This is a genomic window from Marinobacter sp. (assembly GCF_041595835.1).
Lineage (GTDB): Bacteria > Pseudomonadota > Gammaproteobacteria > Pseudomonadales > Oleiphilaceae > Marinobacter.
Window position 1 is genome coordinate 1 of record NZ_JBFHJO010000014.1, and the last position, 57,671, is coordinate 57,671.

General features: G+C 52.0%; 48 protein-coding genes and 2 tRNA genes (1 of these 50 running past the window's edge). 15 read left to right on the forward strand and 35 right to left on the reverse strand.

What is annotated here, in order from left to right; genetic code table 11:
* A partial coding sequence (locus ABYA77_RS06980; protein ID WP_372965237.1) for a glutamate synthase-related protein occupies window positions 1–525 on the forward strand: 525 nt, incomplete at its 5' end.
* 111 nt (window positions 526–636) lie between these two features.
* Window positions 637–713: transfer RNA gene (locus ABYA77_RS06985), tRNA-Pro, on the forward strand.
* A 55-nt stretch (window positions 714–768) separates the two neighbouring features.
* On the opposite strand, the gene ABYA77_RS06990 is transcribed toward ABYA77_RS06985, so the two are convergent.
* Window positions 769–1,455, reverse strand: a complete 687-nt coding sequence (locus ABYA77_RS06990; RefSeq protein ID WP_372965238.1) for a response regulator — start codon at window positions 1,453–1,455, stop codon at window positions 769–771.
* Window positions 1,452–3,047 (reverse strand): ATP-binding protein, encoded by a 1,596-nt coding sequence (locus tag ABYA77_RS06995; RefSeq protein ID WP_372965287.1) that lies wholly within the window; start codon window positions 3,045–3,047, stop codon window positions 1,452–1,454. Before ABYA77_RS06995 ends, ABYA77_RS06990 begins: the two co-directional genes overlap by 4 nt.
* 232 nt (window positions 3,048–3,279) lie before the next feature.
* Here ABYA77_RS06995 and ABYA77_RS07000 point away from each other — a divergent pair, with 232 nt between their 5' ends.
* The 3 genes from ABYA77_RS07000 to ABYA77_RS07010 are packed head-to-tail and all read left to right on the forward strand — an operon-like array spanning window position 3,280 to window position 6,226.
* Window positions 3,280–4,257, forward strand: a complete 978-nt coding sequence (locus tag ABYA77_RS07000; protein WP_372965239.1) for a Bug family tripartite tricarboxylate transporter substrate binding protein — start codon at window positions 3,280–3,282, stop codon at window positions 4,255–4,257.
* On the forward strand, window positions 4,254–4,700 hold the full coding sequence (locus tag ABYA77_RS07005) for a tripartite tricarboxylate transporter TctB family protein (RefSeq protein ID WP_372965240.1): 447 nt from the start codon (window positions 4,254–4,256) through the stop codon (window positions 4,698–4,700). Before ABYA77_RS07000 ends, ABYA77_RS07005 begins: the two co-directional genes overlap by 4 nt.
* A complete protein-coding gene (locus ABYA77_RS07010) occupies window positions 4,700–6,226 on the forward strand; it encodes a tripartite tricarboxylate transporter permease (protein ID WP_372965241.1) in 1,527 nt (508 codons plus the stop codon). The genes ABYA77_RS07005 and ABYA77_RS07010 overlap by 1 nt, the downstream gene beginning before the upstream one ends.
* A gap of 99 nt (window positions 6,227–6,325) precedes the next feature.
* Here ABYA77_RS07010 and putA read toward each other — a convergent pair whose 3' ends face one another.
* Window positions 6,326–9,952, reverse strand: coding sequence for a bifunctional proline dehydrogenase/L-glutamate gamma-semialdehyde dehydrogenase PutA (gene putA, locus ABYA77_RS07015; protein WP_372965242.1), 3,627 nt, complete (start codon window positions 9,950–9,952; stop codon window positions 6,326–6,328).
* A gap of 200 nt (window positions 9,953–10,152) precedes the next feature.
* On the opposite strand from putA, the gene ABYA77_RS07020 reads away from it, so the two are divergent.
* On the forward strand, window positions 10,153–10,605 hold the full coding sequence (locus ABYA77_RS07020; RefSeq protein ID WP_372965243.1) for an Lrp/AsnC ligand binding domain-containing protein: 453 nt from the start codon (window positions 10,153–10,155) through the stop codon (window positions 10,603–10,605).
* A gap of 1 nt (window position 10,606) precedes the next feature.
* Complete coding sequence (locus ABYA77_RS07025; RefSeq protein WP_372965244.1) at window positions 10,607–11,743, forward strand: glycerate kinase; 1,137 nt, start codon at window positions 10,607–10,609, stop codon at window positions 11,741–11,743.
* Here ABYA77_RS07025 and ABYA77_RS07030 read toward each other — a convergent pair.
* Window positions 11,732–12,373, reverse strand: coding sequence for a Crp/Fnr family transcriptional regulator (locus tag ABYA77_RS07030; protein ID WP_372965245.1), 642 nt, complete (start codon window positions 12,371–12,373; stop codon window positions 11,732–11,734). The two genes, ABYA77_RS07025 and ABYA77_RS07030, sit on opposite strands and share 12 nt — an antisense overlap.
* Before the next feature lie 111 nt (window positions 12,374–12,484).
* On the opposite strand from ABYA77_RS07030, the gene ABYA77_RS07035 reads away from it, so the two are divergent.
* Window positions 12,485–12,673: a DUF2892 domain-containing protein gene (locus tag ABYA77_RS07035; protein WP_372965246.1), complete on the forward strand. Its 189-nt coding sequence runs from the start codon at window positions 12,485–12,487 to the stop codon at window positions 12,671–12,673.
* A gap of 92 nt (window positions 12,674–12,765) precedes the next feature.
* Here ABYA77_RS07035 and ABYA77_RS07040 read toward each other — a convergent pair whose 3' ends face one another.
* The 21 genes from ABYA77_RS07040 to ABYA77_RS07140 all read right to left on the reverse strand — a co-directional run bounded on the left by ABYA77_RS07040 (window position 12,766) and on the right by ABYA77_RS07140 (window position 39,599).
* Window positions 12,766–13,131, reverse strand: a complete 366-nt coding sequence (locus ABYA77_RS07040) for a MerR family transcriptional regulator (RefSeq protein WP_372965247.1) — start codon at window positions 13,129–13,131, stop codon at window positions 12,766–12,768.
* Window positions 13,112–13,414, reverse strand: a complete 303-nt coding sequence (ihfA, locus tag ABYA77_RS07045; protein WP_044386556.1) for an integration host factor subunit alpha — start codon at window positions 13,412–13,414, stop codon at window positions 13,112–13,114. The genes ABYA77_RS07040 and ihfA overlap by 20 nt, the downstream gene beginning before the upstream one ends.
* 3 nt (window positions 13,415–13,417) lie before the next feature.
* On the reverse strand, window positions 13,418–15,790 hold the full coding sequence (pheT, locus tag ABYA77_RS07050) for a phenylalanine--tRNA ligase subunit beta (protein ID WP_372965248.1): 2,373 nt from the start codon (window positions 15,788–15,790) through the stop codon (window positions 13,418–13,420).
* A 72-nt stretch (window positions 15,791–15,862) separates the two neighbouring features.
* Window positions 15,863–16,861, reverse strand: a complete 999-nt coding sequence (gene pheS, locus ABYA77_RS07055; RefSeq protein ID WP_372965249.1) for a phenylalanine--tRNA ligase subunit alpha — start codon at window positions 16,859–16,861, stop codon at window positions 15,863–15,865.
* A 139-nt stretch (window positions 16,862–17,000) separates the two neighbouring features.
* Window positions 17,001–17,354: a 50S ribosomal protein L20 gene (gene rplT, locus ABYA77_RS07060; RefSeq protein ID WP_372965250.1), complete on the reverse strand. Its 354-nt coding sequence runs from the start codon at window positions 17,352–17,354 to the stop codon at window positions 17,001–17,003.
* A 49-nt stretch (window positions 17,355–17,403) separates the two neighbouring features.
* A complete protein-coding gene (gene rpmI, locus ABYA77_RS07065; RefSeq protein ID WP_007151842.1) occupies window positions 17,404–17,595 on the reverse strand; it encodes a 50S ribosomal protein L35 in 192 nt (63 codons plus the stop codon).
* A 93-nt stretch (window positions 17,596–17,688) separates the two neighbouring features.
* Window positions 17,689–18,234 carry a translation initiation factor IF-3 gene (infC, locus tag ABYA77_RS07070; RefSeq protein WP_372965288.1) on the reverse strand — a complete coding sequence of 182 codons (546 nt, stop codon included), beginning with the start codon at window positions 18,232–18,234 and terminating at the stop codon, window positions 17,689–17,691.
* Window positions 18,231–20,156: a threonine--tRNA ligase gene (gene thrS, locus ABYA77_RS07075; protein WP_372965251.1), complete on the reverse strand. Its 1,926-nt coding sequence runs from the start codon at window positions 20,154–20,156 to the stop codon at window positions 18,231–18,233. Before thrS ends, infC begins: the two co-directional genes overlap by 4 nt.
* Window positions 20,157–20,311: 155 nt before the next feature.
* Window positions 20,312–22,912, reverse strand: coding sequence for a TRAP transporter permease (locus ABYA77_RS07080; protein WP_372965252.1), 2,601 nt, complete (start codon window positions 22,910–22,912; stop codon window positions 20,312–20,314).
* Between the two features lie 84 nt (window positions 22,913–22,996).
* Window positions 22,997–23,980, reverse strand: coding sequence for a TAXI family TRAP transporter solute-binding subunit (locus ABYA77_RS07085; RefSeq protein ID WP_372965253.1), 984 nt, complete (start codon window positions 23,978–23,980; stop codon window positions 22,997–22,999).
* Between the two features lie 185 nt (window positions 23,981–24,165).
* A complete protein-coding gene (locus ABYA77_RS07090; RefSeq protein WP_372965254.1) occupies window positions 24,166–26,553 on the reverse strand; it encodes an RND family transporter in 2,388 nt (795 codons plus the stop codon).
* A gap of 45 nt (window positions 26,554–26,598) precedes the next feature.
* Entirely contained in the window at window positions 26,599–27,747 is a 1,149-nt protein-coding gene (locus ABYA77_RS07095) for a WD40/YVTN/BNR-like repeat-containing protein (RefSeq protein WP_372965255.1), read from the reverse strand.
* Window positions 27,748–27,890: 143 nt separating this feature from the next.
* Window positions 27,891–29,279, reverse strand: coding sequence for a DUF1329 domain-containing protein (locus ABYA77_RS07100; protein WP_372965256.1), 1,389 nt, complete (start codon window positions 29,277–29,279; stop codon window positions 27,891–27,893).
* Between the two features lie 222 nt (window positions 29,280–29,501).
* Entirely contained in the window at window positions 29,502–32,144 is a 2,643-nt protein-coding gene (pepN, locus tag ABYA77_RS07105) for an aminopeptidase N (protein WP_372965257.1), read from the reverse strand.
* Between the two features lie 31 nt (window positions 32,145–32,175).
* Window positions 32,176–33,012: a DUF2797 domain-containing protein gene (locus tag ABYA77_RS07110; protein WP_372965258.1), complete on the reverse strand. Its 837-nt coding sequence runs from the start codon at window positions 33,010–33,012 to the stop codon at window positions 32,176–32,178.
* On the reverse strand, window positions 33,009–33,305 hold the full coding sequence (locus ABYA77_RS07115) for a YeaC family protein (RefSeq protein ID WP_372965259.1): 297 nt from the start codon (window positions 33,303–33,305) through the stop codon (window positions 33,009–33,011). Before ABYA77_RS07115 ends, ABYA77_RS07110 begins: the two co-directional genes overlap by 4 nt.
* Window positions 33,306–33,450: 145 nt before the next feature.
* Window positions 33,451–34,134, reverse strand: coding sequence for a rhomboid family intramembrane serine protease (locus ABYA77_RS07120; RefSeq protein ID WP_372965260.1), 684 nt, complete (start codon window positions 34,132–34,134; stop codon window positions 33,451–33,453).
* Between the two features lie 17 nt (window positions 34,135–34,151).
* Window positions 34,152–35,165 (reverse strand): metallophosphoesterase, encoded by a 1,014-nt coding sequence (locus ABYA77_RS07125; protein WP_372965261.1) that lies wholly within the window; start codon window positions 35,163–35,165, stop codon window positions 34,152–34,154.
* Between the two features lie 2 nt (window positions 35,166–35,167).
* The gene (locus tag ABYA77_RS07130; RefSeq protein ID WP_372965262.1) at window positions 35,168–36,052 is read right to left on the reverse strand and encodes an NAD(+) kinase; all 885 of its coding nucleotides are present in this window, start codon (window positions 36,050–36,052) and stop codon (window positions 35,168–35,170) included.
* Between the two features lie 114 nt (window positions 36,053–36,166).
* Window positions 36,167–37,399 carry a DNA repair protein gene (locus ABYA77_RS07135; RefSeq protein ID WP_372965263.1) on the reverse strand — a complete coding sequence of 411 codons (1,233 nt, stop codon included), beginning with the start codon at window positions 37,397–37,399 and terminating at the stop codon, window positions 36,167–36,169.
* A 136-nt stretch (window positions 37,400–37,535) separates the two neighbouring features.
* Window positions 37,536–39,599 carry an FAD-dependent oxidoreductase gene (locus ABYA77_RS07140; protein ID WP_372965264.1) on the reverse strand — a complete coding sequence of 688 codons (2,064 nt, stop codon included), beginning with the start codon at window positions 39,597–39,599 and terminating at the stop codon, window positions 37,536–37,538.
* Window positions 39,600–39,740: 141 nt separating this feature from the next.
* Here ABYA77_RS07140 and ABYA77_RS07145 point away from each other — a divergent pair, with 141 nt between their 5' ends.
* Complete coding sequence (locus ABYA77_RS07145) at window positions 39,741–40,784, forward strand: AraC family transcriptional regulator (protein ID WP_372965265.1); 1,044 nt, start codon at window positions 39,741–39,743, stop codon at window positions 40,782–40,784.
* Between the two features lie 15 nt (window positions 40,785–40,799).
* Here ABYA77_RS07145 and ABYA77_RS07150 read toward each other — a convergent pair.
* Both ABYA77_RS07150 and ABYA77_RS07155 read right to left on the reverse strand, forming a co-directional pair.
* Window positions 40,800–40,876, reverse strand: a tRNA-Asp gene (locus tag ABYA77_RS07150).
* A gap of 120 nt (window positions 40,877–40,996) precedes the next feature.
* The gene (locus ABYA77_RS07155; RefSeq protein WP_372965266.1) at window positions 40,997–42,028 is read right to left on the reverse strand and encodes an AraC family transcriptional regulator; all 1,032 of its coding nucleotides are present in this window, start codon (window positions 42,026–42,028) and stop codon (window positions 40,997–40,999) included.
* Window positions 42,029–42,272: 244 nt separating this feature from the next.
* Here ABYA77_RS07155 and ABYA77_RS07160 point away from each other — a divergent pair, with 244 nt between their 5' ends.
* Window positions 42,273–43,145, forward strand: a complete 873-nt coding sequence (locus ABYA77_RS07160) for a MaoC family dehydratase (protein ID WP_372965267.1) — start codon at window positions 42,273–42,275, stop codon at window positions 43,143–43,145.
* Between the two features lie 45 nt (window positions 43,146–43,190).
* On the opposite strand, the gene ABYA77_RS07165 is transcribed toward ABYA77_RS07160, so the two are convergent.
* From ABYA77_RS07165 to ABYA77_RS07175, 3 genes are read right to left on the reverse strand one after another with little or no spacing between them, the layout of a single operon-like run.
* A complete protein-coding gene (locus tag ABYA77_RS07165; RefSeq protein ID WP_372965268.1) occupies window positions 43,191–44,756 on the reverse strand; it encodes a response regulator in 1,566 nt (521 codons plus the stop codon).
* Between the two features lie 51 nt (window positions 44,757–44,807).
* On the reverse strand, window positions 44,808–45,428 hold the full coding sequence (gene fixJ / locus ABYA77_RS07170; protein ID WP_372965269.1) for a response regulator FixJ: 621 nt from the start codon (window positions 45,426–45,428) through the stop codon (window positions 44,808–44,810).
* A gap of 38 nt (window positions 45,429–45,466) precedes the next feature.
* Complete coding sequence (locus tag ABYA77_RS07175) at window positions 45,467–47,875, reverse strand: Lon protease family protein (RefSeq protein WP_372965270.1); 2,409 nt, start codon at window positions 47,873–47,875, stop codon at window positions 45,467–45,469.
* 240 nt (window positions 47,876–48,115) lie between these two features.
* Here ABYA77_RS07175 and ABYA77_RS07180 point away from each other — a divergent pair, with 240 nt between their 5' ends.
* Entirely contained in the window at window positions 48,116–48,493 is a 378-nt protein-coding gene (locus ABYA77_RS07180) for a PilZ domain-containing protein (protein ID WP_372965271.1), read from the forward strand.
* Here the strand turns inward: ABYA77_RS07180 and ABYA77_RS07185 are convergent, their stop codons facing one another.
* The 4 genes from ABYA77_RS07185 to ABYA77_RS07200 form a co-directional block, all read right to left on the reverse strand.
* Window positions 48,494–48,955, reverse strand: coding sequence for a flavodoxin family protein (locus ABYA77_RS07185; RefSeq protein WP_372965272.1), 462 nt, complete (start codon window positions 48,953–48,955; stop codon window positions 48,494–48,496).
* Window positions 48,956–48,977: 22 nt separating this feature from the next.
* Window positions 48,978–50,015: a recombinase RecA gene (gene recA / locus ABYA77_RS07190; RefSeq protein WP_372965273.1), complete on the reverse strand. Its 1,038-nt coding sequence runs from the start codon at window positions 50,013–50,015 to the stop codon at window positions 48,978–48,980.
* Between the two features lie 163 nt (window positions 50,016–50,178).
* On the reverse strand, window positions 50,179–50,679 hold the full coding sequence (gene pncC, locus ABYA77_RS07195; protein ID WP_372965289.1) for a nicotinamide-nucleotide amidase: 501 nt from the start codon (window positions 50,677–50,679) through the stop codon (window positions 50,179–50,181).
* Window positions 50,680–50,717: 38 nt separating this feature from the next.
* On the reverse strand, window positions 50,718–51,821 hold the full coding sequence (locus ABYA77_RS07200; RefSeq protein ID WP_372965274.1) for an FAD-dependent oxidoreductase: 1,104 nt from the start codon (window positions 51,819–51,821) through the stop codon (window positions 50,718–50,720).
* Window positions 51,822–51,994: 173 nt separating this feature from the next.
* Here ABYA77_RS07200 and ABYA77_RS07205 point away from each other — a divergent pair, with 173 nt between their 5' ends.
* From ABYA77_RS07205 to fdxA, 4 genes are all read left to right on the forward strand, one after another.
* Window positions 51,995–52,693, forward strand: a complete 699-nt coding sequence (locus ABYA77_RS07205) for a TIGR04283 family arsenosugar biosynthesis glycosyltransferase (protein WP_372965275.1) — start codon at window positions 51,995–51,997, stop codon at window positions 52,691–52,693.
* Window positions 52,690–53,346 carry a TIGR04282 family arsenosugar biosynthesis glycosyltransferase gene (locus ABYA77_RS07210; RefSeq protein ID WP_372965276.1) on the forward strand — a complete coding sequence of 219 codons (657 nt, stop codon included), beginning with the start codon at window positions 52,690–52,692 and terminating at the stop codon, window positions 53,344–53,346. Before ABYA77_RS07205 ends, ABYA77_RS07210 begins: the two co-directional genes overlap by 4 nt.
* Before the next feature lie 91 nt (window positions 53,347–53,437).
* A complete protein-coding gene (mutS, locus tag ABYA77_RS07215; protein WP_372965277.1) occupies window positions 53,438–56,080 on the forward strand; it encodes a DNA mismatch repair protein MutS in 2,643 nt (880 codons plus the stop codon).
* Between the two features lie 162 nt (window positions 56,081–56,242).
* Window positions 56,243–56,566, forward strand: coding sequence for a ferredoxin FdxA (gene fdxA / locus ABYA77_RS07220; protein WP_372965278.1), 324 nt, complete (start codon window positions 56,243–56,245; stop codon window positions 56,564–56,566).
* 93 nt (window positions 56,567–56,659) lie between these two features.
* On the opposite strand, the gene ABYA77_RS07225 is transcribed toward fdxA, so the two are convergent.
* Window positions 56,660–57,671: the 3' portion of a hypothetical protein gene (locus ABYA77_RS07225; protein ID WP_372965279.1), read on the reverse strand. The gene runs 17 nt beyond the window's last position; the window shows 1,012 of its 1,029 coding nt (coding positions 18–1,029); the start codon falls outside the window, past its right edge; its stop codon occupies window positions 56,660–56,662.

Genomic DNA, 57,671 nt, shown 5'->3' on the forward strand with positions numbered 1-57,671 from the left:
CTGGTTGGCACCAACCTGCGGGACGATATCGCCATTGGCGCTGCGGGAAAGATAACCTCAGCCTTCAATATTGCACGAACTCTGGCGCTTGGGGCCGACTGGTGTAACTCTGCCCGAGGTTACATGTTCGCTCTTGGCTGCATTCAGGCTCTTAACTGCCACACCGGACGTTGCCCATCAGGAGTTGCCACCCAGGATCCTCGCCGTGGCGACAAGCTGGACGTTCCGCTGAAAAGCGAGCGGGTGTACAACTTCCACAGAAATACTCTGGACGCCTTGCAAAATCTGCTTGAAGCCTCCGGGCTGAATCATCCTTCTGAACTGGGGCCCGAACACATTGTGCGCAGGGTATCCAAAACCGAAGTACACTCTTATCTCGACCTATTCCCATTTCTGGAACCAGGCTCCTTGCTGGAAGGCAAAACCGGCCTGACGGTCTTCGACAAATATTGGGAAGGCGCGCAGCCGAACACCTTCGAGCCGCCGGAGTTCATTCTGAGACTGCGAGAAACCAAGTTGCGTTGATTCCCCGAAGAAAATCACCAGCCACCTGTTTATTTTTCTCGGGGGCTGGTGTAGACTTCGCTCCCGCTAAGCCACTGAGATAAACCTCTTTTCTTGGCGGCGAGCAGTTTACGGGGCGTAGCGCAGCTTGGTAGCGCACTTGCATGGGGTGCAAGGGGTCGTAGGTTCAAATCCTACCGTCCCGACCAGAATTCCCTACTCAAAGCCTGGATCGAAAGATCCGGGCTTTGTTGTTTCTGGCATTTACAGAGTAATCTGATAGCGGCGTTCTGGCCGGCCAACACTACCATAAGCGACTTCTGCAGTGAGCCTGCCTGCACCCACCATATATTCGAGGTAGCGCCTTGCTGTCGTACGCGAGGCACCGATGGCGTTGCCAACTTGTTCCGCACTCCAGTGTTCACCGTTACCGATTACATCCTGTATTTTTTCAAGCGTCAGCGCGTCAATACCCTTGGGAAGACGGCTGTTTGCTGTCAAGACGTCATCTTCCGAGCTTCTGGGAATTAACGCATCCACTTCATTCTGAACAAGCTGATCCAGGCCGGACAGGTGCTCAAGCCGGCTGCGAAAGCGGTTTACAGCCTCTTCCAGCCGCTCGAATACCAATGGCTTGAGAATGTAATCAAATACACCTCCTCGAAGGGCACTACGCAAGGTATCAACCTCTTTGGCCGCGGTAATCAGAATGACATCACTGCTGCTATCCCGAGCACGGAGCTCTCGCAATAAGTCCAGGCCACTGCCATCAGGGAAATACACATCCAACAGAATCAAGTCCGGCGCCATCACTTCAGCCAGATCACGGGCATCTGCAAGGGAGTGCGCGATACCGCAGAGTTCAACCTGGTCAAGTCTTTCGACAAACCTTCTCTGGATTTCCGCAATCTGGCGGTCGTCTTCAGCGATCAGCAGACGAATTGTGCTCAAGGCGTACTCCTGGCATCGGGAATCTTGGGTAAGTATAAAGTGAAACGACTACCGCTGCCGGCCAGGTTCTCCACTGTAATGGATCCGCCCCACCGATTCAGAAACTGGCGTACCAGATACAATCCATACCCGTGTTTTTTCTCTCCTGCGAGTTTACTGGTCACACCTTTCTCAAAGATCCTGTCTCGTTCGTCTTGATTGATTCCCGGCCCCTGATCATCCACCTCAAAAATCAGTTCGTGACCAAGATCTGTCATCGAGAGTGCAACATGACCACCTTCACCTGTGTGCCGGCGGGTTGCCTCAAGAGCATTATCAATCAAATTCCCCAAGACGCTGACGAGCTGGTCTCTGGGCAAATTATCAGGGATATCAGTCATCTGGCTATCCGGGTCAATATCCAGGTGCAGGCCCATTTCTTTAGCGCGATTGTATTTACCCAATAAACAGCCGGCAATCACAGGGTCTGGCACGGCAGCCAATAGTAAGTGAATAAGTGTCTGATGGTCACTCACCTCCCGGCCAATCAGGCTCAGAGCATCCGCGTGGGCGCCAATCTGAATCAGACCAGCGATGGTGTGCAGCTTATTTGAATATTCGTGGGTCTGACTTCGCAGAGTATCGGCATACTGTTGAATGCGTGTCAGTTGTTGACTGACATGATCTAACTCATCTCGCCGCCGGAAACTGGCTACAACACCAATGGTTTCATCACCTTGGCGAACTGGCAGCCGGTTAACCACCATTTGCCGGTTTCTGAGCCACACTTCACGGTCAAAATCCGGAATTCCAGACTCCAGCACCGAGAGCAAATCACTATCGGGTAAAACCTCCAGAATTGGTCGGCCGGCAACCGTGGCTCCCTCATCCAAACCTAGAGTTTCAAGAGCTGCCCGGTTAACTGTGGTGATAATTCCATCGCGGTTTATGGCAATAATGCCCTCGCGTACCGATTGAAGCGTGGCATTTCGCTCCTCGAATAATCGAGCAATTTCCTCGGGCTCCAGTCCAAAGATTTCGCGTTTAAAACGCCCCGCAATCACCACGGCCACCAGCATGCTGATCAACAGCATCAGGCCAACCACCCCGTAGAGAACAAAATTGTAGCGCTGAACGGTGGTGCTAACCTGCGACACACTATAACCCACTGAGACAATACCAATGATTTCTCCGGTTTCCGGCAACACCACAGGCGCCTTACCCCGCATGGTTTCACCCAGGTTTCCGACAGCCCTTGCCACATACCCCCGGCCACCAACCAATGCCTGGCGACCGTCATCGCCATCATCATCTGCCATCGACAACCCAACGAGCTCAGGCGATGGATGGGCAAGCCGGATAGCCTGATGATCACCGATCACAATAAAGAGAGCTTCATTGGTCGCCGCCAGCTTTTGGGCAAGTCGGTTCAACGCCACGGTATCTCGCTGCTGTATGCCTTCCACAACGGCCGGCGTCGCGGCAATCGTTTTCGACACCATTAATGCCCGCTGGCCAATCTCGTTGTATAGGGATTCGCTAAGGTAATAGCCAGCAAACCCTCCAATCAATGCAGTTTGAAAGGCACTAACAAATCCCAGCGTAAGGATCATTCGGGTTTTAAGTCTGGTTTTTCTCGCCACGGTCTATTCAGATTTTGTTGTCATTCAGGCGGTCAGATTAATGCACAAGCTGCCGTTTTACCCGTGAACTTTATGCACTAAATGGACTTTAGTTTTTTTAAAGGCAATACGCGCACAAGCTTTTTAGCAAGATAACCTCCTTTTAATCTACCTGACCGGCTCCCCCGGGGTACACACAACAACAATGGAAGGGTGACTATTCATGTTTATCAAACGAACTCTGAGTTTTGCCGCTGCAGCAGCTTTCAGCATGTCAGCCATGGCGTGGCAACCATCCGGTAAGGTTGAGTGCCTGGCTCCTGCTGACCCAGGAGGCGGCTGGGACTTTACCTGTCGCAGTGTTGGCAACGTCATGCAAACACTGAAGCTGGTTGAGGGCTCAGTCCAAACAGTCAATATGGCGGGTGCGGGTGGCGGTGTGGCGTACGCTCACACCGTCAGCAAACGGAATAAGGATGACAAACTTCTGGTGGCCGCTTCTACCGCGACCACCACTCGTTTGGCACAAAAGCAATTCCCCGGCCTTGATGCAGACATGGTGAAATGGGTCGGTGCACTGGGCGCGGATTATGGAATTATCGCCGTTGGTAAAAACTCCAAATATCAAAATCTGAATGAACTGTTTGAAGCCAGCAAACAAAACCCACGGGCGGTGAAGTTTTCCGGTGGTAGTGCGCGAGGCGGCTGGGATCACTTGAAAGTACTAATCGCGGCCAAAGCAGCTGGCGTAGATAAACTACCATCTATTCCCTACCTGTCGTACAACAACGGCGGCGAAGCCATGACCCAGGTGGTCGGTGGCCAAGTGGATGCTTTTACCGGTGATATTTCCGAAGCTACTGGTTTTATGGAATCCGGCGATTTGCGTGTGCTGGCAGTTCTTTCGGAAGAACGTCTGCCAGGCAAATACCACCATATTCCTACGGCCAGAGAACAAGGCATTGAAGCTTTGGGGCCAAACTGGCGTGGTTTCTACATGCCTAAAGGTGCCAGCGACGAAGCCAAAGAATACTGGGTTCGGGCTGTCGACACACTTTACGCCAGTGATGAATGGAAGCAGGTCATGAAGAGCAATGGCCTGATCCCATTCCATCCGGATGCCGATAAGTTTGAGAGTTTTGTTCATCAACAAGTACAGGAGATCACTGACCTGTCTCGTGAAATTGGTTTGATGAAATGAGCGGATTAAACGATCGCATTCTCGGCCTGGGCCTGTTGGTCCTGGCTGTAGCCTACGGTTGGGTCGCGCAGCAATGGCCTGAGCCATTCGGGGGTACTGAAGGCCTGGGGCCTGAGACATTCCCGACCATCTTGTCGGTGGTCTTAATTATCGGCAGCCTCTATCTGATGGTAAAGCCAGACCCCGACGCTCAGTGGCCCTGGGGAAAAACAGCCATTGAGCTTCTGGTTGCGGTCATCGTACTGGTGATCTATGCCGTCATACTGGAGCCCCTGGGCTTCGTGATTTCTACCACTTTGGTTGTGGGCACTTTGAGCTGGCGTATGGGAGCCTCACCGGGGAAAGCGTTTCTTACCGGATTGATCAGCGCTGTGGTGGTGTTCGGGTTATTTAACTATGGCCTGTCATTGAGCCTGCCGGCCGGCCTGCTGGAGATCAACTGATGGAAACACTCGGCTTTTTAATAGACGGCTTTGCCGTGGCCTTAACTCCGTACAACCTGATGTTTGCCCTTTTCGGCGCATTTATCGGCACGCTTATTGGCTGCTTGCCGGGTTTGGGGCCCGCCAATGGCGTGGCAATTCTGATTCCACTGGCGTTCAGTCTGGGTTTACCGCCAGAAACCTCAATGATCCTGCTTACCTCCGTGTACGCGGGCGCCATGTATGGTGGCCGGATTTCTTCAATCTTGCTCAACATACCTGGCGACGAACCGGCCATGATGACCTGCCTGGATGGTTACCCCATGGCACAAAAAGGCCGGGCGGCAGATGCCCTGGCAATCTCTGCAATTGCGTCATTTTCAGGAGGTTTGATCGGTACCATTGGGCTGATCATGCTGGCACCCGTATTGGCAAAGTTTGCTCTGACGTTCGGACCTGCGGAATATTTTGCTCTGTTCATTCTGGCGTTTGCCACCTTGGGTGGCATTACCGGCAAAAACCCAATGAAAACCGTGATTGCAGCATCACTTGGCATCATGATTTCAACGGTAGGCATCGATATCTCAACCGGCACACAGCGTTACACTTTTGGTGTTCTGGAGCTGTATGAAGGCATTGATTTCATTCTTGCGATAGTTGGTCTGTTTGCCATTTCTGAGCTGCTCTTTTTTGTAGAATCCCGCATCGGCAGCGGCCACAAAAAAGTAAATGTTGGTAAATTAACACTGACCTTCAAAGAGTTGATAAGCACTATTCCAACGCAACTACGCGGCGGTATTCTGGGGTTTATTGCAGGTGTTCTTCCCGGTGCTGGCGCCTCTTTGGGCAGTTTTATCAGCTACACACTGGAAAAACGGGTTATTGGTAAACGAGGTTCCTTTGGTGAAGGCGACATCCGTGGGGTCGTTGCTCCGGAAGCCGGAAACAATGGGGCTGCGTCCGGCGCATTAGTACCAATGCTGACCCTGGGCGTTCCTGGCAGCGGCACCACTGCCGTCCTGCTGGCTATGCTGATCTCGCTGAACATTACTCCAGGCCCATTGATGTTCACCCAGAATGCAGACATCGTTTGGGGTGTTATTGCCGCATTGTTGATCGGTAACGTACTGCTTCTGTTGTTGAACATTCCCATGATTGGGGTGTTTGTAAAGCTGCTGTCCATACCTCCGATGTTCCTGCTTCCGATTGTCACGATGGTTGCGTTTGTGGGTATCTATTCTATTAGCAACAGCACTTTCGACCTCTATTTCATGGTGGCATTCGGGGTAGCGGGGTATTTCCTGCGCAAACTGGAGATCCCCCTCGTTCCGATCATTCTCGGCTTACTGTTAGGGCCGGAGATGGAGAAAAATCTGGGACATGCTCTGATTCTGTCAGATGGTGACTGGAGCACTCTATGGGGCAGCCCGCTGGCTCTGGGGCTCTGGGCAGTTGCAGGATTGGGCCTGGCGTTGCCGGTTATCGTTGGCCCTCTCCTGAGACGTCGCATGAGGTCTGCACTCAAGGAAGGGCCGATTAGCGACTAACCAGCGCTTCAACTCTTTACTGATGGTCAGCCAGCAGCTTTGCCCCTCTGCGATGGCTAGCAGGGGGCAATCCCCGGGGCCTGGCCCCGGGGTTACCTCTTACTCAGCCGAGGCAATAAGGCTAGCGTTACCACCGGCAGCAGTGGTGTCAATGCACAGGTGTCGCTCAATCACATAACGCTGATCCAGCTTATGCTCATCGATGATGGGCAACAGGGCACCATCACGGACAGCCAGAGCTTGGCGGTAACGTTTCAGTAAGGACTTCTCCGCCACACTGACGACCGCGGCATAACCGTCCAGCTGGATCAAAGCCTCAGGCTCCAGTAAGCCGTCACAGGCGGCCACAGGAAGGCCAGCCCTGACGGCTTGCGCCATGGCTTTTTCCACACCCGGAGCAACAACAACAACCTTATTGCCCTGGGATAATGCCACTCCTGCCTGCTCCACTGCTGATTCAGTGTCCGGCCCCAGGCACAACACAACTCCACGAGCATGGCAGGACAAGTGATTCTGCTCCCCTGTCGGCCCGGGCATTTCCGCATACCCGGCATCCAGCGGAGCCGGAACATCACCAAAGAACGGTTTCAGAACCTGCTGCCGCCCTTCTGGTGCCGGCACATCAAGCCGGGCCAACTGATCAATGAGCTTCTGCACCTTTTGTGCGGTGACCGCTTTACCGTCGCCTGCAGGCACCTCCGTTACATTTCCCTTAAGGAAACGCCGCACATACTGCGGACCACCGGCTTTCGGGCCGGTCCCGGACAGCCCTTCACCCCCGAACGGCTGGGAGCCTACAATTGCACCAATCTGGTTACGGTTAACATATGTGTTACCAACTTTGATCCGGCTCGAAATGTGCTCAATACGACGATCTACACGACTATGGATACCAAAGGTCAGGCCATACCCCTTGGCATTAATGGCGTCCACTACCTTGTCGATATCCTTAGCTTCGAAGGTTGCTACATGCAACACCGGGCCAAAGATTTCTTCTTCCATTTCCTCAATACCGCTCACCTTCAAAACCACAGGAGAGACGAACAGACCTTTTTTCGGCACGGGCAATTTCTTGAGCAACTTACCCTGCTTTTCAAACTTAGCGCAGTGATCGTTAATCTTCTTGCGGGACTCTTCATCAATCACTGGCCCTACATCAGTAGACAAATTCCAGGGGTCACCAATGCCCAGTTCTTCCATCGCTCCAAAGAGCATTTCCAACAGGTTGTCGGCAATATCTTCCTGCACATACAGCATACGCAAAGCCGAACAACGCTGACCGGCACTCTGGAACGAGGAGGCCAGAACATCCCGCACTACCTGTTCCGGCAACGCGGTGGAATCCACAATCATGGCATTCAGTCCGCCGGTTTCTGCAACCAGAGGCGCATCCGGGGCCAGGTTTTCAGTCATTGCTTTATTAATCAGCCTGGCGGTATCAGTACCACCAGTGAAACATACGCCATCGACTCTGGAATCTGACGTTAACGCAGCTCCGACAGTACCACCGTCACCCGGTAGCAGCTGAATCACTTCTTTCGGAATACCCGCCTCATGCATTAACTCAACAGCCCGAACCGCAAGCAATGACGTCTGCTCCGCTGGTTTTGCTACGACCGCATTACCGGCAGCCAGGTTTGCCAGAACCTGGCCAGTAAAAATGGCCAGTGGGAAGTTCCAGGGCGAGATACAGCAAATCACGCCACGGGCCTGCCCTGCATCCTTGTAGCGAATGCCTTCATTGGCATAGAACATGGCAAAATCGACTGCCTCGCGCACTTCTGCTACCGCATCCAGCAGAGATTTCCCTGCTTCCCGTGTTGTCAGAGCAAACAACTCATCGACATTCGCTTCGTACAGGTCACCGACCTTACGAATTAATTCTGCACGCTGTTCAGCAGGCATGGCAGACCAATGGTTGAAACCGTTCTTTGCTGCATCCAGGGCCGCGCTCACATCCGCTTTCGAAGCGAAAGTAATCTGACCAACCAGATCGTCCGGGTCAGCCGGATTACGAACATCTATGGTTTCGCCTTCGGCGGCAGGAACTGACATAACCGGCCCTCCCTGCCACTGGTGTTTTCTATAACGGCCACGGCCTTCGTTGAGTTCTGCCACCGTTACGGGATCGGTCAGATCCCAACCTTTCGAGTTACGGCGCTGATCACCGAAAATTTTGCCAGGTGGCACAATGACTTTGCTGGACAGGTCTTGCCCCAAAGCATTGACGACTTCAATCGGATCTCTGGCGATTTCTTCTGGGGTGATACTGGTATCGACAATCTGGTTTACAAATGAGCTATTGGCACCGTTTTCCAACAAGCGACGAACCAGATAAGCCAGCAAATCTTTATGGGCACCAACGGGAGCATATATACGACAAGGCACTTTACTGTCTCGCAGAACCTGATCGTGCAAGGACTCGCCCATTCCGTGCAGACGCTGAAACTCAAACTGATCACGGCCCAGATCTTTTGCCATTTCCAACACGGCAGAAACAGAGTGCGCGTTATGGGTTGCAAACTGAGGGTAAATTCGGTCGGTCATACCCAGCAACTGGTGGGCGCAGGACAAATAGGAAACGTCACTACAGGCCTTGCGGGTAAAGACAGGGAAGCCTTCAAGCCCCATCACCTGGGCCCGTTTAATCTCAGCATCCCAGTAGGCGCCTTTTACAAGACGCACCATAATACGACGATTATGTTTTGCCGATAATGCATACAACCAGTCCAAAGCATAGGATGCTCGCTTCGCAAAGGCCTGGACCACTACACCAAAGCCATCCCAGCCATCCAGAGCCGGGTCTGAAAAGATAGCTTCAATCACATCCAGCGACAGGTCCAGCCGATCTTGTTCTTCAGCATCAATGTTAAAACCCATGTTAGCCGCGGCAGCCTTTTTCGCCAGTTCCAGTGCCCGGGGCACCAACTCGTTCATGACTCGATCTTTCTGGCCGTACTCATACCGGGCAAGCAATGCTGACAGCTTCACTGAAATACCGGGGTTGGTCCGTACATCCCCTTCACAACGTTTGCTGATGCTTTCGATAGCACTCAGATACGCCTGGAAATAACGTTCGGCATCCGCATCCGTTCGGGCAGCTTCACCCAACATGTCATAGGAATAGGTGTATCCCTGCGCTTCCTGATCCTGACCATTCTTCTGAGCTTCTTCAATATTTCGGCCCAAGACGAACTGCCGCCCCATTTCCTTCATGGCCTGGCCTGCAGCGACTCGAACAACGGGCTCACCAAGACGCTTGACCATACCTTTCAGGGTGACACCAACACTCTCGCGCTCTGAATCCTTGAGCAAATTGCTTGTCATCAGCAGGGCCAGGGTAGCCGAGTTAATCAACCCGGATTTAGCTTTGCCTACGTGGGCCCCCCAATTACCAGAGGTGATTTTGTCTTCAATCAGATCCTGAATGGTGAGGTTGTCAGGCACGCGAAGCAGCGCCTCAGCAAGACACATCAACGCCACGCCTTCTTTGGTGGTCAAACCATATTCAGCCAGGAACTTTTCCATAACGGTGGGCCTGGCATTTTCTCGGACACTGCGAACCAGCTCCGCCGCTCGCGCTGAAATCGCCTTGCGGGTATCTTCAGACAACTGAGCCTGCTCAATCAGCCGGTGAATCACTTCATACTCATCCGCCAGATAGTTAGTACGAATAGCCTGACGAATGTCGTGGAGCTCTAGTACCTCGGATTGCTGCAGACTCATGGGGATGCCTCCTGATTATTGGAATACTGACCGCATTGTAGCGAAGGCGATGAATGCTATTTTCCTATTCAAGCCTTGAATGCATCTCTGATCGCCTTTATTTTCAGCTCATAAATTACCCAGACGACTACATTTCTCGTAAACTTAGTGAAAATCTCTTTTTTCGCCCAAGCAGGCACCTTCCCTTAAGGATAGCAGTCATGTCGGACCTGGACAGAATTGACCACGCCATCATCCGTGAACTTCAGAAAAACGGGCGGATAACCGTGACTGACCTGGCTTCCAGAGTCGGTTTATCAAAAACACCGTGTCAGGTACGCATGCGCAGACTGGAGGTACAGGGCTATATCACGGGTTATTCCGCCATGGTCAACCAGACCAAGCTGGGGCACTCCCATGTGGCGTTTGCACAGGTAACATTGAACGATACCTCCAGTAAGTCACTGGCGGCGTTCAATGAAGCGGTGAAGCAAATATCAGCGATCGAGCAGTGCCACATGATGGCAGCGAATTTTGATTACCTGCTTAAAATCCGTACCCGGAATATGGCAGAGTACCGCCAAGTGCTGGGAGAGCAGATATCCAGCCTGCCCCATGTGCTGCAGACCAGCACCTTTGTAGTGATGGAAAACGTCAAAGACCGAGGGCAATAAGATGCGAATTGTAATTACGCCAGACTCCTTCAAGGAGTGCCTGTCTGCGAAAGAAGTCGCATCGGCAATCGCTCGTGGATGGCGCAAAGCTGCCCCCGGGGATGACATCATGGAAATACCCCTTGCTGATGGAGGCGAAGGCACCACGGCAACACTGACAGATGCTTTGGGCGGGCAGCTACATACCGTGTCAGTTGCTGGCCCTTTGGGCGAACTGATTGAAGCCCGTTTTGGCCTGGTCAATAACGGCGAAACCGCAATCATCGAAGTAGCAGAAGCCAGCGGCCTGCATTGTGTGCCCGCCGAAGCCCGGAATGCGCTCCAGGCATCCAGCCGGGGAACCGGAGAATTGATTCTGGCTGCTCTGGAACATCGGCCGAAAAAACTGATTATGGGGCTGGGAGGAAGTGCCACGACAGACGGCGGAGCTGGCATATTGCAAGCCCTTGGAGCCAGATTACTGGATGGTCAGGGGCATGATATCGGGCCTGGAGGTGCCGGCCTGGCACAGCTTGCTAAAGCCGACCTTGAACCTGCTATCCATCGACTTAACGGCATTGAGTTGATAGTTGCCTGTGACGTCACCAATCCATTGCTGGGCCCGGAAGGAGCAGCAGCGGTTTTTGGACCACAGAAAGGCGCCAATAGCGCAGAAGTTCGCCAACTGGACACCAACCTGGCGCATTTTGCAGAATTGGCTCAAAAGCAGGGGCTGGATATTGCCAGCTTTCCCGGCAGTGGCGCCGCCGGCGGCATTGGCGGTATGGTCAAGGGCATTCTTGGTGCCCAGCTTCAGCCCGGCATAGAACTGATCATGGAAGCGGTAAAACTGGCGCAACATATCCGCAACGCTGATCTGGTGATTACTGCTGAGGGGGCGATTGATGCCCAAAGTGCCTTTGGTAAAACCCCAGCCGGAGTTTCCCGGCTTGCACAATCCTGCGGTGTCCCGGTCATTGGGCTGTGCGGAAAATTAGGGGCTGAGCTGGCTCCGCTCCATGATGCCGGGTTAACAGCGGCTTTTTCGATCACCCCCGCCCCCATCACGCTTTCTGAAGCCTATGCCCAGGCAGACGCCAACCTGGAGCATTCCGCAGAGCAGCTAGCCCACCTGATACATAGTTTCTCACACCAGTGACACAGTATTCAGCAACCCGGTGAGCTCAACCCTGCCTCGGGCCAGGCGAACCTGGCCCCGGCGCTCAAGCTCCTTCAGCAAACGACTGACGACTTCCCGAGCCGTTCCCAATTCTACAGCCAGCTCCTGGTGGGTAATGCTCAGTACTTTCTGGCCATCGACAGCTCTGGCCTGAAGCCACTCCTCCAGCCGCGCATCCATCCGGTGAAACGCCACTTCTTCTACCAGCAGCATCAGATCATCAAGACGACGACCGTAGGATTCCATAATCCCCAGCCGGAATTCTGCAGACTGATCCATCAGCCGATCAAACAATCCGCGGGGGATAATGGCGGCTTCGGCCTCATTTTCAACAATGGCCTCTGCCCGGTATCCTCGGCCCGTCATCAAGCAACCAATGGACAGAGTACAGATATCGTCAGCCCCCATGCGGTAGAGCACGATACTATGGCCAGAGACTCCCGTCATCTGTACCTTGATGCTGCCAGCCAACACCAGAGGCAGTCCCCGGCAATGTTCACCTGCACTGAACAACACCTGCCCGGGTGGGAAACGCATAGTCTGAAGCCCCTTCAGGGCGTCTTTACGCAGAGAATCGGTAAGCGTGTCGAGAATACTGTGCCTGGCCATCCAGCAGTGCCTTGTATGGAAAGTTATTTGCCTGTGTGACTTTATCACTGAACGTGGTCAGTCGCAGGCCTATAGTCTGATCATCATCAAAGGTTTCACAGGAGAAGCAAAATGACAGTAAATATGGGTTCCGCTGATCGTATTATTCGTGCCGTCGTGGGTATTGTCCTGCTGGCCCTGGTCTTTGTTGGCCCTCAGACACCCTGGGGCTGGATTGGCATTGTGCCTCTGGCAACCGCACTGATTGGAAACTGTCCTGCCTACTCGTTGTTTGGCATCAAAACCTGCAAAACCAAGTAACCGGTAATCAGGTTTTCTGAATACAGAAAGGCCGGAGTGTTTCAACACTCCGGCCTTTCTTTGGATCTGCCTGCCTGAAATGTCGCTGTTAGTTAGCGAGCGGGCGTATTCAGTACGTCCAGAACTTCTTCCAGCTCGGTAATCATCTGCCGAATCAACTGCTTGTATTGCGATGTATCGTCTTTGGCCTCAGTACTGCTTAGCTTCTGCTTAGCGCCACCAATGGTGTAGCCCTGATCATATAACAAGCTGCGAATCTGGCGAATGGTGATAACATCCGCGCGCTGGTAATAACGACGGTTACCCCGACGTTTCACTGGCGAAAGTTGCGGAAATTCCTGCTCCCAATACCTTAAAACATGTGCCTTAACAGCACACAGCTCAGCTACCTCACCGATTGTGAAATAGCGCTTCCCGGGGATTACAGGAAGTTCGTTGTTATGACTCGGTTCCAGCATACGCTTCTACTTTCTGTTTCAATTTTTGACCCGGTCGAAACGTAACTACGCGTCGTGCACTGATAGGGATCTCTTCACCCGTTTTAGGGTTGCGCCCCGGCCGTTGTTTCTTATCCCGGAGATCGAAGTTGCCGAACCCCGACAACTTCACTTGCTCGTTATGGCTCAGAGCACCTCTGATTTCATCGAAGAAAGCTTCTACCATTTCCTTGGCTTCCCGCTTGTTCAGACCTAACTCTTCGTACAAGCGCTCTGCCATATCCGCTTTCGTCAAAGCTGCCATTCGTCAACTCCTCAGTGTTGCCCCCAGCTCTTCTTTCAGGGACTCGATAACCCCGTTAAAGAGCGAATGCACTTCGTCTTCATTCAACGTGCGTTCAGGATGCTGCCAGAACAGACTGAGCGCCAGGCTGCGATTGCCTTCACCCAGGCTTTCTCCTTCATAAACATCAAACACACGCAAGTCTGTCAGGTGCTCGCCCGCATGTTTACGAGCCACTTGCTCAACCTGAGCGAACGCCACCTCGTTTCCAATAATGATAGCCAAATCCCGTCGAACTTCCGGAAATTTTGAAACATCTTTGAAATTAGGCACATATCCGGTAACGATCGAATTCAAGAATAGCTCAAACATCAGAATCGTGCCATTAAGTTCAAGATTTTTCTGAACTTGTGGATGCAAGGTTCCCAACCAGCCCACACTTTCGCCATCCCGCAAGAGCTCTGCTGTCTGGCCTGGGTGTAAAGCCGGGTGCTGGCTCGCCCGGAACTGGATCTCAATACCCAGCAACTGGAACAGGCTCTGCAACTCTCCTTTTACATCAAAGAAATCAGCTGTTCTGCGACCGTTTACCCAGTTTTCAGCGGTCTGGTTACCTACCACCACACCCGCAAGCATCGGCTGCTGGTCGATTTCATCGCCTTGTTTCACAAAACGAAGACCAGTTTCAAACAGGCGGATACGCGATTGTTGGCGGTTCTGGTTATGAAGCACGGTTTTCAACAAGCCGCTCCACAATGTCGTACGCATAACCGACAAATCGGCAGAAATCGGATTCGCCAAGGCGATACCTTCACGCTCCGGATTAATCAGTTGCTGAACCTTAGGGTCGACAAAGCTATAGGTAATTGCTTCGTGATAACCTTGAGCCACAAAGAAATTACGAACAGCCGATAACGGTCGAACAGCTTCTTCACGAACACTCAACCCCAACGACCCCGTAGGCGCTGTCACGGGAAGATTGTTATAGCCGAATATACGCCCCACTTCTTCAATCAGGTCTTCTTCAATCGAGATATCCGGGCGGAAGCTAGGCACACTGATGCGCCAGCCGTCTTTCAAAAGCTTTTCAACGCGCAAACCAAGACGGGAAAGGATTTCTTCGACCGTCGTACGATCAATCGTCAGACCAAGCACGTCCGCCAAGCGTTTTTCACGCAGATCCACCATCCTGGCTTCAGGCAAGTCTTCCCAGCTAACAACTTCAACAATCTCGCCAGGCTCACCCCCAACGATATCCATGAGCAAGCGAGTAGCCCGCTCCATGGCGTCGCGAGCCAGCTCATAATCAACACCACGCTCAAAACGGTGCGAGGCATCGGTATGCAAACCATAGTGACGAGCCTTTCCAGCCAGAGTGATCGGATCGAAGTACGCTGACTCCAATACCAGGTCTCGCGTTTTTTCACTCACACCGGAATGCTCACCCCCCATAACACCGGCGATAGCAATCGGCTTGTCGTGATCAGCAATCACCAGGGTTTCAGCCGTCAGTTCTACTTCCTGGCCATCCAGAAGCACCAGTTTTTCACCCGCTTTCGCATTGCGAACCACAATACCGCCGGCAATTTCTTCCCGGTCAAAGGCATGCATCGGCTGGCCAAGCTCCAGCATTACGTAATTGGTTACATCAACGGCAGCGTCAATAGAACGAATACCAGAGCGGCGAAGTTTTTCCTGCATCCACAATGGTGTTTCAGCTTTCAGGTTTACATTGCGCAAGATGCGGCCAAGGTAACGGGGACAGCCTTCTGGAGCCTCAACCCGAATAGCAGGAACCTCAGAATGAACCGCCTCAACCGGTTCAATTTCCGGGGCATTCACCAGCAAACTGTTCAGCACCCCCACTTCTCGAGCTAACCCTTTAATAGAAAGACAGTCGGCGCGGTTCGGCGTGAGGTCCACATCAATCGCAATATCATTAAGCTTCAGGTAGTCCACCATGCTCTGACCAACAGGAGCATCGGCCGGCAATTCCATCAGACCATCATGATTCTCTGAGATGGCAAGCTCGGATTCAGAACAAAGCATACCTTCAGAAGGCTGGCCACGCAGCTTGGCCTTCTTGATCTTGAAGTTTCCTGGCAGCACAGCACCCAAAACAGCGAAAGGTACTTTCAGGCCCTCACGTACATTGGGGGCACCACAAACCACCTGAACGGTCTGGGAGCCATCGCTGACCTGGCAAACCCTCAGTTTGTCCGCATCCGGATGCGGCTCAACGGCGAGAACCTCACCGACAACCACACCAGTAAATTCGCCAGCCACCGGCTCAAAGCCGTCTACTTCCAGGCCGGCCATTGTGATCTGATCCATCAATGCCTGAGAATCAATGCTTGGATTAACCCACTCACGCAGCCACTGTTCACTGAATTTCATTGTTCTAGCCTTGTCCTGATGCCATTTATGCGGTTGATTCGGAGTCCTGCTTACGTCACACAGCCCGGAGGCTTAACGGAATTGGCGTAAAAAACGCAGGTCGTTTTCGAAGAACATGCGTAAATCTTTTACGCCATAGCGCAGCATGGCCAGGCGTTCAACACCCAGCCCAAACGCAAAGCCACGATATTCTTCGGCATCGATACCGCAATGCTCGAACACTTTAGGGTGCACCATTCCACACCCCATTACTTCCAACCATTTAATACTGCCATCGGGCTCACGCCCCCACTCAATATCCACCTCTGCAGACGGCTCAGTGAACGGGAAATAGGAGGGACGGAAACGTACTTTCAGGTCCCGCTCGAAGAAAACCCGGAGAAACTCTTCTACAGTGCTCTTAAGATCCGCAAAGCTGACATTCTTCTCAATCAGCAGGCCTTCAACCTGATGAAACATCGGGGTATGCGTTATATCGGAGTCACACCGGTATACCCGGCCAGGACAGATCATCCGGAAAGGCGGCTTACCCGCTTCCATTGTCCGGATCTGAACAGGTGAAGTGTGAGTGCGTAACAACGTACCCGGATTGAAATAGAAAGTATCGTGCATAGCACGCGCCGGGTGATGCCCTGGAATATTAAGGGCCTCGAAGTTATGATAGTCATCTTCGATTTCCGGCCCCTGCTCCACGCTGTAACCGGCGCGGGAAAAAATCTCTTCAATACGCTGCAGGGTACGAGTAACCGGGTGCAAACCACCCAGATCCTGGCCTCGGCCTGGCAAGGTTACATCAATAGACTCGCTGGCAAGCTTCGCCTCAATGGCGGACTTTTCCAGGTCCGCACGACGAGCATTGATCGCCTGCTCAACCTGCCCCTTGGCTTCATTGATTTTCTGGCCTGCGGCAGGTCGTTCTTCCGCTGAAAGCTTACCCAGAGTTTTTGCTTGCTGGGTAATCACCCCTTTTTTACCGAGGTATTCCACGCGAATTTGATCAAGCGCCTGAAGATTGTCCGCAAGTTCTACTGCGTGCAACCCGTCCTGAACCAATTGTTCCAGGTTTTCCATTGACCCTGCTCCAAACCAGAAATGGGGTAGGTTAAAACAAAAATAGGGGAAGAGCGTGCCCTTCCCCTATTCAGGAGGTGCCGTCATGAAATCATGAGGCACCGTGATCGATCAGTAACCGATGAAAGAGCTTAAGCGATCACAGGGATGCTTTGGCCTTCTCAACCACTGCAGCAAAAGCTTGCTGCTCGTTCATGGCCAGATCAGCCAGAACCTTACGATCGATTTCAACATTCGCTTTTTTCAGGCCAGCGATCAGACGGCTGTATGACAGACCGTTTGCACGCGCACCAGCGTTGATACGAACAATCCACAAAGCGCGGAAAGCACGTTTACGGTTGCGACGGTCACGGTAAGCGTATTGACCGGCCTTGATAACCGCTTGCTTGGCAACGCGGAATACACGACTACGAGCGCCGTAATAACCCTTGGCCTGCTTGAGAATCTTCTTGTGACGACGACGTGCTACCACGCCACGTTTTACACGAGCCATATTTTAATCCTTCTACCTTATATACCTGATCAGGAAGTTAGCGGCTGAATCAGCACGCCGTCATACGCTTGATTGAAGCCACATCGGACTTGGCAATCAGCTTGGTGCCACGCAGCTGACGCTTACGCTTCGGGCTCTTCTTGGTCAGGATATGACTGGTGAAGGACTGCTTGTGCTTGAAGCCGGTAGCGGTTTTCTTGAACCGCTTGGTAGCTCCACTCTTAGTTTTCATCTTAGGCATTTTTAAAACTCCGCATTCTATTTTTTAATAAAACAATTGTGTCCCTGAACGACAAATCCCCCGCTACTGCGGGGGACCCATCAGAGGATCAGGTCACTTCTTTTTGCGGGGAGCCACAATCATGGTCATCTGCCGGCCTTCCATTTTAGGCCGCATCTCAACCGTTGCGATCTCTTCAAGATCCGTTTCGATCCGATTCATGAGCTTCATACCAATTTCCTGGTGTGCCATCTCACGGCCACGGAAACGAATCGTAATCTTGCCTCGGTCCCCGGCTTCAAGGAAACGTATCAGGTTGCGTAGTTTTACCTGATAATCCCCTTCTTCAGTTCCTGGACGGAACTTAAGCTCTTTGACCTGCGTCTGCTTTTGCTTCTTCTTGGCAGCCGCCTTGGCTTTCTTCTCTTCGAAGATCTTCTTGCCGTAATCCATTATTTTACAGACGATCGGATCGGAATCCGTAACCTGTACCAGATCAAGGGTAGCCTCTTCCGCCATGCGAATAGCATCCTCAATTGGAACAACACCAACCTGATTGCCTTCGGCATCGATCAAGCGGACTTCAGTTGCGTCAATATTCTCATTGATAGGCGCTTTTGGAGTGCGCCCACCCCGATTCGTTCGCTGTTTAATAATCAGATCTCCGTTTTGGTTTTGCCTTTGCGTTGAATGTCATCAGCCAATAGCTGTTCAAACGCTTCAAGCGATAGAGTCCCTAAATCTTCACCTTTACGGGTGCGTACTGCAACCGCATTGTTTTCGATTTCTTTATCGCCAACGACGACAAGATAGGGAACCTTGTTAAGAGTATGCTCGCGGATTTTAAAGCCGATCTTCTCGTTTCTCAAGTCAGCATTAACCCGATATCCCAAAGAATCCCATTTTTTGGCCAATTTCTGACAGTAGTCACGCTGATTATCGGTAATATTCAGCACCGCAACCTGCGTTGGCGCCAGCCAAGCGGGAAATGCACCTTCGTATTCTTCAATCAGTATACCGATAAACCGCTCAAAAGACCCGAGAACTGCACGATGCAGCATAACTGGAGTCTTCCGTTCGGAATTATCAGCCACATACTGGGCGCCTAAGCGTCCAGGCATTGAAAAATCTACCTGAATAGTACCGCACTGCCATACTCGGCCGATACAGTCCTTCAGCGAAAATTCAATTTTCGGACCATAGAAAGCACCCTCGCCCGGCAACAACTCCCAGTCAACACCTGCGCGATTCAACGCTTCTTCAAGAGCCGCTTCAGACTTATCCCAAACTTCGTCTGAACCTACGCGCTTCTCTGGGCGGGTCGATAGTTTATAAAGAATCTCGCTGAACCCGAAGTCTGCATAAACCTCATGCAACAAATGAATGAAGGAAGACACCTCATCCTGAATTGCATCTTCCTCACAGAAAATATGAGCGTCGTCCTGTGTAAACCCACGCACGCGCATCAGGCCATGCAACGCACCAGAAGCCTCGTTACGGTGGCAGGAGCCAAACTCCGCCAGTCGTAAAGGAAGATCCTTATAACTTTTCAGGCCCTGATTGAACACTTGCACATGGCAAGGGCAGTTCATTGGCTTAATTGCGTAATCGTGCTTTTCGGACTCGGTGGTAAACATGGCATCCTGGAATTTATCCCAGTGCCCGGACTTTTCCCAAAGCGTACGGGCAACCACCTGAGGTGTTCTGATTTCTTTGTAACCATGATCGTGGAGCTTACCACGCATGTACTGTTCGATTTCCTGATACAGAGACCAGCCATCCGGATGCCAAAAAACCATGCCTGGTGACTCTTCCTGCATATGGAACAGCTTCAGTTTCTTACCAATCTTTCGGTGATCACGCTTTTCAGCCTCTTCCAGGCGATTCAGGTACGCCTTGAGGTCTTTCTTGTTGCCCCACGCGGTGCCGTAAACACGCTGTAACTGCTCATTGTTATGATCACCACGCCAGAAAGCCCCGGCTACCTTGGTCAGCTTAAACGCTTTGAGTTTGCCAGTGCTTGGTACGTGAGGGCCGCGACACAAATCAACAAAATCACCCTGACGATAGAATGATAAGTCTTCATCACCAGGAATATCCTCGATGATCTGAACTTTATATTCCTCACCCATGTCTTCGAACAGCTTGATCGCGTCAGCGCGAGACATAACAGAACGGGAAACAGGAATATCTTGCTTTGCCAGCTCTTCCATCCGCTTTTCAATACGTGCCAGATCTTCATTGGTGAAGGGGCGGTCGTACTTAAAATCGTAGTAAAAGCCGTTATCCACAACCGGCCCAATCGTTACCTGAGCTTCGGGAAATAATTCTTTCACCGCCATCGCCAAAAGGTGCGCTGTGGAGTGACGAACGACATCTACGCCGTCTTCATCACGCTCCGTCACAATGGCAAGTTCAGCATCGTTTTCAATCAGGTAACTGGTATCTACAAGCCGGCCGTCCACTTTGCCCGCCAGAGCAGCCTTTGCCAGGCCTGCACCAATATCGGCGGCTACATCGTGAACAGTAACGGGTTCTGCAAAACTGCGGTGACTGCCATCAGGCAGTGTAATGACGGGCATGGGACTCTCCTGGGGGTTCTCAGCGGTGATCTATACCAAAGATCACATGGTTGCCAGCATCCGCGACACAAACCGCGGGCTGATTCAGGGAGGGAGTTTAACAGAAAAAAGCCCGGCAACAATGCCGGGCTTTTACTAACATCCTGCTATCGCAGCTATGCAAGCTGGGGTTGCGCATCCTCCCTTGCTTTGCGTTTTAACTGGCCAAAGGCCACAAACCCCAGAAGAAGAAGCGCCGGGATGAACACCAATTCTCTGGGCGGCCGATCAAGTTGCGCCTGAACCGCTTCAATGCCCCATCCAAACTCAATACCAGCTTTCTCTGCCGCGCTACCAAAGTTGACGAAATCTACGGCCAGAGTTCCGTCAAATTCCGACACCTCAAGCCCGGCGGCAGCCAAACGCTCTGCCCCGGTATCACCTGCAGGCATTTCAAGCTGAACGTAAGTTGTTACATCGCTGCCATCAATCGACATTCCAGACACCCTGAACACGACCGACTGATCAACCGGCACCGTTTCCACATACTCCATGATTGCGGCGCCGTGGCGCTCCTCATGAGGCGGGTAAACCATGTCCCAGAAGTACCCGGGGCGGAACAGGGCAAATGTGATCAGCAACAAGGCCAGAGTTTCCCACCAGCGAGTTTTGGTAAACCAATAACCCTGTGTGGCCGCTGAGAATACCAACATAGCCGTCACCGCACTTGCCACGGTAACAAGCAGATCCAGCCACCCCGTCAGACCTATCAGCAACAACTGGGTATTGAAGATAAACATGAAAGGCAAAATGGCCGTTCGAATGTCGTAGGTGAAGCCTTGAATACCGGTTCGTATAGGATCCGCACCGGAAATGGCGGCCGCCGCATAGGCGGCCAGACCAACGGGCGGCGTATCATCCGCCAGAATCCCGAAATAGAACACGAACAAGTGAACCGCTATCAACGGAACCAACAAGCCGTTTTCAGCCCCCAGCGTCACAATAACAGGGGCCATCAACGTCGAGACAACGATGTAGTTTGCGGTGGTTGGCAACCCCATCCCCAAAACCAGACTGATGACCGCCGTAAACAGAAGCATCAGAAGCAAATTGCCGCCTGATAAAAACTCCACAAACTGAGTCATTACCAACCCGATACCTGTCAAGGTAACCGTACCGACAACAATGCCCGCTGTAGCTGTTGCCACACCGATCCCAACCATATTCCGCCCACCTGTAGCGAGCGAGTGGAACAGATCAGATACACCGCCAACAAACTCACCCGTCAGCCCCCCGTGACTGCGGAAGAACGCCTTTAAAGGCCGCTGAGTGATGACAATAAAGACCATGAACAAAGTTGCCCAGAAAGCTGACAACTGGGGAGAAAAACGCTCAACTGTGAGGCACCAAACCAACACAACAACCGGAAGCAAGTAATACAACCCCGTCTTTACGGTTGGCGCCACCTCGGGGAGCTCGCCCATCGCCTTTTCAGGGTCATCCACCTCTAATTCAGGAAACTTTGTGGCATAACCCACCAAGCCACCATAGATGATCAGCAGAGCTGCCCCCAGAATCCAGGTAGCCGCCGAACCAAAATAGCCTTTCGTCCAGCCAATGCCGTAATAAACAACAACCGTCAGGATGAACAATCCAAGGATAACCACCACCCAATTCAGCATCCGCTGAGCAAGACTTGGGCGATTCAATCGCTCAATACCCTCCATCTTCAGCTTGCAGGCTTCAAGATGAACAATATAGACCAGCGCCACATAAGAAATGAGAGCCGGCAGAATGGCATGCTTTATGACTTCCAGATATGAAATACCAACATATTCCACCATCAGGAAGGCTGCGGCCCCCATAATCGGAGGTGTCAGCTGGCCATTTGTAGACGCAGCGACTTCAACAGCACCCGCTTTGGTGGCAGGAAAACCCACCCGTTTCATCAGAGGGATAGTAAACGTACCTGTGGTTACCACGTTGGCAATAGAAGAACCAGAGATCACGCCGCTCAGTCCGCTAGACACAACCGCCGCTTTGGCTGGCCCCCCCTTCATATGCCCAAGCATGGCGTAAGCCACTTTTATAAAGTAGTTACCCGCCCCGGCACGCTCCAGCAGCGCACCAAACAGTACAAACAAAAATACAAAACTTGTGGATACTCCCAAAGCGACACCAAACACGCCCTCCGTCCCCAACCACTGATGGGAAGAAAGCTTATTCAGGCTAACGCCTTTGTGGGAGATGACATCCGGCATATAAGGGCCTGCAAGGGAATACCCGATAAACACAGCCGCCACAACGGTTAAAGGTAAACCAAGAGCCCTGCGCGTTGCCTCAAGCAACAACACCAAACCGCCTAGCGCCACCCAAAGATCCTGAGTAATCGGGGCACCGGGACGTTGAGAAAGCTGATCATAGAAGACATATAGATACGACGCCGCAGCAGCCGCAGCAGCCGCTAGAACCCAGTCGTAAACGGGCACCTTCGTGGAGTGCACGCCTTTAAACATAGGGAAGGCTGAAAAGGCCAGAAACACAGCAAACGCCAAATGGATTGAGCGTGCTTCTGTAGAGTTAAATATACCGAAATTCAGAACAAACGGCAGTGGTGATGCAATCCAGAGCTGAAACAAAGACCAGCAAACCGGAATAATAAAGAGGATTGCAGCCGCAGGCCCGACAAGCGCCCTGCCTCCGGTTTCCGTCTGCAATACCTGCTCAATCTTGGCAGCATCCACACTCGCACCGGTACCGGAGTCATTCTTTGCCATGGAATGTACCTGTGATGTGAAGATAACCTGATGGAATCAATGGGGCAGGCTTATGCCTGCCCCATTACTTGCGTGCTTTGCTGATTACTCGATCAGACCAGCTTCGCGATAGTACTTGGCTGCACCTGGGTGCAAAGGCGCACTCAGCGCATCGGAAACCATTTCTTCTTTCTTCAGGTTAGCAAAGGCAGGATGCAGGCGTTTGAAGCTATCGAAGTTTTCAAATACCGCCTTAACGACTGCATATACCACATCATCGGGTACGTCAGTTGATGAAACAAACGTTGCTGCCACACCGAATGTAGTGACATCTTCATCTGTTCCACGGTACATGCCACCAGGGATAACGGCTTTTCGGTAGTATGGGTTATCTGAAATCAGCTTTTGGCTAGCTTTGTTATCTACGTTAACGACCACACTGTCGCAGGAAGTGGTCGCTTCTTTAATCGCACCGGAAGGGTGACCAACTGTGTAGAAGAAAGCGTCGATATTACCATCACACAGAGCCTGAGATTGCTCAGCAGCTTTGATTTCCGCAGCCAGGGCGAACTTATCCAGCCCCCAGCCCATCTCCTTCATCAAAACTTCAGCGGTAGCACGTTGACCTGAACCAGGGTTACCAACTGAGACGCGCTTACCTTCAAGGTCTTCAAAGTTTTTAATACCGGAGCCTTTACTGGCGATCACGGTGAATGGTTCTGGGTGCAGGGAGAAAACAGCTCGCAGCTTCTCGTTTTTACCAGCTTCTTCGAACTGGCTAGTGCCATTGTAGGCATGATACTGCCAGTCAGATTGAGCAACGGCCAGATCAAGCTCTCCAGCCCGAATGGCGTTCAGGTTATAAACTGAACCACCCGTACTCTCAACAGAGCAACGAATACCGTGCTCTTTACGGTCCATATTAACCAGACGGCAAATAGCGCCACCAGCCGGGTAATAAACGCCGGTCACGCCACCCGTACCGATCGTGACGAAACGCTGATCTTGGGCTGAAACAGAAGTAGATGCCGCTCCCAGGCTAACAACGGCGGCTACGGCCATTGCGGACGCTTTGAGTTTCAGTGTCATGAGTGTTTCCTTTTCTTGGTCATTATGGGGAATAGCCCATGCATTTATGCATGGCAAATCTCTCACACACATCAGAACATAGAACACTTCGAGCCATAAATAAAGCAAGGGTTAGCACGCTAACCAACTGAACAGAAAACAAAAAAGCCCGCAAATGCGGGCTCTTAAAGGGTTTCAGGCTGTAATCAAGACTTGGCAGCCCTTGCTTTGGCCAACATCTTATCCGGCCTCAACAGGAATCGAGCCAAGGCTGGCAACAACCAGATTGCGCCCACCATATTCCACAGGAACATGAAGAACAGCAAGAAGCCCATATCAGCCTGGAACTTAATCGGTGAGAAAATCCAGGTCACTACACCAAGCCCAAGCGTTACACCGGTAAAGATAACAGCCTTACCAGTAGAGCGCAGAGTTTCGTAGTACGCATCCTGCAGCGTTTTGCCTTCCAACAGGAACTGCTCAAGCTTGCTATAGATATAGATGCCATAATCCACACCAATACCGACACCCAGAGCAATAACCGGCAGAGTCGCCACCTTAATGCCAATCCCAGACACCGCCATAATGGCCTCACAAAGGACAGAGGTCAGCCCCAGAGGAATGACAATACATGCTACCGCACGCAACGACCGGAAGGTCAGGAAGCAAAGTAAACTAACCACACCGTAAACCAGCAACAACATAATATCCTTGGCGCCGGAAATAACTTCGTTGGTAGCAGCCTCAATACCTGCATTACCCGCTGCCAGCAAGAAAGTGTGCTCCTCATTGCTATTGGCACCGGCAAACACCTCTACACGATCAATAACTGTCTGCAGAGTCTCCGCTTTGTGGTCTTCCAGAAACACCAATACAGGAGTCAGGTCACAACTGGTATTGATCAGGCCGGCAGGTGCATCACGAATAGAGGCATTGATAATTGTCTGGTTTCGGGAAATCTCAAACCACTTCCAGTTACCTTCGTTAAGCGCCTTGGTAACCAGTTTGGACACATCGGCAAGAGAGGCGGAACCTTGAACACCCGGCGTATTCTGAAGTTCCCACTGCAAGGTATCCATCGCCCGAAGCACGTTATACTGGGTACACTGCTCTTCAGCCGTTTTCACCATAACAACCAGAACGTCCGCACTGGTGGAGTAGTTATTGATGATGTAAGCGTTATCTTTGTTGTACCGGGAGTCCGCTCGAAGCTCAGGCGCGCCCTGATCAAGATCGCCTACTTTTAGGTCCTGCTTGTAATACATGCCCAGGCCAAGCCCTATCACCGCAATCAGCAAGGAGATAGGCGCGACACCAGGATGAGAGAAATACGACAGAACACGCCATTTCCGGTCCTGTTTCTCGCCATGATTCTGAACATGGCGCACACCGCCTTTGGAAATACCCACGTAAGACATGATGAGTACGTGCAGTACCAGATTGGTGATGATAACGAATGCGACACCCAGACCGGCGGCAACCGCAAGGTCACGGATAACGTCGATCTCGATGAACACCAGCGTAAGGAACCCCATAGCGTCAGAAATCAGCGCCAGCATGCCCGGAATATACAGCGCCCGGAACGCAAGACGTGCAGAGGTAACTGCGTCAAAACCCTTGGCAGCCTCAACAGCCATTGCGTTGACAATCTGTACACCGTGACTGATGCCAATAGCGAATACCAGAAACGGAACCAGCACGGAGTATGGGTCCAGGCCGTAACCCAGTAGTTTCAGCGTACCCAATTGCCAGAACACCGCAATAATGGAGGTAAATACCGGCACCAGGGTTCCAGCGATACAGCGGGAGTACCAGAACAACAGAAGCGTGGTCAAAAGAATGGTAATTCCCGCAAACCACGCGATAGAACCAATCCCTTCAATCAGGTCACCCACTTTTTTGGCAAAGCCAACAACGTGGATACTGATGTCCGGATTTTGCTCTTGGTATTTACTGCGGATTTTTTCTTCCAACTGACGAGAGAACTCTGCGTAATCCAGTGCCTCGCCGGTTTCAGGATTTTTCTCGTACAGCGGTGCATAAACGATAGTGGAACGGAAATTATCAGAAATCAGACGACCGACTTCATTCGAACGAAGTACGTTCTGTCGCAACTGTTCCAAACTGTCCCGCGACCCATCATAACCATCAGGAATAACGGTACCGCCTTGGAAACCTTGTTCCGTTACCTCTACCCAACGGACATTTGATGTCCAGAGAGATTTCAGGCCAGAACGATCCACACCGTTAAGATAAAACATCTCGTCGGTGATCTGTTTCAGGGTCTCCATATATTCGGGGGTAAAGATGTCACCCTCTTCAACAGCAACCGCAATACGTACAAAGTTGCCCAGATTTTCCAGATCATCCCGGTGGTCGAGCATATTAACAATGTACGGATGCTCCAGAGGTATCATCCGCTCAAAGCTGGCATCCGGCTGAATTTTTATGGCGTTATAGCCAAGAAACAGTGTCAGCACTACGAACGCGAGAAGAATCAGCGCCCGGTTATTAAAAAGCAAACGCTCAAGAAACGGCTCCGCTTTTGGCGTTGCCAGGTAATGTTCACCCCTGTCATGCATCGGGTCAGACATTAATAAGCCCTCTATCCATTAATCCGTTGATGCCACACCAGGGCGTTATTTAAGATTCCGGCCGCGAGAATCGGTGAACTTCACACCACCCTCACCCACCAGCAAAAGATTGGTTCCTGACAACGGAACCACCCCCATGACACTCTCCCGATCGTTTCGGAAGTATGCGCGAAAGCTCTCTCCACCGTTGGCGCTCATCAATACAGCACCACCGTTTCCTACCAGAATGATTCGGCCATCGTCTGCCACAACAGCATTATTCAATGTGGCATTACCTTCATTTGGAACTACTTTCCAGCTACGCCCCAGATCATTTGAGCTGATGGTTGTGCCACGCAACCCAAAGGCCAGTATCTCATTGACACGTCCGGTACCGCTCACCCCGAACAAAGAACCAGGGTACGGGCTTTCGCGCATTTCCCAGGTAGCCCCGTTGTCTACAGACACGTGAATCTGACCCGCTTCACCCACGATCACCAAAGCTCCGCCTGTTACCTGAGCAATGCTGTTGTAATGGAAGTTTTGTGGGTTCTCAATGTTAGGAGACCAGTCCTGCCAGGAATCACCACCGTCCTCGGTTCGCAGAATCATGCCGTAAGCACCCACCGCGAACCCGTGCTTATCGTTTTCAAACCATACATCAAGCAGCGGGTTTACCGGACCGATTTCAAGATCAGATTCAGCATTTTGAAGTGCAAAAAGAAGGTCATCCAGCGCCCACTCCAGATCATCTTTCTGATCCTCTGGAGCCTGATCAATCTGCTCTTCCAGCTCAGCAACTTGCTCTTCCTTACTCTCAATGCTCAGGGCTGCGGCCTTGAGACCATCAAATTGCAGCTCCCAGCTGGCCCCGGCATCTGAAGAGTGCAGAAGAACACCGCTATGCCCCACAGCCCAACCATGACTGTCGCTACCAAAATCCACCGCGTTCAGGGTAACGGACACAGGTACTTCCGCCTGGCTCCAAGTTGCGCCTTCATCATCGGAATAAATGATGTGTCCCCGCTCGCCAACCGCCACAATGCGGTCTCCTGCCCGGGTCACGTCATTTAGCAACGATTCCGTAGCCAGCTCTGTAGCTCTGGCCGGAACGTCGATGATATCTGTCAGCGCAAACGCTGCAGGTGCCGCCAATGCCATGGAGAGGCCTAAACAGGCGGAACCCAGTGTCTCGCACATGAACCTATTAGCCATTCAGATTGCCTTTACGTTGATTAAATCGTGAAGTGCCTGCCGCAGATAACCGCAGCTTTTGTAAATGAACCGGCAGCCCTCTGGCCGCCGGTCTACTCAATACCCCCCAGGGCGCCAGGTTTTTGAACCCCAGCGCGCACAGATCAGCGCACACTACGTCTGCGAAGAGAAGCTGGTGAGAAGTATCGTTTATTCGGAACTTCGTCAGTGAACACACGTGTGTTCGGTTCTTCGGTGTCCAGCCCTAATACGTGGTAACGGCGAGCCTGAAGGTCGTGATAGACATCCAGAACCGTCCAGACACCCGGCAGTTCATAATAGTTTTTGGGGAGCCCCATGGTTACACGCCACAGGTCGCCACGACCGTCGTATTGATCCAGCAGCACGGTATTCCAGCTATCAACATCCACGTAGAAACGACGCTTGCCGTAAATGTGGCGCTCACCCTTTTTGAGATTCGCTTCCACAACATGCACCCGGTGCAGCTCCCAGCGGGTCATATCCGGATTTATGTGAGACACGCCCAGAATGTCAGAGTACGGTGTGCCTTTTTCACCAATCCGATAGTTGTTGTACGGAATATAGATTTCTTTCACACCTTCATAGTTCCAGGTGTAGCGATCCATAGCACCGTTAAAGATATCGGTATCATCAGCAGTGCGCAGGTTGTCTGCAGCCGCAATCGGCGAGTCATATCCAAGGTTAGGGGCACGACGAACGCGGCGCTGGCCAGCGTTATATCCCCAGCCGTTACGTGGGTTAATGATCTGGTTCAGAGTTTCGTGAATCAGAATCGCCCCACCAGCCAGACGTGGGGGTGACTGGGTAAAAGAAAGGTAGTAAAAAATAATGTTATCCAGGTCTTTCTCACTGCCTTCCGGGTTATAGAAGTTAAAGAACACTTCCTGCTGAGATGTCACCAAACCGTAATCGCCATTGCTCTGAACCGCCACCTCACTACTACGGCGAGTAGCACTGATCCCGCGCCAACGGGTCAGGTGATTCCAGATCACTTGCCAGGCTTTCTCTTCATTAGTTCCGTGAAGAATTGGGAAGGGATAACCGCCAAAAGCGCCCTTTATACCTTCTGATTCACCGACAATTTCGGCCTTTACAGCGTTCTTTTTGGTGTTTTCAGCCACCCAGTCTGGTATCGCATGAGTACGGCGTGACTGGTAAACCGGGACACGGAAAGTCGTTGGGTAGGTTTCAAGCAGGGCTTTGACGCCATCCGTGAGATATTCACTGTATTGCTCCATGTTAGAAGCATTGATAGTGAACAGTACCTTATCGTCCGGGAACGGATTGATATGATGCTGCCCGGAGCCCTGATAACCGGCTGGCGCCTCTGTGAGTCCTCCAGTCCATGCAGGGATAGTACCTGCTTCGTTACCGGCTTTCTCTGAACCAAATGGCGTTAAATCTTTACCTAAGCGCGCAGCCTCCCAGGATGAAACCGCAGCGGAAACGGGTGACGCAGCAAATGACAAAGCCAGAAGCCCACCCAGGAATACGTTTTTTTTGTATCTCATTATGTAACCTTAAATGCGTCTGAAAGCCTCTACAGGGCTTTGTTGTTATTGTCTGATACTGCACAGACTTTCCATCAGGTTAGCCGATTGAACAATAAAGTCTATCGATCAAAAGTGCGATTTTGTATCTGTCAGTGACACTACTCCCGAGCTATGGAACTCCAACAACCGCCAATGACCCTGCGTTTCAAACACGATCGCTGGCGGTTCCTGCACTATCGATTAATCAGACAGACTCTTGAGCACAACCTCGTACACATCCGGAGAAAGTTCACTCTTGCCCCGAACACACTCAAGCGCCGCCTTCATCTGCTGACCATAATGGGGTGCAAACTTCTTCCAGCGGGTCAACGGTGATATCAGACGAGCGGCAATCTGCGGGTTGCTGTCGTCCAAGCGGCATACCTGGTCGGCCAGGAACTGATAGCCACTGCCATCCGCCTTGTGAAAGGCCGCCAGATTTTGCCCTGCAAACGCTCCAACAACTGAGCGCACTTTATTTGGGTTCTTCCAGTCGAATGCCGGATGATCCAGTAACGTCTGAATTTGTGGCAATTGGCCCGCCTGATAGCTGGACGCCTGCACCGAAAACCACAACTCCACTACTTGAGGGTCATCAGAGTACTGTTCATAGAATGCTCTTAACGCCTGTTCGCGCTCATCTGCGAAATCAGAGTTTACCAGCGCCCTCAAAGCCCCCAACCGATCAGTCATGTTGTCGGCGCTACGGTACTGTTCAAGAGCAAAGGCGAGCCCTTGCTCATCCTTAATGTGCAGTAACCAAGCCAGGGCTGTGTTGCGCAGACTGCGCAGCGCGATGGCTTGAGGCGTCAGCTGATACTCACCTTCCGCACGACTGCGCTGATAACAACCCACCAGATCATCCCGAAGGGATTCTGCGAGATGAGTGAGTACTTTCTGACGCGCTGCGTAAATGGCCGGCACATCAGCCTGCTCAGACAGTTCTACAAGATATGCTTCAGATGGCAACAGCAGCATCTTCGCCACCAGAGCCTGATCCAGAGAGACATCGCTCAGAAGGTTGCGATAGGCACCTACCAGGCGAGGCTCTACTTCGGCCCCTTCAGGTGCTCCGATCAATGACTGAATGACATCCACCGCCAACCGCTGACCAGCATCCCAGCGATTGAAGCCATCAGGATCATGACTCATCAGGAACAATAACTGGTCACGACTCCATGGATACTGCACACGAACCGGTGCTGAGAAATTCCGGAGCAGGGAGGGTACTGGCCGCTCAGACAAACCGTGGAACTCAAAACTTTGCTCAGATTCAGTCAACTCCAGCACTCGCTCTTGCGGCCCATCCTGCTCAGCAGCGCTCAAGTTAAGAGGTAACGGCTCCCCTGCACGGCTGAGCAATCCCAGCGCAAATGGAATATGCTGCGGTTTTTTGCCAGTCTGACCCGGAGTATCCGGAACACTCTGACAGATATCCAGGCGATACACGCCACGATCTTCGTCATAGTGATCAGCTACCGTAACTACAGGTGTTCCTGCCTGCTCATACCAGAGACGGAACTGGCTCAGATCACGACCAGAGGCGTCCTCCATAGCCCGCACAAAGTCATCGGTGGTCACGGCCTGACCATCGTGACGCTCAAAATACAAATCACTGCCTTTGCGGAACAGATCATCTCCCAGCAGATGGTTAATCATCCGTACCACTTCAGCACCTTTCTCATAGATGGTCAGGGTGTAAAAGTTGGAGATTTCCATGTAGGAGGCCGGCCGCACCGGATGAGCCATTGGCCCGGCGTCCTCAGCAAACTGAGCCGTACGCAGCAGCGTGACATCCTCAATGCGTTTAACTGTCGGAGAACCCATGTCCGCAGAGAACTGCGCATCGCGGAACACCGTAAAGCCTTCTTTCAGACTCAGCTGAAACCAGTCCCGACAGGTAACCCGGTTGCCGGACCAGTTGTGAAAGTATTCATGCGCAACAATGGCTTCGATGCGCTGAAACGAAGCATCGGTCGCAGTGTTCTGACTCGCCAGAACGCAGGACGAATTAAAAATATTCAGCCCCTTATTTTCCATGGCCCCCATATTGAAGTCGTCCACAGCCACAATCATGAATATATCCAGATCGTATTCCCGGCCGTATACCTCTTCATCCCAACGCATGGCGCGTTTGAGCGAATCCATCGCAAAATCACACTTCTCGGCGTTGCGGGGCTCTACGTACATGCGCAGATCAATGGCGCGCCCCGAGCAAGTGGTGAAGGTATCCTTTTTTTCCACCAGATCACCTGCAACCAAAGCAAACAGATAAGCAGGTTTGGGGAACGGGTCTTCCCAGGTAACAAAGTGACGATCACCCGCGAGCTCACCCTGCTCAACCGGGTTACCGTTAGAGAGAAGGATGGGGTAGGCAGCTTTATCAGCCTCAATTCGAGTACGGAACATTGCCATCACATCCGGGCGATCCGGATAATAGGTGATACTGCGAAAGCCCTCTGCCTCGCATTGAGTACAGAACATCCCGGAGGACTTGTACAAACCTTCCAGACGCGTATTGTTCTGAGGCTCTATCCAGGTAACAACATTCAATTCAAACTGCGCAGGCACATTGGGAACAACCAATTTGTCGCCCTGATCATCGTAGGCCTCAGCGTCCAGAGGCAAGCCGTCCAGAGAGACCGATTCAAGCTTTAAGCTGTCGCCATCAAGCTCTAACGGAGCCTTACTCTGCACGCACTCAGGATTTCGACGCACGGTCATAGTGCTATGCACCCGGGCTCCGTTTTCAAACAATTCGAAGCGTAAATCCACGTGATCAACCAGATATGCGGGAACCTTGTATTCGTTCAGGTATATGGTTTGTGGCTGGCTGGTTCGCATTCATACTCTCCAAACAAATGACATGGCGGGCTCAGTCAAGAACCCGGAACCGGATCTCGTAGCCGGTATACTTTCGGATATTGATAACACCGGTATCGAGCATCAAGTACTGGCCCTTAATACCTTCGAGCAGCCCTTCCACTTCCGGAACTTTATCCAGATTATGAGTTTTCACTTTTGACGGCCAGACCTGCACCGGATAACCCAACTCAAGTGAGGGCTCAACGACAATGCGCAGACTGTCTTCACCGTGCTGCCGCTTCAACTCGGAGAGATCCGCCTCGATCAGCGCCAGTATCCGCTCACGTTCTTCGACCAGATTCAACTCTGGCACATCGCCTTTGAGCATAGCCCGCCAATTAGTGCGGTCTGCTACATGACTCTTGCAAACGACCTCCGCCAGTCCCGCCAAATAGCGGGTAGACACGCGAAGCATAGGAATGGCGTCCACCGCCCCCTGATCAATCCAGCGAGTGGGCACCTGGGTGCCCCGCGTAATACCGACTTTCAAACCACTGGAGTTTGCCAGATAAACAACATGCTCCACCATGCAATTGGCTTCGCCCCACTCTGGCTCCCGACATGTGCCCAGATGAAAGTGGCACTTCTCCGGACTCATTATGCAGCCATCGCAAGCGGCCAGTTTACGGAAGCACGGATAACAAAAGCCCTGATTGAAGCTCTTTTTAGTAGTGCGGTCACAATTAATGCAGCGGATCACACCATCAAAATCCAGACGGATCTTTTTGCCGACCAAGTCATTCAATGGAATTCGGGCGTCACCAACCGCCAGGGCGTATATGACCGGGTCACCAGCTTCTGCCGGCATTTTACGCAGGCGCCCGGTTACATCGATCAACTCACTCAAACCTTGACCTCAACAAACTGGTCGGGATCTGCCTCTTTATTCTCGCGGTCTTTCCGGAATTGCACCGACGGATCACAGGCCGTCCCGGCCTTTTCGCCACGATCCAAATACCCAACCCGTTCCTGTTCCGGGATATTGTGCTTGTTTTCGTAAAAAATAACGGCTTCCAGGCAGATTGCCCGCTGCTCTTGGGAAATGGCCCGACCGTCTGGCCACTTACCCAATTCAATGGCTTGCCTGAGATTGCGGTAAACAGCCGGATCCAGCCGCTCAATCAGCTCGTCATAGGTCATAACCCACCTCATGAAAATATGTTCATTGGAAATTCGGCAAATCCGTTTGACAAATGCAAATGATAACGATTACTATTCTATCACCAAGTGACACCGGTCGTATCATTTGGTCTCTCTCATCAGGAGCTATACGCTCTTTTCAGCCTCACCTTTCGGTGGGGCTTTTTTTATTAGGCGGCATCACCAACGCTACAACCAGCCCTGCAAGGAAACCTCCAAGGTGCGCCTCGTTCGCAATGCTCCCCAGCCCTATCCACTCAGGAATAGGTGTAAAGCCCACGACCATCCACACCAATGCAAAGGTAACCAAAGCCGGCGGAAACTGAAATCTCGGGCGCCGCTGCTGACTCAACCAGCAGTATCCCAAAATACCGTAAACAACACCCGACAAACCGCCAAACAAGGGCCCTGACACAAGGTACTGAAGCACATTTGAAACCAGACTGCTGGCGACAAATAGGGCGATCAAACGGGCGCGCCCGTCCATCCATTCAACCTGACTTCCGAGAAACCAGAGCATCACGGAATTAAAAATGATATGAGTCCAACTAAAGTGCAGGAAGTCTGGTGTAATCATGCGCCAGACTTGCCCGGCGGCCAAGGTTGAGGCCAGCGCTTCCACTCGCCCCTGAAGGGTCTCGAAGGCTTCCCAGGGGAATAGCCTGGGATCTACAGCCATCATCTGCACGGTCAGGGCATTTTTCCCCATTCCCGTCAGCCAAACCATGATTAACGCCAAAGCAATGACAGCTATTACGAAAGGCGCGTGCCGGGGCCCGGGTTGCCAACGGCCATCCGGGGTAATTGGAGAAGATATCGGGTTATCCAAACTCACCTCACTGTGGGTTATCGCGCCACGCTGTCTTCACTGACAGGGTAGTCCGAAAGATCCGGTCGACTGACATCTACCCAGACAAATTTATCTTTGGACAGCACTTTTTCGTCATCCATTCGATACGCCACCATCCTGCCGTACTTCACCGCACTGTAATCAATGCAGGCTACATTCTGTTTCAAGGGCGCAGGTTCACTATCCATCCAGTAGTGCCCGACGAATACCGGAGGTGCATCCAATGGGTAAGTAATCAGCTGAGCTCGTTCGTCCTCAGTTAACGTCATCCTCGCCACCTCTGGCGGCAGCGGATCCGGCTGAAAGACTACATCTGCATAGGTCTGAGGATTGTCAGCCCAAAATTTGGTGCGAAAGAACTCTCGGGTATAGCCATCACGCCCGGTAATCTTGACGCCTTCAGGCAAACGCAGGTCTGTCCCCCTGAGTAATGTATCCATAACCTGCCCCGCAAACGATTCAATCGCCGCAGACGCATGAAGAAAATCTTCGTCAATGCACGCTCCGCCCTGGCTCTCTCGGAACTGGTCAATCAAGCCCTGATCCCAGCATGCATGCACCGCCCGAAAGTTCTCTTCTTCAATAAACAGTGGAATGGAGTAAAACCACTCAAGAAATTCGTTCCACTCGTAAGGGTAGGCCTCAAACTGCTCCAGGGTTTCCTTGATCAGCCGGTCATGACGCGGGTTATGTTCCCTCAGGAATTGCTTGCCACTGCCAGGGCGGGCTCGGGTACAGTATCCAAGCGCATTGTATTCATGGTTACCCATAACAATCCGGGCAGCGCCACGCTCAACCATATCCCTGACCAGGTGCAGCGATTCACGGATTCTGGGGCCACGGTCAATAATGTCACCAATAAAAATAGCTTGGCGGCGCGGATGCTGATAAACCCCGTTCCGTTTGCGGTACCCCATTTGCTCCAGCAATTGCTCAAGGGTGTTCGCGCAACCGTGTATATCGCCAATAATATCGTAACCTCGGCTTGCAACTGCTTGGGCTCTCACCATATTCAACTCGCTGCTATCTTGCTTGCCCATCCCAGCTTGTCACGGCAGGTGGCATAAAAGTTGTGATCCGTCGGATGAATAAGCCGGATCTTGAATGGCTTTTTGGTGATTCGAATAATGTCGCCTGGTGCACAGGCAATATTCATCTGGCCATCAAAACTGACCTGCGGATAGGTTTCATTCGTTTCGGCCACAACCAGCTTGATCTCACTCTTGCCATCAACAACTATCGGGCGACTACTAAGAGTGTGTGGGAACATGGGGACCAAAACAACCGCGTCAAGTTTGGGATGCATGATCGGACCACCCGCAGACAATGAGTAGGCAGTCGAGCCTGTTGGCGTTGCGACGATCAGCCCATCGGAGCGCTGGCTGTATACAAAATGGCCATCAATATACAGGTCGAATCCGATCATTCGCGTGGATTTACCCGGATGCAGTACAACGTCGTTCAGTGCAGAGCCATACCCTAAAGGCTGGCCATTACGCTCGACATAACCGTCTAGCAGGAACCGTGACTCCTCGATATATTTACCGTCCAGGACCTCGGCCAGGCGTTCTTCAAGATCCACCGGAGAAATGTCCGTCAGAAAGCCTAACCGCCCACGGTTAACACCTAAAATAGGGACTTTTGATTTCGCCAGCTCCCGGGCCGCTCCCAACAAGCTACCATCACCCCCTACCACAATGACGAGATCACAGATCTCACCAAGCAATTTCTTGCTGGCCACCTGAAGACCATGTCCCGGTATCATGGTGGCAGTTTCTTCTTCGATGATCACCTGATAGTTGTTGGCAACCAGATATTGCTTGAGCTGCCGAAGTGACTCAACCACCTTAACGCTGCCCATGCGCCCGATGATTCCGATATTCCTGAATTGGTCCATGAAGTATCCCGTGGTGTCTTGATGAGGCAGGGGCAGCCAGAGGCAACCCTGATCCTTGGCGAACAGACTGACAGTTTAACGAAACTCGAGCAGATACTGAAAAAAGTTAAATATTCATGCCTTGTGATCTCCACAACGGTCATCTACTCCAGCCTGAAACTCAGCAGGCTGAGTGATCCGCATAATCGGTTCACCGCACACTTCGCCCGTTTCGTCCTTGTAATTGCAAACAGGATTTTCGTAATGCTCAAGCCACTCTTTATATGCTGGCTCATTCATACTACAACGCTCCGCAGCATAACCCAGCGGATTCCTGAAATAGTCTTCGATGTCCTCAAACGGCAACGTTATATGCCCCACTCCGTGATGATAAGCCACCAGAAACACCGCCTGATCACGCAGATGCTGAAGCAAAGATCCCTCGGGCGGCTCCCGGTGCTTGAGTTCATGATTTTCCTGCTCAAGAGCCACGATTTTCTCATCCCGAAGCTCCAGCTCTCGCTGCTTTCGCTCCATCTGCTCTCTGAGCAACACCAGCTCGGCAACCGACTTGGTGTCTGAGCCAAGCCTTGCTTCGCCATCCCTCATGCTCTCTTGCATTGCAAGATACTGCTCATTGCGTTCGGAAAGCCTGCGTTTCAGCTGCTCATTAGTAAGGCGCATACGCTCGTATTTCTGCTCCAGATCTGCCATTTCAGAACGCAGAGTCTGCATTTCGAGACGATGTTCACGCCGAAGATCTGCCAGCGAATCTTGCTGAACACTCTGGAGAGTTTTAATTCTAAGGCGGTGCTCCCGAATCATCTGAGCCATACGAACCCGCTCTTTATTACCTTCACTTGCGGTTTCAGAAGGTGAGGCAGAGGTTAAAACCGGGATATTTTCATCTTCCGGCTCAACTTTCCGGAATCGCAGAGCATTGGCAGCAACGGCCTTTCGGACAGACTGGAAGTGATTACTGCCTGGAGTCATATCCGGATCCCAAAGAAACTCCGTCAGAGAGGAGTCAGGGGTCTGGCTTCGACACACTAACCGAATAGGCCCACCACCCAAATTGGGGCCTTTGGCACCTTGCTTTGCCAAGGCTTCGATGGGGACATTCCAATGACTATCCGCCCGCCCCTCTTCATCAAACCAGATAATGAAAAAGACGAGGGCGGCCACTGTGAGATCAGGGTTCAGGTTAACCAGCACAGCACGAACATCGGTTTCGGCAAGATCAGACAGACCTACATAACCATCAAGAAACGCACCGAACTCCGACAAACGCATCTGGCGGGCAACCTGTGCGCCGTCCATAAAAAATACCGCCGACTGCTCACCGGCGGTTGGGCTGGCATTATCCATTAACCTTCTCCGTGCTTCTGGAACCCTTCTCAAAAGACACTTAATGTCATCGAAGGTTCCAAATCAAACTGTTTCAAACAGTCTAGCCAGACAAATCCTGAAACACAGAGAAATACTGCAACGTTTTGTGATCAGATCAGATTTCTGCAGCCAACCGGCTTCCCTGATCAATAGCACGCTTAGCATCCAGCTCAGCAGCCACATCAGCACCACCGATCAGATGTACTGGCAGACCCGCGGCTTCGAGGCCAGCCTGAAGTTCACGCAGCGGATCCTGACCGGCACACACAATAATGGTATCAACCGGTAGCAGCTTATCTTCACCTTGCTCCGCACCTTTCGGAGTAACCGTAATGTGCAGACCTTCGTCATCAATTTTTCGGTAGGTCACACCTGGCACCATCTGTACATTCCGGTTTTTCAGAGATGTGCGATGAATCCAGCCAGTGGTTTTGCCCAGATTTTTACCAACCTTGGACGTCTTGCGCTGCAGTAAATAAACCTCACGGGCTGGTGCCGGCACGTCTGCCTGTACGCCCTTGATACCTCCACGATGCTCAACCGTCAGATCTACCCCCCACTCTTTCATGAAGTGCTCAGTGTTCAGGGATGGAGACTCACCTTCGTGAACCATAAATTCAGACACATCGAAGCCAATACCGCCCGCTCCGATTACGGCCACCTTCTGGCCAACCGGCTTACGTTTCAAGATAGCATCCAGATAACCAATAACCTTCGGATGATCAATGCCCTCGATATCCGGCGTACGCGGTTTAACACCAGTCGCCAAGACTACTTCATCAAAGCCACCCGCTTTCAGGTCTTCTTCCGTCACACGGGTATTAAGGCGCACATCTACGCCATGTTTATCGAGCATGACGCGGAAATAACGCAGAGTTTCATAGAACTCTTCCTTACCCGGAATACGCTTTGCCACGTTGAACTGGCCACCCACTTCGCTGGCATCATCAAAGACCGTTACTTTGTGACCCCGCTCTGCAGCTACCGTTGCAAACGCCAGCCCTGCGGGCCCGGCTCCAACCACCGCAATAGACTTGGGTGTTGCCGTCTTGACGTAAGCCAGCTCTGTTTCGTTACAGGCGCGCGGGTTAACCAGGCAAGTTGTCAGCTTGCCACTAAAAGTGTGGTCCAGACACGCCTGGTTACAACCAATACAGGTATTAATTTCATCGGCCCGGTCTTCTGAGGCCTTAAGTACCAGATCCGCATCCGCCAGGAACGGACGCGCCATGGAAACCATGTCGGCATCACCTTCCGCCAGAACTTTTTCTGCAACATCCGGCATGTTGATACGGTTCGTAGTAACCAGAGGAATGCTCACTTCACCCTTCAGACGAGCAGTGACCTTAGTGAAAGCACCACGGGGTACAGAAGTCGCAATAGTGGGTACGCGGGCTTCGTGCCAGCCGATACCGGTGTTGATAATAGTGGCGCCAGCCTTTTCGATTTCTTTAGCCAGATGAACCACTTCTTCCCAGGTGCTGCCGTCTTCGATCAGATCAAGCATCGACAAGCGGTAAATAATAATAAAGTTCTCCCCCACCCGCTCACGTACTCTGCGTACGATTTCAATAGGCAGACGAATGCGGTTTTCATAGCTTCCACCCCACTGGTCGGTGCGGTGGTTGGTATGAGAAACAATGAACTGGTTAATGAAGTAACCTTCAGACCCCATAATTTCAACACCGTCATAACCGGCGCGCTGAGCCAGAACCGAGGCGGTCACATAGTCATCAATCTGCTTTTGGATACCCGCTTCATCGAGTTCTTTCGGCCTGAACGGATTAATCGGTGCCTGAATAGCGGAAGGAGCCACCAGTTCCGGAGAATATGCGTAACGGCCAGCATGCAGAATCTGCATACAGATTTTACCATCTGCCTCATGTACCGCCTGAGTAATCACCTTGTGTTTGTCAGACTCTTCTTCGGTAGTCATTTTGGCAGCGTGCTGGAATACCGAGCCTTCGCTGTTAGGGCCAATACCACCAGTAACAATAAGGCCAACTCCACCACGGGCGCGCTCAGCGTAAAACGCAGCCAGACGCTCAAAACCCTGCTTAACTTCTTCCAGGCCGGTGTGCATCGAGCCCATCAAAGTGCGGTTACGCAGCGTCGTAAACCCCAGGTCCAGGGGTTCTAACAGGTGCGGATACTTACTGGTACCAGGTGTTGCAGTCATCGGAGATCTCCTCATCGTTTTATCAATCCGGGTAAACCTTCACTCCCGTTGTTATAGCGCCTACATTACCCAGCCGGCCTCAGGCCAACAATATCTAAAAATGACATTTCATTATCTTTGTACAACACCCATAATATATGCATGACAAAAACGACCGCTCACTCCCATAATGCCCTCGGCGATATCAGCCTGCTTTATGTCTCTGTGCTTATGCGCGCAATTGAGGCTGAAGGCGGCGACACTCTCCAATTGAAGACCCAGTTCCGGATAAGCGATTCAGCACTCGCGTCACCGGAAGCCAGAATCAGCATTCCCCGGTTCATGCGCCTAGGTCATGCAGCCATCACCGCAACAGGCAACCGGGCTCTTGGCTTGCGCATGGGCGCTCTTACCCGACCTATTGACGCAGGCCTTGCCGGCCTTGCCGCAGAAACAGCCAACTCTGCAGGCAAGGCCTTAGCCACGCTCATTCGCTACTCACCTCTGACCAGCAAGAACTCCAGAGGAGAACCCACCCTCAACACAAAACGGCGTATTGCTAGCTTTTACTCGATTCAGCCCTACAACCAGTACAACTATTTTGTGGTGGATTCTGTACTGGCCGCCTGGACACAGCTCATCAGACACATCACTGGCCGTTACGATGTACTGGAACGGGTGCGTATCGAATACCCATCTATCGGGCTGGATGAGGTGTTTGAAAGCTGGTTCCGGTGCCCTGTCGAGTTCAGTGCTTCAGAGAATTCCATCCAGCTTAAAGAAAACACGTGGCAACATCGTCCGGAACAGGCGCAAGAAGCTATGCACGACAAACTAACGGGCGTGTGTGAGGAGGAGCTGAGGCAAATACGCAAAGGCTGGAGTATGGCAGATCGGGTTCGATACCTGATGACACCACTACTAAGGGGTGAGACACCGTCTCTTGAAACGCTGGCAACAAAACTCGGAACAACACCTTGGACGTTGCAACGCCAACTTAGCGCAGAAGGAACGGGGTTTCGGCAACTATTAGATGACACAAGAAAACAGCTGGCAATGGATTATCTGCGAGAAACAGATGCATCCTTGTCGGAAATTGCCTGGCTATTGGGATTCGCCAATCCGCCGGCTTTTCACAAGGCGTATCAACGCTGGTACGGAATGAGTCCGGGCGAGAGCCGGAAAAATATAAAGAGGGAAAAATAAACAAGGAAGATAAAATGGCGGAGCGGACGGGACTCGAACCCGCGACCCCCGGCGTGACAGGCCGGTATTCTAACCAACTGAACTACCGCTCCGCGCGGGCTGCCTGAACAATCAGCTGATTGCTCGGTGACAACGAGGGCGAATTATAAAGACCCCCACACTTATGTCAACGACTTTCCAAAACTTTTTCATATTTATCAGTGTGCCACCCGTTAAACATCAACAGCGACAGTCTCTTTGCCTTGAGCCGTTTTGCGATACTCAATAGGCGTCATATTCGACCAGCGTTTGAAAGCCCGATAGAACGTACTTGGCTCCGAAAAGCCCGTCAGATAGACAATTTCGTCAATAGACTCGTCCGTTGTGGCCAATAACTGCCTTGCCAACCTATACCGGAAATCTGCCAGCACCTGATTGAAGCTGGTTTCCGCTTCGGTCAGCCGGGTTCTGAGCGTTCGAGGCTTGATGCCCAGACGACTGGCTACCGAATCCAGAGTCACATCGCCGCTATCAAGCAACTCAGCAACAATTCGCTCAACCAGCCCGACGATGTCTTTCTTCTCTAACTTAGCGACTTGCTCACTGGCAAAGCGCTCATGCAGAGCCAATAGCTCAGGTTCCGCATGTGGAGATGCATGGGACAGCATCTCCACAGGGAAATAGAGGCGATTCTCTTCGGCACCAAAGACAACATCACAGCCTAGAATATCCTGAACGTGCTCGGTGCCCTCCTCCCGGACATGCTCAAATTCGATGCGAGAGGGCGAAAAGCTATCATTGGTAATAGATTTAAAAAAGGTAATGAGCCCTTGAACAAAACACTCATTGAAATGTTTAAGGCGGCGCACTTCATCTGACGCGGCGTCAAGAACCATGCAGGCTTCATCACCCTCGATAAGAAAATCGGTCTTGGCAGCATCACTCAACAGGCGTTGATAGTTTTGTGCACGGCGAAGCCCCTCGCCAAAGGTAGGGCTACTCAGGAAAAGGTACTCCAGCACCTGGCCTTTATAGGCAGGCAACAACATACCAAGATGCAAGCCAATGTCCGGATCACCAGAAACATCTTCTACCACCTGCCAGAAAAAAAGCTGTGCGTTATGGGGTGTCCGCAACTGATCTGAATAGACATAGCTTTCGTCAACACCAAGGCGATTAAAAATAGCGTCTGTATCGACACCTTTTTTCTTCATGGCCTCGTAAATCAGACGCAACATCACACCAGCATCACGTAATTCCTGCATAGTATCCCGCTTTCTTATTAATTGTTTGCTACCTTGACCTGTCGGACAGAGGACGGAGTTAGGCTGGTCAATGCCCGAATAGAACGGGTTTGACAAACTTCCTGCCGATAACAACTGCCGCCATGAATTAGAGCATATCAGGCCGCAGGCGCACAGTTGTACCAGAATCTGAAAAAAGCCGTCACGGTGCATCAGATTCAACATCAACTTTCCGGCCGCCAGGCCCACAACGGAGACTGCTTTCATGCCAGAGCCCATTATTTACCATAGCACGCCCCCTGGCTTGCTCCCGCTCTTCGCCAGGGCTCTGCTCCCCAAACAACACAAACCCGGCGACAATACGCGCATACCAGAGCTCCAGGTGGAACTTGTCGGCATGGCGACCAACACACCAGCCCTGCCCCGCTACCTGAAGGTCTGCGGATTTCAACAGAGCTCCAGACTGCCCGCCACCTGGCCGCATGTGTTGGCCTTCCCGCTCCACCTGAAATTGTTAACTGACGAAAGCTTCCCTTTACCCCTGCTGGGCCTTGTTCACCTGCGCAACACCATCACGCAACACCGCCCAGTCAGCACCGGCGAAAACCTGGATATCCGAGTTGTTCTAGGCCATCAGCAACGCACGGACAGAGGCATAGAATTTGACCTGATCACTGAGGCACGCTCAGCTGGCACACTGATCTGGGAGGAAGTAAGCACCAACTTGTTCCGCTCCAACACGCAGCAGTCTACTGAACCCAAATCTGCACCACCCAAACTAAAAAAATGGCCATTGACTGAGTTAATCACCGCACCGGAAAACATTGGCAGGCAGTACGCTAAGGTTGCGGGTGATCGCAACCCAATTCACATGCATGCGCTTAGCGCCAGAGCCTTTGGTTTCCCAAGGGCAATAGCCCATGGTATGTGGAGTAAGGCCCGTGTACTAGCCTTGCTGGAAAAGAGGGATGCCTGGAAAGACGGAGCCTTCACGATAAGCTGCCAGTTCAAGAAGCCTTTGCTCCTACCTGGAACAGCGCAACTCAACTGGCAAGAAAATGACAAGGGGTGGGATTATCAACTGCTGAATGAGAAAGGGACTGCACCACATTTGGGCGGGCGTATCGACTGGCTGTAACAAAGATTCAGGATCACCTGGCAAACAGACCGCCAGGTGATACACCTACTCAGCAGAGCAAGGCTCGCCGTCTGCAGTAGCCAGCGGTAGGGTAAAGAAGAAACAAGCACCACCATCCTCAGGGCGCTCATAGCCGATCTCACCACCCTGTGACTGAATCAAAGAACGACAGGTGGCTAAACCAATCCCCATACCATCTTCTTTGGTGGTATAGAATGGGTGGAACAGTTTTTCTTCTGCCTCCTCCGGCACGCCAACACCGTGATCCCGAACCTGTACCCGGACGCAATGCTCACCGCAGCGGCGTGCACTGACTTCGACGGGCAAGGATGAGTTCGCAGCGCGGGTAGCCTCTAGTGCATTACGAATAAAATTCAAGGTAACCTGCTGAACCTGGATTGGGTCAGCAAGCACGTCTGGCAAGTGATCCTCTACTTCGACCACAATACCTCCATCATTATTCCGCATATCAACTTCTGCAAACTTTCGGGTATCTTCCAGCAAAGTGGGCACTGACAGCACTTCCTTACCCGTTGCTGGTTTTCTCATAAACCGGCGAATACGACGGATAATTTCACTGGCCCGGTGAGACTGTGCTTCAATCTTATCCATGGTTTCCCGTAACAAGGGAAAATCCGGATCGTCTTTGGCCATGATCCGGCCGGAAACCCGAGCATAATTCGTAATCGCGGTCAGAGGCTGATTGACCTCATGAGCAAACCCCGCTGCCATCTCACCCATCGTAGTAAGCCTTGAGGTGTGAGCAAGTTGATCACGGTGCTCCTGAACCAATGCCTTTGCTTCGTCTAAAGCCTGTTCATTATTAAGCTCTGCAGTGATGTCACGGAATACGACAACCGCACCATGTAGTTCACCGTTATCAAGCTTGGGAGTTGCGCGATATTCCGCAGGGAAAACGGCTCCATTCACGCGATGCATTTGAATGTTGCGCTGATGCTCTGCGACCCCTTGCTGACAGGTGGCCATTACAGGAAGGCTGTCCCGGCATTCTGATGCTGTGGAAAAGTGCAGGTCAAAGAAACTTTTCCCAATCAGTTCATCCACCGGACACGCCATAATGAGGGCGGCTGCCTTGTTAGCAAATTCGATGACACCATTCTCGTCTAAACCGTAGATGCCTTCGCTGATCGAGTTGAGTATCCGGGCCTGATCACCTTTAAGTTCGCGGTTACGTGCCTGAAGTTCACGTTCCAGCCTGATGACCTTAGCGTGGGTATTCACCCGAACGATCACTTCCTGCGACTGAAAAGGCTTGGAGATGTAGTCAGCCCCCCCCAGGGAGAAGCCTTTCACCTTGGCTGACAGGTCATCCAAAGCAGAAAGAAACACAACAGCACAATCGGAGGTAGCCGGATCGGCTTTCAAGTGCTCGCACACTTCGTAGCCATCCATCTCCGGCATCATGATATCCAGCAAGATAACTTCCGGGCGGTGACGGCGCGCCAGATCCAGGGCTTTTGCTCCGTCATTGGCTATAAGAAGCCGGTATCCTTTGTCTTTCAGGGTCTCATAAAGAACCTTCAGGTTCTGTGGATTATCATCCACCAACAGAACCGTAACCTCGGAGTTCTCACTGACAGCTTCAGTCATAGCAGCACAACCGGTTATAAACATTCTGGCATGATGACAATACCAGGTGGTTCAGTCGATAAGGTCCTTTACGGACAGAACCATCCTTACAAGGTGCGCAAGGGAATGAGTGCCCATCTTGTGCATGACGCGGGAGCGATGAATTTCAACAGTGCGCTGGCTGATCTCAAGCTCGATTGCAATCACTTTATTGGCCTGACCTGCAATCATCCGCCCCATAATTTCACTCTCACGGGGAGTCAGACTTTTGATCCTACGGACAATCTCCATCCTCTCGCCCAGGGTTTTCCGCTGCTCCTTATCTTGCTCAAGCGCCGCTTCAATTTTTTCCAGCAGCGCTTCTTCACGATAAGGTTTCTGAATGAAATCTACGGCCCCTTCTTTCATGGCATCTACAGCCATGGGGACATCGCCATGCCCTGTTACAAAAATAATGGGCAAGATGGAATGTTTTTCATTGAGCTTCTTCTGAAGCTCCATGCCATCCATTCCAGGCATCCGGATATCCAGCACAATGCAGCCGGCCATATTGTCCGAATAGTCTTTCAGGAAAGCCCCTGCATTTTCGTAGGTTTTCACCAGTTTGCCATCAGATTTAAGCAACAGCTCCAGTGAATCGCGGACAGCTTCATCGTCCTCTACTACATATACAGTCTGCTGGATATCAGTCATGAAAACTCACTCTCTTGTCCATTTTGTTGTAGGGCCGGTCAATGAATTGACGGATCTTTCTGGTCATCCCGAGCATGCTCCTGACGCTCATGCTCTCGCATTTTTTCCAGCCGTTGCTGGATAATGCCAAAAACACTCTGCTCAGGGTACCTGCCTTTGCTGTCAGCCTTACCCGCAGGTTTACCCAACAACAGTGTAATCGCCTCTTCCACACGAGCAACCGGGTAAACAGAAAACTTTCCGGCCCGGGCGGCTTGCACCACTTCACTATCGAGCATCAGGTTCTGGACATTCGTGTGAGGGATGATGACGCCCTGAGTGCCAGTCAGGCCACTCTTAAGTTCGCAGGTAGTGAAGAAACCCTCAATTTTTTCATTCACTCCGCCTATAGGCTGCACCTCTCCGAACTGATTTACCGAACCCGTAATGGCCAGATCCTGTCGAACAGCAACTCCGGACAACGATGAAATCAGAGCCACCAACTCAGCCAGAGAGGCGCTATCACCATCCACCTCACCGTAATTCTGTTCAAAGGTGAGACTGGCAGACAGATGCATCGGATCATTCACCGCAAAGTGGGATGACAACCAAGAACTAAGGATCATCACACCTTTCGAGTGAATATTGCCACCGAGCTTCACATCCCGTTCAATATCAACTACCTCACCATCACCATAGTAGCAGGTAGCGGTTACGCGATTGGACAAACCAAATTCAAATCCCCCCGTAGAAAGCACAGAAAGCGCATTCACCTGACCAACACAGGTTCCCGTTGTGGTCACCAGGGTTGTCCCGTCCCGGATGGAATCGTAGAAATGATCACGAATCCGGCTGTCGCGATAACGAGCACTCTCCAGCGCACGCCCAACGTGAACGTCGGTAATCAACCGGGCTCCGGCTTGCCGGGCCCAGAAATCCGATTCCCTGAGCAGGTTGGAGATATCTGCCGCGTGTAGCGACAACCTGTCCTGGTGCTCAGCCATCCGAGCACTGTGTTCGATAATTCGGGCCACAGCTTTTGCATTGCAATGCAGCAACTTCTTCTCAACCACCAGACTGGCAATAAACTTTGCGTATTGAATCTGGCTATCAACGCTGCGATACATTTCATTTTCAAAATCGGCCGTTACCCTGAACAACTCGGCAAACTCGGGATCATATTCCTGAAGCAGCATCCAGGTTTCCCGGTCACCAAACAGCACTATTTTGACATCAAGCGGCACAGCCTCAGGCTCAACAGAAATGGTACCTGAAAGCGTCAACTCACGTTCCAGAGAATTGATTTCAATAACGTGAGACCGGAGCGCCCGCTTCAGGGCATCCCAGACAAACGGTTGTTCAAGAACCTTATTCGCATCCATCAAAAGATAGCCACCGTTAGCCTTGTGCAGGCTGCCAGGGCGAATAAGGGAGAAATCCGTGAAGACAGTCCCCTTAAAGGTTACGTTTTCCACATAACCAAACAGACTGTGATAAGTTGGGTTATCTTCCACGACCACAGGCACTTCATTATTTTTCTGGTGCACTAACACGTTAACCAGATAACGGCGGGGTGCTTTCCTGTCGAGCGATGCGTAAGCAATGGCAGCCTGTTCTTCACTATCTTCCAGGAAAATATCCAGATTCTCCGCCAGATCTTTACGGACGGCGTTGAGATAGGCGACTACATCGGCCTGCATTTCATACTTGGCGACCAACTCATCAATCTGATGTCCGGAAATACCTTCCAGGGTTTCCTGGTTGAGGGCCTGTTGCTTCTCAGCATACTCCATCTCCCAGTCAGCCAGTTTCCGAAGTACCTGCCGAAGCTTTTTCTCCAGCTTATTAATGACATCTTCAAACTTGTCGCGCTGCGCTTGAGTCAACGCCTGGAAGCTTTGCGGCGTATGCGGCTGATCGCCATTCATGGCAACTAGCCTGTATCCGCCGGGAGTGGTGACAGTCAGACTGACCTTTTTCCGCCTAGCCTGAGCCGCCACTTTTTCCAACGCATCTTCCTGCATTTTGACGTATTCATTTTTAAGGCTCTCTGCGCGCTCAAGAAAACCATCACCCTCAAACGTCTGTGGAATCATTTTCACCAGACGAGACATCAACTTTTCCATGTCCTGCTTCAACTGGGTGCCCATGCCCGCAGGCAATTTCAGCAGCGTTGGATTCCTGGGTTCTTCAAAGTTGGCGACATAACACCAGTCGTGGCTTTGCTGCTCAGTGTCTACATGATGTTCAAGATAGCGAAGCATCATGGTGCGCTTGCCCAGCCCGTTACGGCCAACGGCATAGACATTGTAACCACTCTGAGGCATAGCCAACGCAAAACGCACCGCTTCCTGAGCGCGATTCTGGCCAACGATTTCGGCCAAAGGCTCCAGTTGCCGGGTGGTTTTGAATGGCAAATCTTTCAGAACACAGGCTTTATATAGCTGATGCAACGGCAGTGGCTTCAAGTTCGGTACCCGTCGAGGTCGATTTCAAGTAGTAAAAGAACCTGCCATTGTAGTATTTACGTTTGAGACTGTCGCCTACCACTTCCGGTTTTATCCAATCGGGCCCCAGCGCCCCACCATTGAGAACCTGTTCACAAAAAACACCTGACGATTTTTAAGAACAGCCGCTGATTACTACACTTTGAGGTTCCGGACAGTTTCCGCACCAAAACAAGCACAATAATCGCGATGAATAATGACATGACCAAAGGTTCCAAAGACCGCAGAATCAAGGATCGTTTTCCCGCATCCTGCCTGACAGTTCAACTACGGGAGAGGGGTTTCTTCGGGCGAGGCAAACAGCCTGTAGCCGTTACCTGCCTGGACCTTAACCGCTACGGCATGGCCGTACTGAGCCCAAGACCGATCGATCTTGGCGTACGCCTGTTTCTTGAAATCCAGGGAAAATACATCAACGAGTCTAACGTCAGTGCACGAGTGATCGCTTGCACGCCTTTCCAGACGGGGTTTCGGGTAAGCATGCAGTTCAGTTATTGCCTCGACAAAAACAATTATTCCCGATCTGTGGACAATGCACTTTCCCGCATCGAAGGCTTCTATAACCGATTGGTCAGTTAATCAGATCAATCCGGCATCGAGACTGGCAGCCACGTACATTCCAAGTTCACGGCACTGCAATTCAAACTCATCCTTATAGTCACCCCGGCAGATAAGCGGGTTGTTCACCCGTCTCCAACGCAGGCCGGTCGTAATGCTCTCAATGGCACGACGAGTGCCTGTGCCATCGTGGCCGGCACGAATATAGAAGGCGAAAGGGAGACCTTGAGTTTTTTCCAGGCAGGGATAATAGCTTCTATCGAAGAAATCTTTGAGGGCACCGGACATGTAACCGAGGTTTTCGGTGGTGCCGAGGATAATGGCATCACAGTCCAGAATATCCTCAGGACCAGCATCCAGAGGTGCTTTAACAATCACCTCAACCGTCTCAATATCCGAGTGGCGGGCACCGCTTGCAACGGCCTCCCGCAACCTCAGAGTATTCGGAGACGGCGCATGAGCTACGATAAGCAATCGTTTCACAACCCCCCCCGCTTATTAAGGCTTAGAGCAATTCTCCGTTAACTTCAGCTTCAACCGCTTCTTTCGGAACCGGCTTGGGCATCAACTTTTCACGGATCTTTGCTTCAATTTCATTGGCGATTTCCATGTTTTCTTCCAGATACTTACAGGCATTAGCCTTACCTTGGCCGATTTTGTCGCCATTATAGGCATACCAGGCTCCAGCTTTATCAACAAAGCCTTCTTTCACCCCCATGTCCAGCACTTCGGCCATGTGGTAAATACCCTTGCCGTACAGAATCTGGAATTCAGCCTGCCTGAACGGCGGAGACACCTTATTCTTGACCACTTTTACTCGGGTTTCGTTACCGGTCACTTCATCACCATCTTTGACCGCGCCAATACGACGGATATCCAGACGTACAGAAGAATAGAATTTCAGAGCATTACCACCAGTGGTGGTTTCCGGGGAGCCAAACATAACCCCTATTTTCATTCGGATCTGGTTGATAAACACCATCAGACAATTGGCATGCTTGACGTTACCGGTCAGTTTGCGCAGAGCCTGGGACATCAGCCGGGCCTGAAGACCTACATGACTGTCGCCCATCTCACCTTCAATTTCAGCTTTGGGGGTCAACGCGGCCACGGAGTCAACAATAATCACGTCAACAGCATTGGAACGTACCAACATATCGGCAATTTCCAGAGCCTGCTCGCCAGTATCCGGCTGAGAAACCAACAGATCATCTACATTGACACCCAGCTTTTCAGCATAAATAGGATCAAGCGCGTGTTCAGCATCGATAAAAGCACAGGTTTTACCCTGTTTCTGAGCTTCCGCGATCACCTGAAGAGTCAAAGTAGTTTTACCGGAGCTTTCAGGACCGTAAATTTCAACAATCCGGCCATATGGCAGACCACCTATACCCAGCGCGACATCCAGCCCCAAAGAGCCGGTAGATACCGCAGGAATGGCTTCACGGGGCTGATCCCCCATTTTCATCACGGCACCTTTGCCGAATTGGCGCTCAATCTGGCCAAGTGCTGCGCTGAGTGCTTTCTTGCGGTTGTCTTCCATTATAGCCCTACCTTGTTTACCGGAACGGCTGAACCCCATTCAGGGGAGTCAGCAGCAAAGTTCGAAACAGGTGTGCCGGAGGCCATCCGGCGTTTTCCTGTATATTTGAACAGTATTAAAACATAAGCGTTCGCAGAGACCAACCCCCCTCAGGTGAAAAAGGTCACAGCTTCTTCAAAAACTCCGTAACCCCTTGCAACACATACAAAACTGATTGTCGGCGCACCTGATCCCGGTCACCTTCGAAGCATTTTACACGGGTTTCAGTCGCTTCCGGGCCGGTACCCCAGGCAAACCACACCGTGCCTACCGGCTTTTCAGCGCTACCCCCTCCGGGGCCAGCAATACCGCTAATTGCCACAGCCACATCTACGCCAGCAACTTTAACGGCTCCAGACACCATCTGCCGAACCACCGGCTCACTGACAGCACCCTGCTCGGCAAGCACTTGCTCTTCCACACCTAAAATAGCTTGCTTGGCTTCATTGCTATAAGTCACCAGCCCGGCCATCAGGTAAGCGGAAGAGCCGGCCCTGTCAGTCAATACCTTCGCGACCCAGCCGCCAGTGCAGCTTTCCGCTGTCGCAATGGTCCGGCCCTGGCGTTCCAAAAGTACTGCAAGGTGCTCTCCGGCCTGGCTGATTGCCTGATCCGATGCGTCCATCATTAAACCTCCCGAAACTGGATTGCCTGTATTTTGCCTTACCGGCCTGTAAATCCGCGGACAAAACCTCTATCAATTTTGTCTTTCAGGCGCCACACCCATTTACCCGAGAAAGTGAAAGGGCCATAGCTGCCTGCCGCTGTTTTTTCTCCGCAGGCAATAAGGTACAACGTATTGGCTCGGGGCTGAAAGGCAGTGAATTCTCCACCTTCTATGGCCGCCCGGAGGTTTGCGGCCAGTGCCGGGGCGGCCCGCACTGCATGCACTCCAGAACGACTCAGCAGCTGATCCTGCCGGCTGCAGACATCACCCGCAGCAAAGACGTCTGGGTGGGAAAGGCTTTGATGGTATTTGTTTACCAGTACGAACCCCCGGTTATCGGTTACCAGCCCGCTTGCACTGAGAAAGGAAAATGGCTCGGCCCCAGTCACTGCTATCACCAAGTCAGCACGCATCAATGAGCCGTCAGTTAAACTCAGCGAATCACCTGTCCCGATTGCCCGTTGTTCAAGTACGTTCACGCCCAACGCTTCCAGCTTTCGCTGGGTCAGCTTACGTAGCCGCGCCCCGAAATCCGGCAAGAGCCCATGAGTACCCGTAATCAGGCTAATGCTATAGCCAGCATCCGCCTGGAAGGGCCCGGCATAAGCCATCGCCATCGCCAGCTCAGCACCAGCCGCACCACCGCCAATAATCGCAAGATGTTGTTTGCCCGAATGGCTGGCGGCTTTCACTTTCAGCCACTGTTGATGGAAATGACCCAGCGGTTTGATACTGATTACAGGCCCGGTATAGCCACTCAAACTGGTGAGATTTGTTTTTGCTCCGATATCAATCGAGAGAAAATCGTAATCAAGCAACGCCCCACCAGCGAGCCGAACTTGTTTCTGATCCGATAGCACATCTACAACATTATCCAGAATCAAACTTGCGCCAACAGCCTTCACCATCGGCTCAACATCTATCCGACATTGATCAATGGCGTAATGCCCCGCAATCCACCCCGGAATCATGCCTGAGTAATATTGCCACCTCGATGGCGTAACAACGATGACTTCAACATCTCGCAGTGGTGACTTCAGATACTGTTTCAAAACAAGCATGTGCGAGTGGCCGGCCCCCATCAGAATTAATCGTTTCATTGAGCCCCCAAAGACAATCGACTGAATTGCACAAGCAAAGGTATTCTCAAGCGCTACTCCATCTGGTTAGATAACAAAGCTATAGCCTCTGACCACCTGAACCCCTAAAAGTTACGGAGCATTCACACAAGTGCCACGCAAACTGATTATTTTACTGCTCCCAGGCACTTATCATGGTTGACCAGCCTTCTGCCGGAGCCAGACTGGCCATCATTGTACCGGTACTGAACGAAGTGTCGGCATTGCCAAACCTATTGGAACACCTTCGCCACTGGCAGCAACGTGGTGCAGAGGTGGTGTTGGTGGATGGTGGCAGCACAGATCAAACCGCAGACACAGCACGCAGCGCCGGATTCAGAGTGATTACAGCAACAGCAGGGCGGGCCAGCCAAATGAACGCCGGTGCCCGGGCCAGCCACTCAGCCAACCTGCTCTTTCTTCATGCTGATACGCGACTACCTGACAATGCAGATCAATACCTGCTCTCAACACTTAACTCCGCACCTCTGGTCTGGGGGCGCTTTGATGTGATTATTGAAGGGCACTCACGGATGCTGCCCGTTGTCGCCTGGCTGATGAACTGGCGGTCTCGGCTGAGCAGTATAGCAACGGGAGATCAGGCTATGTTCATGACTCGAGAGCTCTTTAATAAAGTTAATGGTTTTCCCGAACAACCACTGATGGAAGACATCGAAATCAGCAAACGCCTGAAACATATATGCCCCCCCGTGTGTCTACCACACAAAGTGATAACATCGGGCCGGCGGTGGGATACATACGGCAGCTGGCGCACCATACTATTAATGTGGCAACTCCGCTGGGCATACTGGCGAGGGGTACCGGCAAAACAACTTGCGGAGCGTTATCGATGAAACCCGTCAGAATCCTGATCATGGCCAAAGAACCACAACCAGGCCGAGCCAAAACGCGCTTGATACCGGCTCTGGGCGAGCATGGAGCTGCCACGCTGGCTGACAGACTTCTTCATCTTGCGTTACATCACGCACTCACCGCCAACCTTGGCCCGGTCGAACTCTGCGTAACACCCGACCCAGCCGCCCGCTATTGGCAAGCACTCCCCCGTGCCGGACAGTGTAAGATTTCCGCACAGGTAGAGGGCGACCTGGGTGCTCGCATGGCCGCAGCCGCTCAAAACGGACTGAACTGCAGCGGCCCGGTTCTGATAATTGGCACTGATTGCCCAGACCTGACAGCGAGACAATTAAGCGTGATGGCACGATCACTGCAAACACATGATTGCTGCCTGTGCCCAGTAACCGACGGTGGTTATGCTCTGATTGGCTTACGGCAGTTTTCTGAAGATCTGTTCAATGATATTCCCTGGAGTACAGGACAGGTGGCACCTGTCACACGGGCGCGAATCAAAACCTTGGGCTGGTCCTGCTACGAAAGCGAACTGTTGAGCGATGTAGACGAACCGGGAGATCTGGCGCAACTAGCCAGCAACCACCCCGAACTTGCGGCTATTGTTCAGCAAACCGCCAGCGGCATTGGCCGCATTTGAGGATTACAGGCAAGGGCCTTCGAGCCCACCACCGCTCGTGGTAACATCCGTCCCTCCCTTTTATACGATTGCCCCCAGAACCCGAGGACCTATGACCGCATCAGTGAAACACCCGGCCAAACAGGATTTATCCAAGCACACACCGATGATGCAACAGTACCTCCGAATCAAAGGTGAACACCCCAACGAAATGGTGTTCTACCGCATGGGGGACTTCTACGAGCTATTTTACGACGACGCCAAGAAGGCCGCTGAGTTGTTGGATATCACTCTGACAGCCCGAGGCCAGTCTAACGGCAATCCAATCCCGATGGCAGGCGTGCCCTTTCACGCTGCAGAAGGCTATATTGCCCGCATGGTCAGAGCCGGACAATCCATTGCCATCTGCGAACAGGTTGGCGACCCAGCAACCAGCAAAGGGCCAGTTGAGCGTCAGGTAGTGCGCATTGTTACGCCCGGCACCCTAAGCGATGAAGCGTTTCTGGAAGACCGACGAGACAATCTGTTGGCGGCCATTTTCAGCCACAAAGACCAGTTTGGTTTTGCTTCGCTCGATATTTCCAGTGGCCGCTTTGCCGTATCAGAACTTGAAAGCCTGGAAGCCCTGCAAGGCGAGCTTCAGCGTTTGCGCCCGGCAGAAATTCTGATCAGCGAAGACTTTCCTTACGGAGAAATTCTGGAAGGTTTTACCGGTGTGCGCCGCCAAGGTCCCTGGCTGTTTGAAATGGATACTGCCAGGCGGATTATTACCCAGCAACTGCAGGTAAAAGACCTGACCGGCTTTGGCTGTGAAGACCTGCATATGGCTATCTGCGCTGCTGGCTGCCTGCTGCAATACGCTCGGGAGACCCAGCGCACAGCCTTACCCCACATTCGCAAGCTGACCCGTGAACGGCGGGAAGATGCTGTAATACTGGACGCTGCCAGCCGCCGGAATCTGGAAATTGATACCAACCTGATGGGCGGCCATCAGTACACTTTAGCTTGGGTAATGGACCGCACGGCTACCCCGATGGGTGCCCGGGAGTTGCGCCGCTGGCTAAACCGGCCCCTGCGAGATATCAACGTTGTACGCCAACGCCAACAAGCAGTAACGGCGCTACTCGATGGTTTCCATTACGAACCTGCACACGACCAGCTCAAACGTGTAGGTGATATTGAACGTATTCTGGCCCGGGTAGCCCTGCGTTCAGCCCGCCCTCGGGACTTAGCCCGCCTGCGTGACGCCTTCCAGACTCTGCCAGAGCTGCAAAAGACCCTGAAGCAGGTCAAATCAGACCATATCGCCCAGCTAGCCGAAACCGTTAGTGAATACCCGGAACTGGCAGATCTGCTGGAGCGAGCGATCATCGAAAACCCTCCGGTAGTTGTTCGCGATGGAGGTGTTATTCGTGAAGGCTTTGATGCCGAACTGGATGAGCTGAGAAATATCAGCGAGAACGCCGGCCAGTACCTGCTCGACGTGGAAACCCGGGAGCGGGAACGCACCGGCATCAGCACACTGAAAGTAGGCTACAACCGAGTGCATGGCTATTACATTGAAATCAGTCGGGCCCAGTCCGATAAGGCACCTGTCGATTACATTCGCCGCCAGACCCTGAAAAATGCCGAACGCTTCATCACGCCCGAGCTGAAAGAATTTGAAGACAAAGCACTGAGTGCCAAAAGCCGTGCTCTGGCCCGGGAAAAAGGCCTGTACGACGACGTTCTGGAAACCGTAGCCGGGCAATTGGCACCGCTGCAGGATGCGGCCCAGGCTCTGTCCGAACTGGATGTACTCAGCAACTTTGCCGAACGGGCTACCAGCCTGCGTTTCACGGCCCCGGAATTTACCGATGCGCCCGGCTTTGAAGTGGAGGAAGGCCGCCACCCGGTGGTAGAACAACTGCTGGATGAGCCTTTCGTACCAAACAACCTTCTGATCGACAACAAACGCCGTATGCTGGTGATTACGGGCCCGAACATGGGCGGTAAGTCTACCTACATGCGCCAGGCGGCCTTGATTGCTCTGCTCGCGTACACCGGCAGCTTCGTGCCAGCAAGCCGTGCGGTGCTGGGGCCCGTGGATCGCATATTCACCCGCATGGGTTCCTCCGATGACATTGCTGGCGGCCGTTCTACCTTCATGGTAGAAATGACCGAAACTGCCAATATTCTGCACAATGCGACGGAACATAGCCTCGTATTGATGGATGAAGTAGGCCGGGGTACCAGCACCTTCGATGGCCTGTCGCTGGCCTGGGCCACTGCTGAGCACCTGGCTAAGGAAATTCACTGCTACACGCTGTTTGCCACTCACTACTTCGAGCTGACTCAGTTGGCTGACGAGCTGGAACACGCCGTCAACGTGCACCTGACTGCCACCGAACACGATGACAGTATCGTTTTTCTGCACAATGTTCACGATGGGCCCGCAAGCCAGAGTTATGGTTTGCAGGTCGCCAAACTGGCCGGTGTACCACAAGATGTTATTCGTCAGGCAAAAATACAGCTGGCCTATCTGGAAGGAAATGATCGTTCGGTAACCGAGATCCAGAAAACGGATTGCATCCCGGCTAACACGCCGGCCGTTAAAACCAGCAAGGCTACCCCGGATGTGTTCCAGAGCGATATGTTTGCCAGCATGGAACCAAGTGAAGTGGAAGGTGCTTTACGTAAACTGGATGTCGATAGTTTAAGCCCCAGAGAAGCCTTAAATCAGCTCTATGAGCTCAAGGCCCTGCTCGGGAATTAACCATTAATTGGCTTAAACTTGACTTGAGTAATAAGTATATAGCCCCCTAAGGCTTGCGGCTGCGAGGGTCGCTCCCTACAATATTGCGCACAAATTATGAATGGGGCCGTTTTTTCAGAGCTCCTGATGAGATTGTTTGTTCTACGAACCAGGGATCCGACTATGGCGTTTATCGTTACTGATAACTGCATCAAGTGCAAATACACCGACTGCGTAGAAGTCTGTCCGGTAGACTGCTTCTACGAAGGCCCCAACTTTCTGGTTATCGACCCGGACGAGTGCATAGACTGCGCCCTGTGCGAGCCCGAGTGCCCGGCTGAAGCTATCTTCTCAGAAGACGAGCTGCCCGCAGGCCAGGAAGCATTTATTGAGATCAATGCGGATCTGGCTGGCAAGTGGCCGAACATCACTGAAAAGAAAGACCCTCTGCCAGACGCGGCCGAATGGGACGGCAAAACCGACAAGCTTCAGTATCTGGAGCGCTGAGTTCAGGTTTAACCGACCGATTACAAAAAAAAACCGGAAGACAAAACGTCCTCCGGTTTTTTTGTTTTGCAAACGTCAGATCAGATCGAGTACTTACTCAGATAACAGTTTTTTAGCCGCTGCAGAGTGGTAAAAAGCTCCCAGCCTTCGGCGTAATACCGCCTCAATATACCCTTCTTTTCTCAGCACATCGACCATTGGCAAGGCCAGCTCTTTAACTTCAGTCACAATCACCTCACGGGTTACACCCAGATCTTGCAGTAAATCCATAATGGGTTTGCTGCCATATTTTTCATACAGGTGCTCAACCACTGCCTGAGCACAACTTTCGAAATAAGGTGTTTTCCGGAAATTCAGCCAGAAGTCATAGCCGAGCACCACAAATTCCTGAAGTTCCACATCCCCCAGCCCTACTTTAAGCTCTGCGATGGTCGAACCTTCCAAAGAAACCCAGGCCGCCATCACGCTGTCTCGAAGCTCATCATCCGTCAGAGCTTTATGCAGGAATTGTTCACTGCGGGCAATCAACCCGGGCAAGCTATCAGACAGCCAGATTTTTATGCGCCGTTCAAAGGTCTCGTCCAGCCCTGGAACGGCCTTATTGGCCATCTTCTTGCCAAACTTCATCATGGAACCCACTCCAGGTACCGAGCGAGTCAGTAAATTATCTTCATACAAGTAATTGACCAAACCATGGTAAACCACATTGGAGACTAACTCCTGATACACAGGGTGCACCATAATTTCAGCAATGATGCGCTCTCGCTGCTGGCGAAGTTCCAGAGCTTCCTCTACAAAGGCACTCGCCTGGTCGCGGGAGAGTATTTCACCAAGAGTTGTCTCGGATTGCACCGGTGCATTCAGCACTTCAGCCGCCATTTCTCCCGCCAGCTCAGGTATACCTGCATCCAGCTCCATATTGATAACAATACGCCGGATCACACCCATGACCTGATCTGAGCTGACCAGCTTCTCCAGAGTGACGCGGCCAGCATGATCCAGAAGCTCGTCTACTTCGGTTTCCAGAAACTTTTTCAGTTTTGCCCCTTTCAGGACGCTCATCTCGTGCTTAACGTGTGCCTCAAACAGAGTTTCAGCTAAGTTG

Bases quoted from the DNA above. Each gene is read 5' to 3' on its own strand.
- ABYA77_RS07035 (WP_372965246.1), top strand. From the start codon at position 12,485: ATGACAGTAAATATGGGTTCCGCTGATCGTATTATTCGTGCCGTCGTG.
- ABYA77_RS07080 (WP_372965252.1), bottom strand. From the start codon at position 22,912: ATGGCAAAGAATGACTCCGGTACCGGTGCGAGTGTGGATGCTGCCAAG.
- pepN (WP_372965257.1), bottom strand. From the start codon at position 32,144: ATGCGAACCAGCCAGCCACAAACCATATACCTGAACGAATACAAGGTT.
- ABYA77_RS07085 (WP_372965253.1), bottom strand. From the start codon at position 23,980: ATGACACTGAAACTCAAAGCGTCCGCAATGGCCGTAGCCGCCGTTGTT.
- ABYA77_RS07000 (WP_372965239.1), top strand. From the start codon at position 3,280: ATGTTTATCAAACGAACTCTGAGTTTTGCCGCTGCAGCAGCTTTCAGC.
- ihfA (WP_044386556.1), bottom strand. From the start codon at position 13,414: ATGGCAGCTTTGACGAAAGCGGATATGGCAGAGCGCTTGTACGAAGAG.
- ABYA77_RS06995 (WP_372965287.1), bottom strand. From the start codon at position 3,047: ATGATCCTTACGCTGGGATTTGTTAGTGCCTTTCAAACTGCATTGATT.
- ABYA77_RS07180 (WP_372965271.1), top strand. From the start codon at position 48,116: ATGACCAAAGGTTCCAAAGACCGCAGAATCAAGGATCGTTTTCCCGCA.
- fixJ (WP_372965269.1), bottom strand. From the start codon at position 45,428: ATGACTGATATCCAGCAGACTGTATATGTAGTAGAGGACGATGAAGCT.
- ABYA77_RS07140 (WP_372965264.1), bottom strand. From the start codon at position 39,599: ATGACTGCAACACCTGGTACCAGTAAGTATCCGCACCTGTTAGAACCC.
- ABYA77_RS07040 (WP_372965247.1), bottom strand. From the start codon at position 13,131: ATGCTGGAACCGAGTCATAACAACGAACTTCCTGTAATCCCCGGGAAG.
- ABYA77_RS07200 (WP_372965274.1), bottom strand. From the start codon at position 51,821: ATGAAACGATTAATTCTGATGGGGGCCGGCCACTCGCACATGCTTGTT.
- ABYA77_RS07155 (WP_372965266.1), bottom strand. From the start codon at position 42,028: ATGCAGGAATTACGTGATGCTGGTGTGATGTTGCGTCTGATTTACGAG.
- ABYA77_RS07100 (WP_372965256.1), bottom strand. From the start codon at position 29,279: ATGAGATACAAAAAAAACGTATTCCTGGGTGGGCTTCTGGCTTTGTCA.
- pheS (WP_372965249.1), bottom strand. From the start codon at position 16,861: ATGGAAAACCTGGAACAATTGGTTCAGGACGGGTTGCACGCAGTAGAA.
- thrS (WP_372965251.1), bottom strand. From the start codon at position 20,156: ATGCCCGTCATTACACTGCCTGATGGCAGTCACCGCAGTTTTGCAGAA.
- rpmI (WP_007151842.1), bottom strand. From the start codon at position 17,595: ATGCCTAAGATGAAAACTAAGAGTGGAGCTACCAAGCGGTTCAAGAAA.
- ABYA77_RS07095 (WP_372965255.1), bottom strand. From the start codon at position 27,747: ATGGCTAATAGGTTCATGTGCGAGACACTGGGTTCCGCCTGTTTAGGC.
- pncC (WP_372965289.1), bottom strand. From the start codon at position 50,679: ATGGACGCATCGGATCAGGCAATCAGCCAGGCCGGAGAGCACCTTGCA.
- ABYA77_RS07210 (WP_372965276.1), top strand. From the start codon at position 52,690: ATGAAACCCGTCAGAATCCTGATCATGGCCAAAGAACCACAACCAGGC.
- pheT (WP_372965248.1), bottom strand. From the start codon at position 15,790: ATGAAATTCAGTGAACAGTGGCTGCGTGAGTGGGTTAATCCAAGCATT.
- ABYA77_RS07005 (WP_372965240.1), top strand. From the start codon at position 4,254: ATGAGCGGATTAAACGATCGCATTCTCGGCCTGGGCCTGTTGGTCCTG.
- ABYA77_RS07205 (WP_372965275.1), top strand. From the start codon at position 51,995: ATGGTTGACCAGCCTTCTGCCGGAGCCAGACTGGCCATCATTGTACCG.
- rplT (WP_372965250.1), bottom strand. From the start codon at position 17,354: ATGGCTCGTGTAAAACGTGGCGTGGTAGCACGTCGTCGTCACAAGAAG.
- mutS (WP_372965277.1), top strand. From the start codon at position 53,438: ATGACCGCATCAGTGAAACACCCGGCCAAACAGGATTTATCCAAGCAC.
- ABYA77_RS07030 (WP_372965245.1), bottom strand. From the start codon at position 12,373: ATGGCCAGGCACAGTATTCTCGACACGCTTACCGATTCTCTGCGTAAA.
- fdxA (WP_372965278.1), top strand. From the start codon at position 56,243: ATGGCGTTTATCGTTACTGATAACTGCATCAAGTGCAAATACACCGAC.
- ABYA77_RS07010 (WP_372965241.1), top strand. From the start codon at position 4,700: ATGGAAACACTCGGCTTTTTAATAGACGGCTTTGCCGTGGCCTTAACT.
- ABYA77_RS07125 (WP_372965261.1), bottom strand. From the start codon at position 35,165: ATGGTGAGAGCCCAAGCAGTTGCAAGCCGAGGTTACGATATTATTGGC.
- ABYA77_RS07130 (WP_372965262.1), bottom strand. From the start codon at position 36,052: ATGGACCAATTCAGGAATATCGGAATCATCGGGCGCATGGGCAGCGTT.
- ABYA77_RS07115 (WP_372965259.1), bottom strand. From the start codon at position 33,305: ATGACCTATGACGAGCTGATTGAGCGGCTGGATCCGGCTGTTTACCGC.
- ABYA77_RS07165 (WP_372965268.1), bottom strand. From the start codon at position 44,756: ATGACTGAAGCTGTCAGTGAGAACTCCGAGGTTACGGTTCTGTTGGTG.
- ABYA77_RS07145 (WP_372965265.1), top strand. From the start codon at position 39,741: ATGACAAAAACGACCGCTCACTCCCATAATGCCCTCGGCGATATCAGC.
- putA (WP_372965242.1), bottom strand. From the start codon at position 9,952: ATGAGTCTGCAGCAATCCGAGGTACTAGAGCTCCACGACATTCGTCAG.
- ABYA77_RS07020 (WP_372965243.1), top strand. From the start codon at position 10,153: ATGTCGGACCTGGACAGAATTGACCACGCCATCATCCGTGAACTTCAG.
- ABYA77_RS07135 (WP_372965263.1), bottom strand. From the start codon at position 37,399: ATGGATAATGCCAGCCCAACCGCCGGTGAGCAGTCGGCGGTATTTTTT.
- ABYA77_RS07025 (WP_372965244.1), top strand. From the start codon at position 10,607: ATGCGAATTGTAATTACGCCAGACTCCTTCAAGGAGTGCCTGTCTGCG.
- ABYA77_RS07090 (WP_372965254.1), bottom strand. From the start codon at position 26,553: ATGTCTGACCCGATGCATGACAGGGGTGAACATTACCTGGCAACGCCA.
- ABYA77_RS07160 (WP_372965267.1), top strand. From the start codon at position 42,273: ATGCCAGAGCCCATTATTTACCATAGCACGCCCCCTGGCTTGCTCCCG.
- recA (WP_372965273.1), bottom strand. From the start codon at position 50,015: ATGGAAGACAACCGCAAGAAAGCACTCAGCGCAGCACTTGGCCAGATT.